The sequence below is a fragment of the Ensifer sp. ENS08 genome (assembly GCF_014852195.1).
Classification (GTDB): domain Bacteria; phylum Pseudomonadota; class Alphaproteobacteria; order Rhizobiales; family Rhizobiaceae; genus Ensifer; species Ensifer adhaerens.
Genome location: NZ_JACVBF010000011.1, coordinates 1 through 56,366 on the forward strand (window position 1 = coordinate 1; position 56,366 = coordinate 56,366).

The 56,366-nt window shown below is 63.9% G+C and carries 52 protein-coding genes and 2 riboswitches (1 of these 54 running past the window's edge); of the genes, 26 read left to right on the forward strand and 26 right to left on the reverse strand.

All coding sequences use genetic code 11. The annotated features are described in order from the left end of the window. Positions 1-394 precede the first annotated feature (394 nt). The 10 genes from IB272_RS21655 (at position 395) to IB272_RS21700 (ending at position 12,553) form a co-directional block, all read left to right on the forward strand. Positions 395-919: a sigma-70 family RNA polymerase sigma factor gene (locus IB272_RS21655; protein WP_034805426.1), complete on the forward strand. Its 525-nt coding sequence runs from the start codon at positions 395-397 to the stop codon at positions 917-919. Further along, a complete protein-coding gene (locus IB272_RS21660) occupies positions 916-1,857 on the forward strand; it encodes a FecR family protein (RefSeq protein ID WP_127889785.1) in 942 nt (313 codons plus the stop codon). Before IB272_RS21655 ends, IB272_RS21660 begins: the two co-directional genes overlap by 4 nt. Before the next feature lie 93 nt (positions 1,858-1,950). Next, complete coding sequence (locus IB272_RS21665; RefSeq protein WP_181432588.1) at positions 1,951-4,443, forward strand: TonB-dependent receptor; 2,493 nt, start codon at positions 1,951-1,953, stop codon at positions 4,441-4,443. A gap of 304 nt (positions 4,444-4,747) precedes the next feature. After that, positions 4,748-5,884 carry a transporter substrate-binding protein gene (locus tag IB272_RS21670; protein ID WP_192445030.1) on the forward strand — a complete coding sequence of 379 codons (1,137 nt, stop codon included), beginning with the start codon at positions 4,748-4,750 and terminating at the stop codon, positions 5,882-5,884. Then, positions 5,881-6,462 (forward strand): ANTAR domain-containing protein, encoded by a 582-nt coding sequence (locus tag IB272_RS21675; RefSeq protein ID WP_060521917.1) that lies wholly within the window; start codon positions 5,881-5,883, stop codon positions 6,460-6,462. Before IB272_RS21670 ends, IB272_RS21675 begins: the two co-directional genes overlap by 4 nt. Then, positions 6,462-7,310, forward strand: coding sequence for an ABC transporter permease (locus IB272_RS21680; RefSeq protein WP_060530383.1), 849 nt, complete (start codon positions 6,462-6,464; stop codon positions 7,308-7,310). The genes IB272_RS21675 and IB272_RS21680 overlap by 1 nt, the downstream gene beginning before the upstream one ends. Position 7,311: 1 nt before the next feature. Continuing rightward, the gene (locus IB272_RS21685) at positions 7,312-8,232 is read left to right on the forward strand and encodes an ABC transporter permease (protein WP_110818825.1); all 921 of its coding nucleotides are present in this window, start codon (positions 7,312-7,314) and stop codon (positions 8,230-8,232) included. Positions 8,233-8,261: 29 nt separating this feature from the next. After that, positions 8,262-9,881: an ABC transporter substrate-binding protein gene (locus IB272_RS21690; protein ID WP_192445032.1), complete on the forward strand. Its 1,620-nt coding sequence runs from the start codon at positions 8,262-8,264 to the stop codon at positions 9,879-9,881. A 60-nt stretch (positions 9,882-9,941) separates the two neighbouring features. After that, positions 9,942-10,886, forward strand: coding sequence for an acetamidase/formamidase family protein (locus IB272_RS21695; RefSeq protein ID WP_034805446.1), 945 nt, complete (start codon positions 9,942-9,944; stop codon positions 10,884-10,886). Further along, the gene (locus IB272_RS21700) at positions 10,883-12,553 is read left to right on the forward strand and encodes an ABC transporter ATP-binding protein (protein ID WP_110818824.1); all 1,671 of its coding nucleotides are present in this window, start codon (positions 10,883-10,885) and stop codon (positions 12,551-12,553) included. The genes IB272_RS21695 and IB272_RS21700 overlap by 4 nt, the downstream gene beginning before the upstream one ends. Before the next feature lie 66 nt (positions 12,554-12,619). Here the strand turns inward: IB272_RS21700 and IB272_RS21705 are convergent, their stop codons facing one another. Together IB272_RS21705 and IB272_RS21710 are read right to left on the reverse strand one after the other, a co-directional pair. After that, positions 12,620-13,993 (reverse strand): ATP-binding protein, encoded by a 1,374-nt coding sequence (locus IB272_RS21705; protein ID WP_110818823.1) that lies wholly within the window; start codon positions 13,991-13,993, stop codon positions 12,620-12,622. Further along, entirely contained in the window at positions 13,993-14,655 is a 663-nt protein-coding gene (locus IB272_RS21710) for a response regulator transcription factor (protein ID WP_060581074.1), read from the reverse strand. The genes IB272_RS21705 and IB272_RS21710 overlap by 1 nt, the downstream gene beginning before the upstream one ends. A 115-nt stretch (positions 14,656-14,770) precedes the next feature. Between IB272_RS21710 and IB272_RS21715 the strand changes: the two genes are divergently transcribed. Beyond that, positions 14,771-15,529 carry a L,D-transpeptidase gene (locus IB272_RS21715; protein WP_192445034.1) on the forward strand — a complete coding sequence of 253 codons (759 nt, stop codon included), beginning with the start codon at positions 14,771-14,773 and terminating at the stop codon, positions 15,527-15,529. Positions 15,530-15,713: 184 nt separating this feature from the next. Further along, positions 15,714-16,430 carry a L,D-transpeptidase gene (locus tag IB272_RS21720; RefSeq protein ID WP_192445078.1) on the forward strand — a complete coding sequence of 239 codons (717 nt, stop codon included), beginning with the start codon at positions 15,714-15,716 and terminating at the stop codon, positions 16,428-16,430. Between the two features lie 48 nt (positions 16,431-16,478). Here the strand turns inward: IB272_RS21720 and IB272_RS21725 are convergent, their stop codons facing one another. The 4 genes from IB272_RS21725 to IB272_RS21740 form a co-directional block, all read right to left on the reverse strand. Then, entirely contained in the window at positions 16,479-17,318 is an 840-nt protein-coding gene (locus tag IB272_RS21725; RefSeq protein ID WP_082566580.1) for a L,D-transpeptidase, read from the reverse strand. Positions 17,319-17,401: 83 nt separating this feature from the next. Continuing rightward, the gene (locus IB272_RS21730) at positions 17,402-18,391 is read right to left on the reverse strand and encodes a murein L,D-transpeptidase family protein (protein WP_110818853.1); all 990 of its coding nucleotides are present in this window, start codon (positions 18,389-18,391) and stop codon (positions 17,402-17,404) included. Between the two features lie 333 nt (positions 18,392-18,724). Beyond that, positions 18,725-18,979 carry a hypothetical protein gene (locus IB272_RS21735; RefSeq protein WP_034805462.1) on the reverse strand — a complete coding sequence of 85 codons (255 nt, stop codon included), beginning with the start codon at positions 18,977-18,979 and terminating at the stop codon, positions 18,725-18,727. Positions 18,980-19,108: 129 nt separating this feature from the next. After that, positions 19,109-20,017: an SDR family oxidoreductase gene (locus IB272_RS21740; RefSeq protein WP_113553130.1), complete on the reverse strand. Its 909-nt coding sequence runs from the start codon at positions 20,015-20,017 to the stop codon at positions 19,109-19,111. Between the two features lie 89 nt (positions 20,018-20,106). Here IB272_RS21740 and IB272_RS21745 point away from each other — a divergent pair, with 89 nt between their 5' ends. Next, positions 20,107-20,679, forward strand: coding sequence for a TetR family transcriptional regulator (locus IB272_RS21745; protein ID WP_192445036.1), 573 nt, complete (start codon positions 20,107-20,109; stop codon positions 20,677-20,679). Between the two features lie 97 nt (positions 20,680-20,776). Then, on the forward strand, positions 20,777-21,826 hold the full coding sequence (locus tag IB272_RS21750) for a serine hydrolase (RefSeq protein ID WP_060644593.1): 1,050 nt from the start codon (positions 20,777-20,779) through the stop codon (positions 21,824-21,826). Here the strand turns inward: IB272_RS21750 and IB272_RS21755 are convergent. The 5 genes from IB272_RS21755 to IB272_RS21775 all read right to left on the reverse strand — a co-directional run bounded on the left by IB272_RS21755 (position 21,789) and on the right by IB272_RS21775 (position 26,302). Further along, entirely contained in the window at positions 21,789-22,670 is an 882-nt protein-coding gene (locus tag IB272_RS21755; RefSeq protein ID WP_348646802.1) for an arginase family protein, read from the reverse strand. The genes IB272_RS21750 and IB272_RS21755 overlap by 38 nt on opposite strands. Positions 22,671-23,018: 348 nt before the next feature. Continuing rightward, complete coding sequence (locus tag IB272_RS21760; RefSeq protein WP_060644600.1) at positions 23,019-24,035, reverse strand: zinc-binding alcohol dehydrogenase family protein; 1,017 nt, start codon at positions 24,033-24,035, stop codon at positions 23,019-23,021. A 41-nt stretch (positions 24,036-24,076) separates the two neighbouring features. After that, positions 24,077-25,177: an alkene reductase gene (locus IB272_RS21765; RefSeq protein WP_110818819.1), complete on the reverse strand. Its 1,101-nt coding sequence runs from the start codon at positions 25,175-25,177 to the stop codon at positions 24,077-24,079. A 59-nt stretch (positions 25,178-25,236) separates the two neighbouring features. Further along, positions 25,237-25,908 carry an SDR family oxidoreductase gene (locus IB272_RS21770; protein ID WP_192445040.1) on the reverse strand — a complete coding sequence of 224 codons (672 nt, stop codon included), beginning with the start codon at positions 25,906-25,908 and terminating at the stop codon, positions 25,237-25,239. Next, entirely contained in the window at positions 25,895-26,302 is a 408-nt protein-coding gene (locus tag IB272_RS21775) for a glyoxalase (RefSeq protein WP_112771376.1), read from the reverse strand. The genes IB272_RS21770 and IB272_RS21775 overlap by 14 nt, the downstream gene beginning before the upstream one ends. Positions 26,303-26,393: 91 nt before the next feature. Here IB272_RS21775 and IB272_RS21780 point away from each other — a divergent pair, with 91 nt between their 5' ends. The 5 genes from IB272_RS21780 to IB272_RS21800 all read left to right on the forward strand — a co-directional run bounded on the left by IB272_RS21780 (position 26,394) and on the right by IB272_RS21800 (position 32,910). Further along, on the forward strand, positions 26,394-27,311 hold the full coding sequence (locus tag IB272_RS21780; RefSeq protein ID WP_110818816.1) for a LysR family transcriptional regulator: 918 nt from the start codon (positions 26,394-26,396) through the stop codon (positions 27,309-27,311). Between the two features lie 213 nt (positions 27,312-27,524). Then, the gene (locus tag IB272_RS21785) at positions 27,525-28,031 is read left to right on the forward strand and encodes a sigma-70 family RNA polymerase sigma factor (RefSeq protein WP_060530397.1); all 507 of its coding nucleotides are present in this window, start codon (positions 27,525-27,527) and stop codon (positions 28,029-28,031) included. 97 nt (positions 28,032-28,128) lie between these two features. Continuing rightward, complete coding sequence (locus IB272_RS21790; protein ID WP_110818815.1) at positions 28,129-29,079, forward strand: FecR family protein; 951 nt, start codon at positions 28,129-28,131, stop codon at positions 29,077-29,079. Between the two features lie 337 nt (positions 29,080-29,416). Then, positions 29,417-31,648: a TonB-dependent siderophore receptor gene (locus tag IB272_RS21795; RefSeq protein ID WP_348646803.1), complete on the forward strand. Its 2,232-nt coding sequence runs from the start codon at positions 29,417-29,419 to the stop codon at positions 31,646-31,648. Continuing rightward, positions 31,648-32,910, forward strand: a complete 1,263-nt coding sequence (locus tag IB272_RS21800; RefSeq protein ID WP_060581062.1) for an MFS transporter — start codon at positions 31,648-31,650, stop codon at positions 32,908-32,910. The genes IB272_RS21795 and IB272_RS21800 overlap by 1 nt, the downstream gene beginning before the upstream one ends. 21 nt (positions 32,911-32,931) lie before the next feature. Here IB272_RS21800 and IB272_RS21805 read toward each other — a convergent pair whose 3' ends face one another. Continuing rightward, positions 32,932-33,903, reverse strand: a complete 972-nt coding sequence (locus tag IB272_RS21805) for a helix-turn-helix domain-containing protein (RefSeq protein WP_192445044.1) — start codon at positions 33,901-33,903, stop codon at positions 32,932-32,934. Between the two features lie 124 nt (positions 33,904-34,027). Between IB272_RS21805 and IB272_RS21810 the strand changes: the two genes are divergently transcribed. Then, positions 34,028-34,645, forward strand: a complete 618-nt coding sequence (locus IB272_RS21810) for an isochorismatase family protein (protein WP_060581082.1) — start codon at positions 34,028-34,030, stop codon at positions 34,643-34,645. 79 nt (positions 34,646-34,724) lie between these two features. Here IB272_RS21810 and IB272_RS21815 read toward each other — a convergent pair whose 3' ends face one another. From IB272_RS21815 to IB272_RS21840, 6 genes are all read right to left on the reverse strand, one after another. Further along, positions 34,725-35,741, reverse strand: a complete 1,017-nt coding sequence (locus IB272_RS21815) for a LacI family DNA-binding transcriptional regulator (RefSeq protein WP_034805926.1) — start codon at positions 35,739-35,741, stop codon at positions 34,725-34,727. A gap of 121 nt (positions 35,742-35,862) precedes the next feature. Continuing rightward, positions 35,863-37,143, reverse strand: a complete 1,281-nt coding sequence (locus tag IB272_RS21820; RefSeq protein WP_110818812.1) for a D-tagatose-bisphosphate aldolase, class II, non-catalytic subunit — start codon at positions 37,141-37,143, stop codon at positions 35,863-35,865. Positions 37,144-37,148: 5 nt separating this feature from the next. Then, complete coding sequence (locus tag IB272_RS21825) at positions 37,149-38,090, reverse strand: sugar kinase (protein WP_060601765.1); 942 nt, start codon at positions 38,088-38,090, stop codon at positions 37,149-37,151. Between the two features lie 22 nt (positions 38,091-38,112). Next, complete coding sequence (locus tag IB272_RS21830; protein ID WP_060601762.1) at positions 38,113-39,075, reverse strand: ABC transporter permease; 963 nt, start codon at positions 39,073-39,075, stop codon at positions 38,113-38,115. Then, positions 39,072-40,583 carry a sugar ABC transporter ATP-binding protein gene (locus IB272_RS21835; protein WP_060601759.1) on the reverse strand — a complete coding sequence of 504 codons (1,512 nt, stop codon included), beginning with the start codon at positions 40,581-40,583 and terminating at the stop codon, positions 39,072-39,074. Before IB272_RS21835 ends, IB272_RS21830 begins: the two co-directional genes overlap by 4 nt. Before the next feature lie 111 nt (positions 40,584-40,694). Further along, the gene (locus IB272_RS21840; protein ID WP_034805529.1) at positions 40,695-41,585 is read right to left on the reverse strand and encodes a substrate-binding domain-containing protein; all 891 of its coding nucleotides are present in this window, start codon (positions 41,583-41,585) and stop codon (positions 40,695-40,697) included. A gap of 259 nt (positions 41,586-41,844) precedes the next feature. Between IB272_RS21840 and IB272_RS21845 the strand changes: the two genes are divergently transcribed. Continuing rightward, positions 41,845-42,129: an acylphosphatase gene (locus IB272_RS21845; protein ID WP_060530400.1), complete on the forward strand. Its 285-nt coding sequence runs from the start codon at positions 41,845-41,847 to the stop codon at positions 42,127-42,129. Between the two features lie 30 nt (positions 42,130-42,159). Here the strand turns inward: IB272_RS21845 and IB272_RS21850 are convergent, their stop codons facing one another. Next, positions 42,160-42,813 (reverse strand): TetR/AcrR family transcriptional regulator, encoded by a 654-nt coding sequence (locus IB272_RS21850; RefSeq protein ID WP_246810401.1) that lies wholly within the window; start codon positions 42,811-42,813, stop codon positions 42,160-42,162. Positions 42,814-43,017: 204 nt separating this feature from the next. Here IB272_RS21850 and IB272_RS21855 point away from each other — a divergent pair, with 204 nt between their 5' ends. Further along, entirely contained in the window at positions 43,018-44,214 is a 1,197-nt protein-coding gene (locus IB272_RS21855) for a multidrug effflux MFS transporter (RefSeq protein ID WP_060521947.1), read from the forward strand. 79 nt (positions 44,215-44,293) lie between these two features. Here IB272_RS21855 and nrdF read toward each other — a convergent pair whose 3' ends face one another. The 7 genes from nrdF to IB272_RS21890 all read right to left on the reverse strand — a co-directional run bounded on the left by nrdF (position 44,294) and on the right by IB272_RS21890 (position 52,804). After that, on the reverse strand, positions 44,294-45,268 hold the full coding sequence (gene nrdF / locus IB272_RS21860; RefSeq protein ID WP_110818810.1) for a class 1b ribonucleoside-diphosphate reductase subunit beta: 975 nt from the start codon (positions 45,266-45,268) through the stop codon (positions 44,294-44,296). Positions 45,269-45,396: 128 nt separating this feature from the next. After that, positions 45,397-47,550 carry a class 1b ribonucleoside-diphosphate reductase subunit alpha gene (gene nrdE, locus IB272_RS21865; RefSeq protein ID WP_110818809.1) on the reverse strand — a complete coding sequence of 718 codons (2,154 nt, stop codon included), beginning with the start codon at positions 47,548-47,550 and terminating at the stop codon, positions 45,397-45,399. Beyond that, entirely contained in the window at positions 47,520-47,936 is a 417-nt protein-coding gene (gene nrdI, locus IB272_RS21870) for a class Ib ribonucleoside-diphosphate reductase assembly flavoprotein NrdI (RefSeq protein WP_110818808.1), read from the reverse strand. The genes nrdE and nrdI overlap by 31 nt, the downstream gene beginning before the upstream one ends. A gap of 12 nt (positions 47,937-47,948) precedes the next feature. After that, entirely contained in the window at positions 47,949-48,170 is a 222-nt protein-coding gene (nrdH, locus tag IB272_RS21875; RefSeq protein ID WP_034805557.1) for a glutaredoxin-like protein NrdH, read from the reverse strand. Between the two features lie 387 nt (positions 48,171-48,557). After that, positions 48,558-48,784, reverse strand: a riboswitch (cobalamin riboswitch). A 150-nt stretch (positions 48,785-48,934) separates the two neighbouring features. Next, entirely contained in the window at positions 48,935-49,735 is an 801-nt protein-coding gene (locus IB272_RS21880) for a hotdog domain-containing protein (protein ID WP_110818807.1), read from the reverse strand. Next, positions 49,732-52,086 carry a 5-methyltetrahydropteroyltriglutamate--homocysteine S-methyltransferase gene (metE, locus tag IB272_RS21885; protein WP_110818806.1) on the reverse strand — a complete coding sequence of 785 codons (2,355 nt, stop codon included), beginning with the start codon at positions 52,084-52,086 and terminating at the stop codon, positions 49,732-49,734. Before metE ends, IB272_RS21880 begins: the two co-directional genes overlap by 4 nt. Positions 52,087-52,185: 99 nt before the next feature. Then, positions 52,186-52,405, reverse strand: a riboswitch (cobalamin riboswitch). A gap of 18 nt (positions 52,406-52,423) precedes the next feature. Continuing rightward, complete coding sequence (locus IB272_RS21890) at positions 52,424-52,804, reverse strand: hypothetical protein (RefSeq protein ID WP_162731770.1); 381 nt, start codon at positions 52,802-52,804, stop codon at positions 52,424-52,426. A 63-nt stretch (positions 52,805-52,867) separates the two neighbouring features. Here IB272_RS21890 and IB272_RS21895 point away from each other — a divergent pair, with 63 nt between their 5' ends. The 4 genes from IB272_RS21895 to IB272_RS21910 all read left to right on the forward strand — a co-directional run. Beyond that, the gene (locus IB272_RS21895; RefSeq protein ID WP_060581053.1) at positions 52,868-53,794 is read left to right on the forward strand and encodes a LysR substrate-binding domain-containing protein; all 927 of its coding nucleotides are present in this window, start codon (positions 52,868-52,870) and stop codon (positions 53,792-53,794) included. Between the two features lie 192 nt (positions 53,795-53,986). Continuing rightward, positions 53,987-54,829 carry a metallophosphoesterase gene (locus IB272_RS21900; RefSeq protein WP_192445046.1) on the forward strand — a complete coding sequence of 281 codons (843 nt, stop codon included), beginning with the start codon at positions 53,987-53,989 and terminating at the stop codon, positions 54,827-54,829. After that, the gene (locus tag IB272_RS21905) at positions 54,826-55,992 is read left to right on the forward strand and encodes an ABC transporter ATP-binding protein (RefSeq protein ID WP_060581051.1); all 1,167 of its coding nucleotides are present in this window, start codon (positions 54,826-54,828) and stop codon (positions 55,990-55,992) included. The genes IB272_RS21900 and IB272_RS21905 overlap by 4 nt, the downstream gene beginning before the upstream one ends. Positions 55,993-56,098: 106 nt before the next feature. Beyond that, on the forward strand, positions 56,099-56,366 hold the start of the coding sequence (locus IB272_RS21910; protein ID WP_083523550.1) for a sugar ABC transporter permease. 695 nt of this gene lie beyond the right edge of the window; the window shows 268 of its 963 coding nt (coding positions 1-268); it begins with the start codon at positions 56,099-56,101; its stop codon lies beyond the right edge, outside the window.

A 56,366-nucleotide genomic window follows, 5' to 3' on the forward strand; every position in this document is an offset into this window, starting at 1 on the left:
GTTGAGATCTCCAAAACCCCAACAGGATAAGCCGAAAGGCCGGAAGCGTGGCTGTCCCTCAATCATCACCTGCATCTCAGTGATCCGTTCTCTCAGCGGACGCGGTCTCTTTCATGCCACCTCCTTTCGGTTCTTGTCGCCCGGAGATCTGGCTCTTGCTGATAACCGGCGTGAACCCTGCCTGAGGGTCTCACTCTGAGCCCTGAGGTCAACGCCTCCTTTCGAGCTAGTTGCACTGCTGACGGCCTCGGAAATTAAAGATGAGTACAATACTCATATTTGTTGTGCGCACCGCACGGGCGCGCTAATGAACGCCGGCGCTGCCTCGTCTGCACCGCGCCCTGTCTCTCATCTTCGCTCTGCCGACGGCTCCGGATCGGCCCTGAAACCTATCATGCCAGAGAAATCATCTTCGCATTTGATGCTCGACGACGCGATCGTCGCCTACTACGACGAGCTTTGCGCGATGACGCGGCGGCGTGGTCACCAGGCGGCAACCGCGAACGAGGTCGTTCACGAGCTTTATGTTCGGTTGGTCGATCGGCGCACGCCGCTTGAGGGCAAGTCGTCGCTCAGGGCGTTTCTGCGCCGCGCCTGTGCCAATCTCGGTATCGACCGGCTGCGGCGCGACCGCTTCGAGTTCAAGCTTTTCTCCGGTAGCGAAGAAGACGCTCTGGCTGTCGCCAGCGATATCACTGCGCCTGATGCCAACATCGATCTTCCCCGGCGGCTGGCGATCCTGAAGAGGGCGATCATGGACATGTCGCTGCAGCGGCGGCGCGTCTTTCTCGCAAGCCGCATCGGCAACCTCACCTCGGACGAAATCGCCATGCGCACAGGGATCAGTCGCAACATGGTCGACCGGCATCTGCGCAAGGCCTATCTGCATTGCCTCGACCGGTTGGAGGAGGTGTTGTGACGGCGCGCGACAGGAGGATGCGCGAGCAGGCGGTGGATTGGCTCGTCCGCCTGACGGGTGATCCCGACGATGAAGCGTTGCAGCTCGCCTTCGAACGCTGGCGCGCGGAGGATCCTGCCCATGCCGAGATTTTTGCGCGCGCTCAAAGGGCGATCGGTGACGCATCGCTCTTGATCCGGCGCGAACCGGAATTCGCCCAAAGGGCGGTGAAGCGGACAGGGACGCGGCGGAAAACCGCAACAGCGCTGGCGGCCATCGTCAGCGTCGGCGCCGGCATTTTTGTTGCGCTCGACGGCGCCCTGTGGATGCAGGCGGACGTCATCGCCGGCAAGGGTGAAAGGCCGATTCTTACCCTTGAGGATGGCTCGACACTGCAGCTCAACGCCCAGTCGGCCGTCGCCTATCAGTTCACTTCCGCCGAGCGGCGGATCGTGCTGCTGCGTGGCGAGGCCTTCGTCCAGGTCGCGGCCGACAGCCAACGGCCCTTTGTCGTTAAGGCCGGAGGCGGCACGACGACGGCACTCGGGACGGCATTCGACGTCAACCTCACCGACGACGGCACCAGCGTCACCGTTCTCGAACACGCCGTATCGGTCGCGACGGACGCGGCAATGCCGCCGCGCCGCGTCGCGGTCAACGAGCAGGTCAGCTACGACCATGACGGCCGGCTCGGCGATGTCACGCCGGTCGATCCATTCGTGGCAGCAGCATGGCGGCAGGGGCGCCTGGTTTTCGAGGAACGCACGATCGCGTCCGTCGTCGAGGAAATCGGGCGCTACGTTCCCGGCAAGATCCTGATCGCCGATGCCGGCGTCGGCGCCAGGCGGGTGTCCGGCAGCTTCGATCTCTCCGATCCCGTCGGCGCATTGCAAGGTCTTGCCGAAGCCTTCGACGTCAAGGTCACCCGGATCGGACGCTACGTCACGATCCTGCGCTAAAAAAATCGAGGACGAGGTGTCCCTGAACCGGCACCTCGTTCGTCCAGAAACCAGACCCCGGCCGTTTCGGCCATCTCTCTGTCTGGAACCATCATGTCATATTCGAATACGACCGGCCGCCGCCGCCAATCCGGAATTCTCAACCTGCTGATGGCAGGCACCGTGTTTGCCCTCACCACCACCATCGCTCTTGCGCAAGATGCGGTGCGGCATCACGTCGACGTACCTGCGGGCAAGCTGACGACGGCCGTCAATCGCCTGGCCTCACAGCTCAAGCTGCAGGTGGTGTTCGACAGCTCGGTCGCCTCTGGCGTCACCACGCCAGGCCTTTCCGGCGAGATGACGGCCGAAGAGGCGCTGGCGCGGTTGCTGAGCGGAACGGGCGTCCGCTATCGTTTCGTCGGCAGCTCGACGGTGAAACTGATGGGTGCGGTGGAAGCCGCGACGCCGGCAGACGGCGAAGGCACGAAGCTCGCGCCCATTGTCGCCCGCGGCGACGCCAAGGACGGTGACCGCGCGCCGAACATCGCGGTCCTTGATGCTGAGGACATCGAAAAGGCCCAGGCATCGAGCCTTCCGGAATTGCTGCAGAAGACGCCCGGCGTGTCGATGGGCGGTGGCGTGCGCATCGAAGGACAAACGCTCGCCATCCGCGGCTTTGCCCGGCAGTCTGACGTGCGGATCATCCTCGACGGCGCGCCGAAGAATTTCGAGAAGTACGACCAGGGCACAGTCTTCATCGAGCCCGAACTGCTCAAGCGCGTCGAGATCGAAAAGGGCGCGACATCGGTGCGCTACGGCAATGGCGGCTTCGGCGGCACGGTGCTGATGGAGACCAAGGACGCGGCTGACATGCTCAGGCCCGGCGAAGAATGGGGCGTCTGGGCCAAGTCCGGTTTCCAGAGTGCCAACAAGCAGTTTCTCGAAACCGGCGCGCTCTACGGAAAGTCGGATTTCGGCGGCCCCATCACCTATGATGGCCTTCTGGCCGGCACATGGCGCAAAAGCGACGACATGCGCGTCGGCGGCGGCGAGGTCTACAACTATTCCAACTCGAAGCTGACCACCCTGCTTGCCAATGTCGGTGCCGCATATGACGGCCACGAGATCAGGGGGACGGTCGCCTACGGCCAAAACGACAATTGGGGACCCGTGGCCGCCATCCGCGGCCAGTCGGCGCCGTCGGACTACAACATCACCCGCTACGGCTACAAGGAAGCGATGCGCCGGCTTCTCACCTGGCGTGAAATCGAGGATTTCACCTCGACGCTTACCTATAGCTATACGGGCGACAGCGACCTGGTGAATTACCGCATGATGGGGAGCTTCTCGTCGACCGGCCAGCATGCGAAGCGGCCCGACATTCCGGGGCTCAACCCCAGCGCATCCGTCGGCGGCTACGAAAACGATGCCACCTACACCGATATCAAGTTCGAAGCGGAGAATACCTCCAACTTCACGCTCGGCGGACTGTCGCACAGCCTGAACTATGGCATTCAGTACCTGGATCATGACCGGGACATCTGGATGTATGACATCGCCAACCGCACCCAGGCGCAGTACAACTACGGCTCCTACGCCCCCTGGTTCATGCCCGAGGGCTCGCAGAAGACCTTTGCCGCTTTCGTTCGCGATCGGATCGAACTGACGGACACGTTTGCCGTGACGCCGGGCCTGCGCTACGACCATGTGCGCTCGAAGGGCGTGCCGAACGAGGCGCCGCGGTTCAACAATCCGCTGGCCGGGCACGACTATTCAGCCGTGTCGCACCAGGGTGTGACGCCGGCGATCAGCCTGTCATGGGAAGCCACGCCGTCGGTGCGGTTCTTTGCCGACTGGGCCTATGCGATGCGGGTGCCCAACATTGACGAAATCTATTCGACCCAGAGCGTGCTTACCAAGGCTTCCGGCACCAGCCGTGATCTGGAGGTCGAGCGTAACAGCACCTTCAACATTGGTGTCGACTTGAGCTTCAACGACGTGCTGACGACCGACGACATGCTGTCGACGCGTATTTCGGTCTACAACAACCACGTCTCCAATCCGGTAACGCGCCGGTTCGGCACGGCCAACCTCGCCGACGTTACCGGCAACGTGCCATTTTACTGGAACACGCCGTCCTACGATATCCGCGGCATCGAGTGGCAGGCGCACTACGAGACCGAGCGTATGTTCGCCGATCTCGGCGTGTCCTGGATGACCGGCGAGCGGACCGGCGCCGTCAACAACGTCTGGGGACCGGACACCTATATCAACGATCTGGCGCCCCTGACCGTGATCGCGACGGCCGGGATCAAGGTACCGGATCAGGACCTCGCCTTCGGCTGGACAGGCACCTTCGTCGACGACCAGAACCGCACGCCCTACAATCAGGGCGGACAGACCTACGCGCGCCCGCCGAGTGCCGGCTATGCGGTGCACGGCCTCTTCCTCGACTGGACGCCGACATCGGGCTTCATGGAGGGTGGCGAAGTGCATCTCGCGGTCGACAATATCTTCGACAAATACTACGAGCCCTATCTCAGCGACGGGATCTCGGCGATGCCCGGCCGCAACTTCAAGATCGCGATCAGCCGCAAGTTCTGACCGGACATGGACCCGGCCGGCCGGCATGCGGGCCGGCCGAATGTCCTCCTACGCGCCTCCGCGCAGCAGTGGCGCTTGATTGCGGTGCTCCACCCGCCTCTGTCTGTAAAGTTGCGTATAATAGGTTGCGAGCTTGCCAATCCTTGCTTGACAGCCGTCGATTGCCCGTATCTTAATCATGCTCTCAGATTGAGCATGATCAATCCATTCACATGACCTCGATGGTCGACGGGCAGTTTCGCCCCATGATGCCCCCATCTTCGATGGGCCCGGCGTCGTGGGGTTTTTGGTTTTTGGCGGGTACATGAGCGGCGCGGTAAAGATCGGCATCCTCTATTCGACGACCGGGCCCTACGGGACGATGGGCCGCGACTGTCGCGACGGCGCGGAATTGGCGATCGAGGAGATTGCGGCAAGCCATCCGGGCCGGATGGAGCCGGTTTTCATCGATCCGGAAGCCAATATCGACCGCTATCTCGAAGGCGCCAGATCGCTGCTGCGCGACCACGGATGCCGCCACATCATCGGCACCATCACCTCGCTCGCTCGCAAGGAGGTCATTCCGCTTGTCGAAAAGCACGACGGCCTGCTCTGGTACATGTGCCCCTATGAGGGCTTCGAGGCCAACGACAACGTGATCTATACGGGCGGCTGCCCGAACCAGCATTTGCTGCCCTTGCTCGACTATCTGCTGCCGCGTTTCGGCAACCGGCCCTATCTGATCGGCGCAAACTATGTCTGGGGCTGGGAAATGAACCGCCTGGCGCGTGAGCTGGTGGAGGAAGCCGGCGGCGCAATCCTCGGCGAGCGTTACCTGCCGCTGGAGGAAACCGCGGTCGAGCGGATCGTCGCCGAAATCGAGCAGCGCCGGCCGAGTTTCATCCTCAACAATCTCGTCGGTCCTTCCAGCTACGCCTTTCACGCGGCGATCCGGGCGCTCGCCGTGCGCGATCCGGGGTTCCGACCGGAAAACTGCCCCGTCGTCAGCTGCGACCTTCAGGAGTGCGAGCTGACGGATATCGGCCTCGGGGTCGCGACCGGCCAGCTCTGTGCCGCCTCCTATTTCGACACGGTGGTTTCGCCCGACAATGCGGCCTTCAAGCTGCGCGTTGCTAGTCGCTTCGGGCCCGGGCGGCGCATCTCCAGCCTGTTTGCCAGCGCCTATGCCTCCGTCAAGCTTTGCGCCGAGGCGATCATCGAGGCGGGCGTCGACGATCCCGCGACGATCACGCAGCTTGTTTCGGCAGCGGCGCATCAGAGTGTGCTCGGCCCGCTCAGGATCGATCCGCAGACCCACCATGCGGCGTTGCCGTTCCATCTCGGCCGCATCAGCGACGACGGAGGCTTCGACATCGTCACATCGCTGCCGTCAATTGCCGCCGACCCCTATCTGACCGGCCAGCGCAAGCGCAAGGCGCCCCAATTGCGGATCGTCTCATGAGGGAAACACCGAACTTCACCGGCTGGCGTGCGGCAATCCTGCACCGCGAAGACCAGACGACGGAGCGGCTGGTGCGACAGCTCACGCTGTTCGGCTTCGACGTCACCGTACAATGGCAGCCGCTCGATGCGCGCGACCTGCCCGATATCATCCTCGTCGACGCTGACCAGGGCTGGAGCGGGCTCTTGCCCTGGAAGGACGAACAGGCGCCACGGCCGCTGATCGCCTTGCTCGGCTCGGAAGCACCGGGCCGGGTCGCCTGGGCGATGGGGCAGGGGGTTGCGGCCATCATCGCCAAGCCGGTCGCGTCCTCGGCGGTCTACCCGGCCCTGGTGTTGGCGGTTGGGATCCACGAGGAGCGCCGCGCCGTCGCCGACAAGATCGCCCATCTCGAAGAACGGGTGCGCATGCGCCCGCTCGTTCATGCCGCCGTGCAGAAGATCGGTCAGGCCTGCCATGTCAACGAAGAACAAGCCTATGGAATCCTGCGCAATTGCGCGATGAAAAAGCGCCTGTCGATGGAGCAGATCGCCGGTTCCATCCTCGGCGGTGCCGAGCCCCTGCCGGAGGCCGGTTGATGCAGGTTTTGAAATCCATGTTCAGGCAGCCGGCGGCGCTGTTCGGTCTCGTCGTCGTGGCACTGGTCGTCATGCTCGCTGTGGCCGCTCCGCTGGTTGCCCCCTATAGCCCGGACGAACAGATGTTCGACGGGCTGACGCTCGAAGGCGCGCCGTTGCCGCCGAGTGCTCAGTTCCTGCTCGGTACCGATACGCTCGGCCGCGACCTCTTTTCGCGCCTGCTCTACGGCGCCCGAACTTCGCTCGTCATCGGCCTCGTCGCCAATGGCGTTGCCGTCTCGATCGGGCTCATGATCGGCATTCTCTCGGGCTACATGCGGGGCCTTATCGGCAGCGCACTGATGCGCTTCACCGACCTGATGATGGCCTTTCCGGCGCTGCTGCTGGCGATCGTGCTTGCCGCACTGCTGCGCCCAAGCCTCTGGATCGTCGCCATGGTGATCGCGCTCGTCAACTGGGTCCAGGTCGCCCGCATCGTCTATACCGAGACCCGTGGCTTGGTTGAACGCGACTTCATCCTCGCCGAGCGCTCGCTCGGTGCCGGCCACGGGCGCATCCTGTTTCACCACATCCTGCCGCATCTGGTGCCGACGGCGATCGTCTGGGGCACGCTCGGCATCGCAACCACGGTGCTGCTCGAAGCGACGCTCTCCTTCCTCGGCATCGGCGTCCAGCCGCCGACACCCTCCTGGGGGAACATCATCTTCGAGAGCCAGAGCTATTTCCAGGCCGCGCCCTGGCTGGTGTTCATCCCCGGCGCCGTCATCCTTTTGACCGCGCTCTCCTTCAATCTGGTCGGCGATGCGCTCCGCGATATCCTCGACCCGACGCAACGCGGGAGGGGCTGAGATGGCATTCCTTCTGCTGCGCCGTCTCGTGCAGACCGCGCTCATCATGCTCGGCGTTGCCGCCATCACCTTCCTGTTGCTCTATGCGCTTCCCGCCGACCCGGCGCGCATGATCGCCGGGCGCAGCGCAACGGCGCAGACGGTCGCCAACATTCGCCGGGAACTCGGGCTCGACCAGCCGCTGCTCGTTCAGTTCTGGAGCTATCTCCAGGGGCTGGTGCAGGGCGATCTCGGTCGCTCCTACGCGCAGAAGACCGATGTCGGCACATTGATCGCGGCGCGCCTACCGGCAACGCTGATCCTGATGGCGGCCGGCATTTTCGTCGAAGTCCTGCTCGGCGTGTTTCTCGGTGTCGTAGCGGCCATCCGGCGCGGCGGTTTCGTCGATCGGCTCGTGATGATGGCATCCTTCGTCGGCGTCTCGGCACCGCAATTCGTTGCGGCCCTTTTGCTGCTCTATGTCTTCGCGGTCACGCTCGCCTGGTTCCCGATGAGCGGCTTCGGCAGCTTCGCCCATGTGGTCCTGCCGGCGCTGACGCTCGGCATCCTCGGTGCCGGCTGGTATGCGCGCATGGTGCGCTCGGCGATGATCGACGTCTTGAACCAGGATTATGTGCGCACCGCACGTGCCAAGGGCCTGTCCTCGTTCCGCATCATCTTCCGCCACGCGCTGCCGAACGCGCTTCTACCCGTCATCGCCATGATCGGCATCGATATCGGCCAGTTCATGAGTGGGGTCGTTGTCGTCGAGGCCGTCTATGGCTGGCCAGGCATCGGCCAGCTCGCCTGGCAGGCGATCCAGCAGGTCGACATTCCGATCATCATGGGGGTGACGCTCGTCTCGGCGCTCGCGATCGTGCTTGGCAACCTCCTTGCCGACCTCGTCGCGCCGCTCATCGATCCGCGCATCCGCGCCCGCTAATCCGAAACCAACCAAAAAGGGGAACAACAATGTTCAAAAGCTGGCTTCGAACTTCAACCGTCGCTGCGGCACTGCTCGCAGCACCGCTCTCGGCCCTTGCACAGGATGCACTGAAACAGGGCGGAGATATCGTCATCACCTGCAAGGACGATATCGCCACGCTCGATCCCGCCATCGGCTACGACTGGGTCAACTGGTCGATGATCAAGAGCCTGTTCTCGCGCCTGATGGACTACAAGCCGGGTACCACCGAGCTGGTGCCGTCGCTCGCCGAAACCTTCGACGTCGCGCCGGATGGCCTGACCTATACGTTCAAGCTGCGCAAGGGCGTGAAATTCACCAACGGCCGCGAGATCGTCGCCTCGGACGTGAAGTATTCGATCGAACGGGCGGTCGACCCGAAGACGCAGGGGCCGGGCGCCGGTTTCTTCGGCGCGATCAAGGGCTTCGACGATCTCTCGGGCGGCAAGGCGGCGACGCTTGAAGGCATTGAGGCGCCGGATGATGCGACTGTCGTCTTCCACCTGTCGCGCCCGGACGCAACCTTCCTGCACGTGCTCGCCGTCAACTTCGCCTCGGTCGTGCCGAAGGAAGCGGTCGAGGCTGCCGCCGGCGACTTCGGCAAGAAGCCGGTCGGCTCCGGCACCTTCGTCCTCAAGGACTGGACCGTCGGTCAGAGCCTGACCTTCGAGCGCAACCCCGACTATTTCGTCAAGGACATGCCGCATATCGACAAGTTCACCGTCGAGGTCGGCCAGGAACCGCTGGTGGCGCTGCTGCGACTGCAGAAGGGGGAGGTCGATATTGCCGGGGACGGTATTCCGCCGGCAAAATTCCTCGAAATCAAGAATTCGCCTGAAGGCGCCGAGATTATCGTCGATGGACAGCAGCTCCATACCGGCTATGTCACGCTCAACACCAAGGTGAAGCCCTTCGACGACGTAAAGGTTCGTCAGGCCGTCAATATGGCGATCAACAAGGAGCGTATCACCCGCATCCTCAATGGTCGCGCGACGCCCGCCAACCAGCCGCTGCCGCCGCTGATGCCGGGTTACGACAAGGCGTTCACCGGTTATGACTATGACGTCGAGAAGGCGAAGGCCCTGCTCGCCGAGGCCGGACATGGCGATGGCTTCGAGACGGTGCTCTATTCGACCAACACCGACCCGCAGCCGCGCATCGCCCAGGCGATCCAGCAGGATCTGGCCGCCATCGGCATCAAGGCGGAGGTGCGGGCGCTGGCCCAGGCCAACGTCATTGCCGCCGGCGGCACCGAAGGCGAAGCGCCGATGATCTGGTCGGGTGGTATGGCCTGGATCGCCGACTTCCCGGACCCGTCGAACTTCTACGGCCCGATCCTCGGCTGCTCCGGTGCGGTCCAGGGCGGCTGGAACTGGTCGTGGTACTGCAACGAGGCACTCGACAAGCGCGCCGTTGCCGCCGATTCCATGTCCGATCCGGCAAAGGCGGCCGAGCGTCAGGCGGAATGGGGCAAGATCTTCACCGACATTATGGCCGATGCGCCGTGGGTGCCTGTCACCAACGAGCGCCGCGTCGTTGCCAAGTCGCCGCGCATGGGCGGCGAGGGCGAGATCTACGTCGATCCGACCCGGGTCATCAACTACGACGCGATCTTCGTGAAGCAATAAGCGTCAGGCTCTCCGGAGGTCGTCTTCGGGGAGCCTCTTCATGAGTTTGGGAGAGATTTCATGTGCGTTGCCTGCACACACACCATCCATCGCGCCAAGCATCATTTCGGCTGGAACCGCGACTTCGAGCCGACGCTGATCGCCAAGCCCGGTGAGACCATCCATTTCGAATGCCTGGATTCTTCCGGCGGGCAGCTCGGCGCTGGCTCGACGCTCGACACATTGGCCTCGCTCGACTTCGAGAAGATCAATCCGGTGACGGGGCCTGTTTATGTCGAAGGTGCTGCGCCCGGCGACGCGCTGAAGGTGACGATCCGCCGCTTCGTGCCCTCGGGCGTTGGCTGGACGGCCAACATTCCGGGCTTCGGCCTGCTCGCCGATCAGTTCACCGATCCGGCGCTGCACATGTGGTCCTATGATGCGAATACCATGGCGCCGGCGCTCTATGGACCGGGCGGCCGCGTGCCGTTGAAGCCCTTCGCCGGCACGATCGGCGTCGCGCCGGCCGAACCGGGCCTGCATTCGGTGGTGCCGCCGCGCCGGGTCGGCGGCAATCTCGACATTCGCGATCTCACATCGGGCGTCACCCTCTATCTGCCGGTCGAGGTGGAGGGCGCGCTGTTTTCCATCGGCGACACCCACGCAGCCCAGGGCGACGGCGAGGTCTGTGGCACCGCGATCGAGAGCCAGATGGAGGTCGAAGCCACGATCGAGCTCGTCAAGGATGCCCGTCTCGCCAGCCCGCGGTTCACTACGCCGGGTCCGGTGACCCGTCATCTGGATGCTGCCGGTTACGAGGTGACGACCGGCATCGGCCCGGATCTGATGACCGGCGCGCGCGAAAGCCTGATGCGCATGATCGACCTGCTTGGCGCCGAACACGGCTTGAGTCCGGTCGATGCCTATCTGCTCTGCTCGGTCTGCGGCGACCTCCGCATCAGCGAGATCGTCGACGCTCCGAACTGGGTCGTTTCCTTCTACTTCCCGAGGATCGTCTTTTCGTGACAACGGCAGCACCCGTGCTCGGCATCGATGGCCTCTGCGTCGATGCGCTGACGCCGCAAGGGCCGCGAAGGGTCCTTGATGCCGTCAGCTTCAACCTCATGAGCGGCGAAACGCTGTGCATTGCCGGCGAGAGCGGCTCGGGCAAATCCGTGACTTCGCTTGCTGTCATGGGGCTCCTGCCGAAAGCCTCGCTGCGGATCGCCTCCGGCGGCATCAAGCTCGAAGGGCGCGAACTCTCGAAGCTCTCCAACAGTGCGATGCGCAGCGTGCGCGGCGGCGATGTCGCGATGGTCTTTCAGGAGCCAATGACATCGCTCAATCCCGTGATGTCGATCGGCGAGCAACTGACCGAGGCCATTCGCGAACATCAGGGTTCCGAGGGGGGAACGGCGAGTGCCGTCGCCCTGCGCATGCTGGATGCGGTGCACATCACCGAGCCGGCGCGGCGCATGACGCAATATCCGCACGAGCTTTCCGGCGGCATGCGGCAGCGCGTGATGATCGCGATGGCACTATCGTGCCGACCCAAGGTGCTGATCGCCGACGAGCCGACGACGGCACTCGACGTTACCGTGCAGGCGCAGATCCTGACGCTGATGAAGGAACTGAAGCGGGAATTCGGCGCTTCGATCGTGCTGATCACCCATGACATGGGCGTGGTCGCGCAGATGGCGGACCGCGTGGTCATCATGCAGCAGGGCCGCATCGTCGAGCAGGGCGACGTATTGCCGATCTTCCGCTCGCCGCGCGAGCGCTACACGCAGGAGTTATTGGCGGCCGTACCGAGGCTGGGCGCGCATGCCGGAACCGACGGCCCGCCGCGCATCGCCGCAACGGCTGCGGCATCCGTCCCGCGGGCGGCGAGCCCGGTCCTGTCCGTGCGTGACCTCGCTGTCCACTACGGAAAAAAGCCCAGCGGACTGTTGGGTGAAAAGAAGCTGGCCGCCGCCGTCAGCGACGTTTCCTTCGACATCTTCCCCGGTGAGACGCTGGGGCTCGTCGGCGAAAGCGGATCGGGCAAGTCGACCACCGGCAAGGCGGTACTCGGCCTCATTCCATTCGATGGCGATGTGGCGATCGACGGCCAGCAGATCGGCGCGCTGTCGCAACGCCAGATGCGGCCCGTGCGCCGCTCCGCGCAGATGATCTTTCAGGATCCCTATGCCTCGCTCGACCCGCGCATGGCGGTCGGGGCGGCGATCGCCGAGCCGCTGCTCATCCATGGCATCGGCAATCGCAGCGAACGCACGGATCGCGTCGCCGATCTGTTGCGCCGTGTCGGGCTTGGGCCCGATGCCGCCAGCCGCTATCCGCACGAGTTCTCCGGGGGACAGCGGCAGCGCATCTGCATTGCCCGCGCGCTGGCGGTCAATCCGAAGCTGATTGTCGCGGATGAAAGCGTGGCCGCGCTCGACGTGTCAGTGCGGGCCCGCGTGCTTGATCTGATGCTCGAACTGCAGGAGACGATGGGTCTTGCCTATCTCTTCGTCTCGCACGACATGGCTGTGATCGAGCGGATGTCGCACCATGTCGCCGTCATGCGCGGCGGCCGCATCGTCGAGATGGGAACGCGCCGCGCCGTGTTCGAGGATCCGCAGGACGCCTACACCCGGGCGCTGATGGCCGCGGTGCCGCTGCCGGACCCGCCGATGCGGAAAAGCGCTTAGAGCGAGACGACAACACGGGTGCGGTCTCCGCCCGCATCCCCCTCTGTTTGAAACAATCCCGATCGCTCACGGCGCGAGGGCTTGCGACAATACGATGCGAGCCGAGAGGCCGCCGGTCGGTCGGTTGCGCAGTTCGAGTTCGGCGCCGGTTCGGTCAAGCGCACGCTCGACGATGCTGAGGCCGAGCCCGCTGCCGGCCGCCGCCTTGAACCGGCCGCGGAAGAAGCGCTCGGTCACGCGCGGCATTTCCTCCTCGGGGATGCCAGGCCCCTCGTCGTCGATCGCGATGACCAGATGCTGGCCTCGTATCTCGGCGTGGCAAGAGACCATTGCGCCCGGTGGCGAATGGTTGATGGCGTTTTCGAGCAGGTTGCGCGCCGCGAGCCGGAAGAGGTCCGGATCCATATTGATCCTGAGACCGGACATCGCCCCGTCGACGACAACATCGACGCGACGCGCCTGGCCGGCGAGTTCGGTGCGAAGACTTGTCAGCATCTCGCCGACATCAAAACCGGCCGCCGGCCTGCCGCTCTCGGTGGCTTCGACCGAGGCAATATCGAGCAGTTGCCGCACCAGCTTTCCGGTCCGGTCGACACCGGCGACGATCTGGCCGAGCGCCTTCTCGCGGATTTCGCCGTCGTTGCTGGCGAGCGCCACCTGCGCCTGCGTCTTGAGGCCCGCCAGCGGCGTACGCAGCTCGTGGGCGGCAAACGCGATGAAATTCTGCTCGCGCTCGCGGGCGCCGGCGACACGGGCAAAAAGGCCGTTCAGCGACTTCAAGACCGGGCTGATCTCGCGCGTCGTCCCGGTGTCCTCGATCGCGTGCAGGTCGGAGGCTTCACGCGCGGCAAGGTCGCCGGCAAGCTTGCGCAGCGGCGCGAGGCCCCGCCCGACGCAGAGCCAGATCAGCACGGCCAGAAGCGGAATGATCAGCAGCGCCGGCAGCAACAGCCCCTTGACCAGGTCGTTGACCAGCCGGTCGCGGATGCGCAGGTTGTCACCGACGAGAACGCGCACGCCGAGGCTCGCATTCTCCACCGCAAAGACACGCCAGGTCTCGCCGTTGATGACGGTTTCGGAAAAGCCCATGGCGTGGGGCGCAAGCGTTGTGTCGGGCGCGCTGTCCGACTTACCGATCAGAGTTCCGTCCAGCGACCAGATCTGGCAGGAGAGCTGCCGGTCGTAATGCGGGTGCTCCAGCAGCGGGATCCTGATTGCGCTCTGTGCCGGGCGGTTGGCATGGGTGTCGCCTTCTTCCTTCATCATGTCTGGGCTGACGATCAGCGAATTCACCATGCGCGCCGCCTCCATCAGCCGCGCGTCGAGCACGCGCTCGACTTCGGCGCGGGTGCTGAGGAAGATCCAGACGGTGGCCGATAGCCACAGGAGCCCCGTCGTGATCAGGAGGATGGCGAAAAGCCGGGCGCGCAGCGATTGCATCAGCCGGCTCCGCCCAGCCGGTAGCCGATGCCCCGGATGGTTTCGATCAGTCCCGGGCCGAGCTTGTTACGCAGATGGTGGATGTGCACCTCCACGGCATTGCTTTCGATTTCCTCCTGCCAGCCGTAGAGTTTGTCCTCCAGCTTGGTCTTGGAGAAGATCACCCCCGGGTGCGACATCAGCGTATGCAGGATGGAGTATTCGCGCCGCGAAAGTTGCACCGGTTTGCCCGCCTTTTCCACCGATTGCCTGGCCGGATCGAGCCTGAGCGTCGACCATTCCAGCGCGGCGCTCGCCCGGCCGCTGGAGCGTCGCGCCAGCGCCCGAAGCCTGGCGGCGACCTCGTCGAGGTCGAAGGGTTTGCCGAGATAGTCGTCGGCGCCAGTGTCGAGGCCGGCGACGCGATCGCGCACGGTGTCGCGTGCGGTCAACAGCAGCACCGGAATGTCGCTCTGCCTGGCGCGCAGGTCCCGCAGAATGTCGAGACCGGAGCCGTCGGGCAGCATCAGGTCGAGCACGACCGCGTCGAAGCCGTTGGCGGCAAGCGCCGTCGCGGCCGCATCGCAGGTGCCGACGGCATCGGTGGTGAAGCCCGCCAGCGCCAGGCCGACCTTCAGGCCGTCTCTAAGGATATCGTCGTCTTCGACGATCAGGACTCGCATCGCTACTCCTAACATTTCTGAGAGCGCGATCCTTTAATCGCTCCCTTAAGGCAGCCTTAAGGTAGGACTTCCCTCTGAGGCGGCATTGCAACAATCGAATCGTTGAATGCCCGATATGACCGAAGCACACGAGCCTTCTTCCTCCACGGCCGATCACAAGACCGGCATCACGCTGACCCGCCGCAGCCTTGTCGTCGGCGCGGCCTCGCTGTTCGTCACCGGCTGCGCGACCGCCCGCCCGACGCCGGCGGTGGTGCCGGCAGCCGTCACGCCCGTCCGCCCCTCAGCCGGCCGGACGGTGCCGCCGATATACTATGCGATGCCCGACGAGCAGTTTCCGATCCCCGAGGTGAAGATCGCCGAGGTCGATCCGAAGTTCTGGCGGCAGGAGGTGGATTATCCGACCAGTGAGGGGCCCGGCACGCTGATCGTCGATACGCCCGCGAAATACCTCTATCACGTGCTGCCGGGCGGGCGGGCGATGCGCTACGGCATCGGCGTCGGGCGCGAGGGCTTTGCCTGGTCGGGCCGGGCGATCGTCGCCTACAAGCGCAAATGGCCGCGCTGGACGCCGCCCGACGAGATGGTCGCGCGTCAGCCGAAACTCCAGCCCTACAGCATCGCCAATGGCGGCATGCCCCCGGGCATCAAGAACCCGCTCGGCGCCCACGCGCTCTATATCCATAAGGACGGCAAGGATACGCTCTACCGCATCCATGGCAGTCCCGAGGCATTTTCGATCGGCAAGGCGGTCTCTTCCGGCTGCATTCGCCTGCTCAATCAGGATGTCGTCTACCTCCATGATCAGGTCCGCGACGGCAGCACCATCGTCGTCATTCCGGATCCGACCAAGGGCGACATGGCGATCGGTTAGGTGAGGGCAGGCAGCGAGCGCGGGAATTCTGCAACACTTCGAAAACGAGTACCGCCTCGCGCAAGCGATCCACGCCAAAGAAAGATTTTCACCACATTTCGGTCACGGTTCGGCCCAACAGCCTTCGGCCTCCCCTCGGACCTCCCAACCGAAATCTCCAACTCTGGAATTGAATACAGTGTCGATGAATTTGTACCGCCGGTCGCTGCTCGCGGTGATCGCCAGCTCTGTTTTGAGCGCCTGCACGCAGATCCCGAAACCCGAACCGAAACCGAAGCTGATCGAGCCGATCGGCGGTGATGGCGGCTCGCCGGAAAAGGCGGCGGATGCGGCGGGCGTGCCGACGAAGACCTTCGACTATGCCAGAATCTACGCGCCGGTGAAGGACGAAGGCTACGACGTCCCGGGCATCCAGCACACCGAGATCAAGCCGCAGTTCCTGCGCCAGGAAGTGGCCTATGCCACCAACGAGCCGCCCCATTCGATCGTCGTCGATACCCAGACGATGTTCCTCTACTACGTCCTGCCCGGCGGCCGCGCCATCCGTTACGGCGTCGGTCTCGGTGCAGCCGGCCGCGCCTGGAAGGGGCGTGCCGTCGTGCAGTGGAAGCGCAAGTGGCCGCGCTGGACGGTGCCCGACGACATGGTCGCACGCCAGCCGCACCTCAAGAAATACGGCATCGATGCCGGCGGCATGGATCCGGGCCTCGACAATCCGCTCGGCGCCCGCGCCATGTATATCTTCCAGGACGGCCAGGATACGCTTTACCGCATCCACGGCTCGCCGCAGTGGCGCTCGATCGGCAAGAACGCGTCGGCGGGCTGCGTGCGGATGCTGCAGCAGGACGCGATCGATCTCTATGATCGCGTCAGAGGCAAGACGCCGCTGCTCGTCCTGTGATGGGCGACAATCTGGCGTAATTTCTGCGCCCTTGCCGGACGGATTGCCTCAAAGTGGCTGCGGAAGCGGCAGCCCGTCCGGCCCCATCAGCATATAGTCGGGCGACCGCTGCACCGGCTGGGAGTCCGGCAATGGTTGCCCATCCGGCAGGGGCTGCGCGTCCTGCATCGGCTGCGATTGCACCATGCCGCCGCCCGAGAGATCGGTGACGACGATCGGCGTGCCGTTCGGCACGCGGTTGTAGAGATCGACGACGTCCTGGTTGATCATGCGCACGCAGCCCGACGACACCGACTTGCCGATCGTCCACCATTCCGGCGAGCCGTGAATGCGGTAGAGCGTGTCTTCGCCGTTCTGGAAGATGTACATGGCGCGGGCGCCGAGCGGGTTCTTGAGGCCGGGATCCATGCCGCCCGCCTCGATGCTGAATTGCTGCAGCTCGGGCTGGCGCGCCACCATCTCGTTCGGCGGCTTCCAGCGGGGCCATTCGCGCTTGTACTGGATGACGCCGCGCCCGGCCCAGGCGAAACCGGCACGCCCGAGGCCGACGCCGTAGCGCATCGCCTGGCCGCCTTCATAGACCCTATAGAGAAAGTGGCTGCCGACGTCGACGACCAGCGTTCCCGGCTTTTCGCCGGTCGGATCGGCGACCATCTGGCGGTAGAAGCGCGGATCGATCTTCTCGTAGGGAATGGCCGGCAGCGGGTAGGGCTCGTTCGGCTTCTCGCCGTACATGTCGGCCAGGAACGTGTTGGTCTCGGGAACCGGTTCCGGCGCATAGGAGCGCGTCACAGTAGGCCGCGGCGAGGCGCAGCCGGCGAGACCAACGGCCGCCAACCCGGCGGAAAGCTGCAGGAAGGCGCGGCGGCGGAACTCTCTTTCGGGCATGTAATCCTCGATCGTCCTCTATTCGCTACCGGCGATGCAACCGACCTTTTAAGTCAATTGTGCGTCGCCAGCCGACGGAACGATCACAGGCCGGCGTAGGGGTCCGCCAGCGCCGCTTCGGGTCGGCTGATAGGATACTTAGTTCCCGAGATCTTCGCGGCCAGCTTTTCAGCACCGTTTTTCTCAAGAAGCGCCCGGAAGCTCGGATGCATGCCGCCATCGACATAGGCGTTCAGCGGCGCCGACGTCTGGTTGGTCATCATGCCGGCGAGCTTCGCGTCCTCCGATTGCAGTCGTGCCACCAGTCCGGCATCGGGCGTGGAGATCGCCGCCGGGCAGGCGGCAAGCGGGTCGGACGGTTCGCCATCGGCGAAATCGGTGTTGAAGACGTAGCGGCGGCCGCAGGCCGAAACCTTCGGCTGGCGCTTCGTCGCCTCGAAGATGTCGTAACCCTGCTTGATGTTCTTCCAGAAGTCGAAATTCGGGTCGCCGCGGTGCTTGGCCATGTTCTCCGCCGTCATGCGGAAGGGATAGGCCTGAACCTGGAATGTGCCCTGGCCGCCGGCGAGCGCGCGTTGCACCACGGAATAGATTTCGCCGACACCCTGGTCGGTCATGGCGTAGCAGCCGGACGACGAGCAGGCGCCGTGCACCATCAGCGCTTCACCGGTGTAGCCGAGCGCCGATTCCAGCCGGTTCGGGTATCCGAGGTTAAACGACAGGAAATATTGCGATTTCGGGTTCAGCATGCCGGCGGAGACGTGGTAGAAACCTTCCGGCGCCTGGCGATCGCCGGCCTTCGTCTTCGGGCCGAGCTTTCCGGACCAGCGGCACATGGGATAGCTCTTCAACAGGGCGTACTGGCCCTGTTTGTTTTGCTTCCAGACCTCGAGTTCGCTTTCCTGCTTGAAGATGCGGATCAACACCGGGCTTTCCGGCTTGCTGCCGTTCTTGGCCATGGCGGCGATCAGCTTGGCCGGGATCGGCGGTGGCTCGCGCACGTCGTCGGCGTCGAGCGCCATGCAGCCGGACAGCGCCAGGGCCATCGCGCCGATCGCCAAGGCATGCCGCATCCGTCGCACCTGCGCGAATATCCTGCCGGCCTGAGGTGTCTCGGAAGAAGGGCTCTTGATCGTCTCGCGCCGCATGCGGGCTCCTGGAAATGCTTCCGCCACCAAGCGTCCTTCGTGTGGCGTGTGTGCCGGCCGGTTGCGTTCGACGCAGTTCGGTTCAGCCTCAAGTTCAGCGATTAAGCGGTGACAGCCCTGGCTGCAAGCCTTTGTCCCTGGCGCTCGCGATCAAAAGTTCTTGAACGCGCGCTGCCATAGCTGACCGCCGATTGGGTCGATGTTGAGACAAGATGGTGAATTTTTTCTCAACGCGGGCGCCGGAAAAGTCCCGATGCGTCAGTCCCGCGGCTCACTGCCGGGCGCATAGACGGTCTTCTGCTTGAAGGCAAAGACGTTGCCGCAGCGGCAGCGCACCATGTGCTTGGCGGGGTCGGGAGAGGTGCGTTCAGTCGAGAAGCCCTTGGGCATCACGTCGATGGTAAAGCCGCGATTGCTGCCCTTGCCTTTGTCGTTTTCCGACGCTTCGGCGAAGCCGGCGGCTCCGCATTTGGCGCATTCCAGCTTTCTCGAATACCGATCCCGCGATGCCATGTTCAATCACACTCGATAGCGCTGCCACATCCGGATGGCGGGCGGCGGCGCTTGGTTGCCCGAAACACCGAACTATAGGAGGCCGCCCGTCGTTTCAAGTTTGCCGGTGACGGGTTTTGGCGGCAACGCCTAACGATAGCCGGTTGCGTCGGCCGGCTTGTTCGCCTCCATCACCTCGCGCATGTAGCGCCAGCAATCGGGCCGCGAGCCGTCGAGATCGGAAAACCCGTAGACCTGCGCCAGCCCGCCGCTCGACAGCGACTGGCCGTTCCAGCGGGCCTTGTCCGGATCGGCCGCGAGCGCCGCGATGGCGCGGCCGACGAAACGTGGCGTTTCCGAAATGACGAAGTGCGGTTGGTTCTTTGTGGCGTCCTGCCAGTTGTCTTCACCGACCTCGAAATGTTCGAGCATCATCTCCGACCGCATCCAGCCGGGCGTGATCGAAACCGCGGTTGCGCCGTGCGGCGAAAGGTCCTTGGCGTGGGCCCAGGCCATACGGTTCGCTGAAACCTTGGCAAGGTCGTAGAACGGCGACAGCCGGTAGTTCTCGGCATTGTACTCGGCGGTGCCGTCGGTCACCTCGACCAAGAGGCCGCCGGGCTTCTCGATCATCAGCGGCAGGGCATAGTGGGCGGTGATCAGGTGCGTATCGACGCCGAGATGCAGGAGCTTCAACCCGTTTTCGAGATTGTGCTCCCAGACCGGCTTGTTCCACTCGAACAGCAACTCGCCGCCCCAGACGTCATTGACGAGGATGTCGAGCCGTCCCTGTTCGCTGCGGATGCGCTCGACAAGCGCCTGTACCTGCGCCGGCTGCAGATGGTCGACCTGGGCGGGAATGCCCTTGCCGCCGAGGCTGGTGACGATCTCGGCGGTTTCCTCGATCGTTTCGGGACGCCCGTAATCGGATTGCTGTTGCCGCGTGGTGCGGCCGGTTACGTAAACGGTAGCGCCGGCGGCGCCAAGTTCGGTCGCGATGCCGCGCCCGCCGCCGCGCGTCGCGCCAGCAACGAGGGCGACTTGTCCTTCGAGTGTCATGATTCTTCTCCTTCGCGGCCGCTTGCCGACTGGCGTTTTCCTGCTCGGGTGATATATAAATGATTGTTCGGTTATAAATGAGAGTCAAGATGCCTCGCCCAAAAACCATGCCTGACGAAGAGCTGCTGGCCGCCGCCTTCGCATTGATGCGGGCCGATGGTCCAGATCGCCTGACCTTCGCGGCGCTGGCTGCACGTACGGGCCTTTCCGGCGCCACGCTGGTGCAGCGCTTCGAGAACAAGGCGAAGCTGATCCAGCGGGCGCTCAGCCAGGCCTGGGACGGGCTGGACGGGCAGACGGCGGAGCTGATGGCGAGCGTACCGCGGACGCCGGAGGGCGCCATCGCGCTGCTCGTCGGCCTCTCGGGCGATTATGGCGGTATCGACAGCTATGCCGACGACCTCAGGATTCTGCGGGAAGACCTGCGCAATCCGTTGCTCCGTGCCCGCGGCGCAAAGTGGCGCGACGTGCTCGCAGGCGTGCTCGACGAATGCCTCGCCGGCCTTCCCGCTGCGAGCCCGGGGCTCGGTCTGCTGATGGCGTCGCAATGGCAGGGATCCTTGCTCTGGTGGAGCTTCGACCCGCAGGTGCCGGTCACGGCCTTTGTCGAGCAGAGCCTGACGCGCTTCGTCGAAGCTTTTGCGAGACGGCCGGCAGGCTGACAACTGTGGCAGTGGCGTGCTCACCGGTCTGTCAAATCGCCGTGAGATGGCCGTGCGGTGGATGACGGCGGCGCAAGCTGGTCTTAGATGCTGATCCATGATCAGATTTGTCGCAGTCCTCGTTGCCCGCATCGCCACTTTGGCACTCGTCGTCTCGACGCTTGTCGCCTTGCCGGTCGCGGCTCAGACGCCATCGCCGATTTCGGCCTTGCTGGACGAACTGGCCTCACGGTCAGAGCTTGATCCCCTGAAGACCGTGATCGTCGCCCGCGACGGCAAGATCGTCGCTGAGCGTGGTTACGGCCGCAACCGCGTGACGGACTCGACCAACATCAAGTCGGCGTCGAAATCGATCATCTCGGCGCTGGTCGGCATCGCCATCGACAAGCGGCTGCTCGAAGGTCCGGAGCAGAAGATCGCGCCGATCCTGAAGGCGGACCTGCCGGCCTCGCCTGATCCGCGCATCAACGACATCACCATAGGTCATTTGCTTTCGATGCAGGCCGGGCTCGGCCGTCTCTCGGGGCCGAACTATGGGCGATGGGTCGCCAGCCGGAACTGGGTGCGCACGGCGCTTGCCCAGCCCTTCGACGACGATCCGGGTGGTGAGATGCTCTATTCCACCGCCTCGACCCATCTGCTTTCGGCGATCCTGACGAAGGTCAGCGGCAAGTCGACCCTGGCGCTCGCGCGCGCGTGGCTGGGGCCGCTCGAGGGCTTCCGCATCGGGGCCTGGGATCGCGATCCGCAAGGCATCTACCTTGGCGGCAACCAGATGGCGATGAGCCCGCGCTCCCTGCTTGCCTTCGGCGAACTCTATCGCAATGGCGGCCGCACGGCGTCAGGCCAGCAACTGGTGTCGGAAGGGTGGGTCGCGGCCTCCTGGCAGCATCGAACCAATTCGCGCTTCTCCGGCGACGAGTACGGTTATGGCTGGTTCGAGCGCCAGATCGCCGGTGAAGAAGTGCATTTCGCCTGGGGTTATGGCGGCCAGATGCTCTACATCGTGCCGAACCTGGATCTGACGGTGGTGATGACATCGGCCGAAAGTGGGCCGTCGGCCCGCAACGGCTACCGCGACGCGCTGCATCTGGTGCTCGGCGAGATCATCACGAACGTAAAGGCCGATCCGGAAACGGACGGGTGACGCGGCTTCGGCGGCGCTGGCTCGACGCCGCTCCGCGCCAAGCCAGCAACGGCTCCACGACGCCGAGCAGGCATTCGATCGCAGCTTCATTCTTCAGCGCCGCCTCAGACGCTTCGAATTCCGCGAGTTCGATGCCGGCGATCTGCTCTTTCGGGATCGCCGCGAAGATGGCGCGCAAGGTCTGCGGATAGAGGCCATCGCCGATCGCATAGGCGGCCGGCACATGCTTCGGCTCGAGCACGTCCCAATCGACATGGATCCAGACCGGCGCATCGCCGATCAACGAAAGGATGACCTCCGGCGTCGCTTCTGTCGGCGAAAGGATGCACACGCCTGCCTGCCGCAGCAAATCCATCTCCGCGGGGTCGATGTCGCGCGCGCCGACGATGACGACCTTTGCCGGGTTCAGCCCGCTGCCGTGGCCGCTCTCCCAGAGCCCGCAGGCGGCAGCCAGCACCATGCCGCCGAGATAGCCGCTTTCGGTGGTCTGCGGCGTGTTGAAATCGCCATGGGCATCGATCCAGAGCAAGACCGCGTCGGCGCGTTCCCGCGCGACGACCGGCAGTGTCGCAAGGCTGGCGGAGCAGGTATTGGCGATGAAAAGTGGTTTGTTGCCACGCGCAAGTGTTGCGGCAATCGCCGCCTGCAAAGCGGCCAGGGTCTCCCCGGCCTCAGGCAGGCTTGCCGACCAGTCGTCTTCCTTTGCCGGTGACGGGCTGCCGATAACGGTCGGCTGCAGCCCGGTGCGCTTGCTCAGCGCTTCGGCCGTCAGGGCCGCCCCGGGGATAGCGCCGGACGTTCTGTCGGCGATGCGTCCCTGGGAGACGACGAGTTCATAAGGCACGGGCATTCTCCTTGCATTTTCGGTGGGCGTTAACGCCGGTATTGGGCGCACCTGCAAAGCCCGCCTGTTTCAGCGTTTTCGAGGGGATCTGTGGGATTGGTTTGAAAGGGAAGCCTCGAAGATTCGATATATCTACGTGGATATATCGATATCGCGCCGCGATCGCAATTTCATCGGGGCGAGCGTTGATGCGATTGCCGTGCACAGGGCGACGCGGGTCGCCGCGATCGCCAATGTCGCTCGGCCGTTTGGCGCGGCGCGGGTGCCGCGGAAATTTCAGAGGTGACAGGTGCTTGCCGCAATCTATGTCGCGGCAAGCGATTTCGTTTAAATCGGCAGCTGGTGCACTTAGCCGGCAAAGCCTTCAATGACGATCTTGCCCTTGGCAGCGCCGGTTTCGATGCGGCGATGCGCTTCGCGCAGGTTCGCCGCGTTGATCGGCGACAGCACCTCGGCAAGCGTCGTCTTCAGCCGTCCGGCATCGATCTCGTCGGCGACGAAGCTCAGCAGACGATGCTGTTCGATCATGTCGGGCGTCTGGTGCATCGGGCGGGCGAACATGAACTCCCAATGCAGGCTCGCCGCCTTGGTCTTCATGCCGGCCATCGGCATCGGCACGTCGGTGTTGTCGATCGAAACGATGCCGCCTTGCGGCCGGATCAGCTCGACAGCGTCGTCCCAGTGGCGCATGTCGTTGAAGATGGCGATGTGGTCGACATGGGGAAAGCCGAGCGCGCGGACCTGCGCGACCAGCGGTTCACGGTGGCTGACCACGTGGTCGGCGCCAAGTTCCTTGACCCAGGCGATGGTTTCCGGCCGCGAGGCGGTGGCGATGACGGTGAGGCCGGCGCGCTTTGCCAGCTGGATACCGATCGAGCCGACGCCGCCGGCGCCACCGACGATGAGGATCGACTGGCCGTGGTCGGCGCCGTCCCGGTCGATGCCGAGCCGGTCGAAGAAGGCCTCATAGGCGGTGATCGTCGTCAGCGGCAGGGCGGCCGCTTCCGCAAAGGACAGGCTCTTCGGCTTGCGCCCGACGATGCGCTCATCGACCAGTTGATACTGCTGGTTGGATCCCGATCGAGTCAGGTCGCCGGCGTAGTAGACGGCGTCGCCCGGCTGGAACAGCGTCACATCAGCACCGACGGCCTCGACCACGCCGCTTGCGTCCCAGCCGAGCACGCGCGGCGTTTCCTCGACCTTGTCCTTCGGCGCGCGCATTTTCACGTCGACGGGATTGACCGCGACGGCGCGGACCGCGACCAGGATATCATGCCCTTTGGGCTCCGGCTTCGGGAGCTCGACATCGAGGAAACTCTCCGGGTCGGAAACCGGGAGATAGCGGGTGAGGGCGACAGCTTTCATGAGTTGCTCCTTTGTGGGGTGAAGAGGTGTGATTGCCGCGGTCATGCCACGCGCTCGAGTGCCGGATAGCTAGAGTAGCCTTCGGCGCTGCCGCCGAAAAGCGTGGCCCCGTCGAAGCTTGCGAGCGGCAGCCCGTCTTTCAGTCGGCGCGGCAGGTCCGGATTGGCGATGAACGGGCGGCCGAAGGCGACGATGTCGGCAAGACCGGCGGCAAGGATCGCCTCGGCCTTCTCACGATCATAGCGGCCGGCGACGATGATGCGGCCGGAATAGGTGGCGCGTAGCTCGCGGCGGAAGTCGTCGGGGATGACGGGCGCATCGTCCCAGTCGGCTTCCACCAGATGGATATAGGCAAGACCGATGCGGTCGATTTCGTCCGCGGCCTTCAGGATCGTTGGGATGATCTCGTCGTCCTTCATATTGCGCTGGGTGATATAGGGCGACAGCCGGATGCCGACCCGGGAGGCGCCGATCTCGCCGGCGACCGCCTCGGCGACCTCAACCAGGAAGCGGATGCGGTTTTCGGCCGGGCCGCCATAGCGGTCGTCGCGCCGGTTGGACGAGCGGCGCAGGAACTGGTCGATCAGGTAGCCGTTGGCGCCATGGATCTCGACGCCGTCAAAACCGGCTTCGATGGCGTTGGCCGCCGCCTGGCGGAAATCTTCGACGATGCCGGCGATCTCGCTCAGCTCCAAGGCGCGCGGCAAGGGGCTGTCGACCATCGCGCCGATGCCGGTTTCTGGATCGGCCACCCAGACCTTTGCGTCCGGCGAAATCGCAGACGGTGCGACCGGGCGTCCGCCGTCGTGGAAACTCTCATGGCTCATGCGGCCGACATGCCAGAGTTGCAGCATGATGCGGCCTCCGGCCCGGTGTACGGCGTCGGTGACGAGCCGCCAGCCGGCGATCTGCGCGGGAGAGTGGATGCCGGGTGTAAACGAGTAGCCCTGGCCCTGCGCCGAGATCTGGGTGGCCTCGGTGACGATGAGGCCGGCCGAGGCGCGCTGGGCATAGTACTCGGCCATCAGGGCGTTGGGCACATTGCCCGGCTGGCTGCTTCGCGCCCGCGTCATCGGCGCAAGCGCGATGCGGTTGGGTAGGGTCAAGGACCCGAGCGGGATCGGAGAAAAGAGCGATGGCATGGTGAGATCCTTTGGGAGGGGCAGTCGCATAGCGGCAGGGCCAAGCGCGGGGAAGCACGTCAGTTGATCAGTGCGCCGCCTTCGATGTCGATGACCGAGCCGGTGACGAAGGGATTGTCGATGGCGAAGAGATAGCCGTTGGCGATATCTTCCGGTTGCCCGGCGCGGCCGGCAGGCAGTGTTGCAGCGGCGCGATCGAACATCGCGTCGCGCGCCTCGCCGGCCATGCCGGCATAGGCTTCCGTTCGCGTCAGGCCGGGGCTGACGACATTCACCCGCAGCGGTGCCAATTCCTTGGCCAGCACCTTGGCGGTTGCTTCGAGTGCCGCGTTCATCGCCGTCTTGACGAAGGTGCCCGGTACCGATCGGCGGGCGAGAAAGCCCGAGGTGAAGGTGATCGTACCGCCGGGCCGAATGCTCTTGCCCGCCTCGCGGGCAAGCAGGATCGAGCCCCAGTACTTGACGTCGAAGGCGGCCTTGGCTGCTTCGAGGTCGATATCGACGACGGTGCCGCCCGGCGCCGAGGAGCCAGCCGTGACGATCAGGTGATCGAACGGACCGAGTTGTTGGAAATAGGCGGCCACTGCCCCAGCATCGGCAAGATCGAGACCGGTGGCGCGGCTGGCGATCTCTACCCGGCCCGGGCGCTCGGCAAGCGCCTTGGCGACGGCGGCGCCGATACCGCTGGTGCCGCCGATGACGACGGAGACGGTGGTGTCATTGAAAGTCATGGTCATTCTCCGGAGGAAGGGTGCGGACGGGTTCACAAAAGACGGCTTCGAGCAGCGGTCCGCCGGGCGCGCGCAGGAACAGCCGCCGCTCGCCGATGTCGGCAAGGTCCATGGTCGAATAGGGAATGGCGAGCCGGTCGAGCTTGGCGCGGAAGGCGGCGTAGCCTTCGAACCGGAAGCCGACATGATCGATCGCTTCGGCCGCACGCTCGAAGCCCACGCCACGGCTGCCGATGAGGTGGACGATCGGCTTGCCTCCGGCATAGAGCCAGCAGCCGGGGATTCGGCGGATAGCTGCCGGACGCTCGCCGACGGTCAGGTCGAAGACCGTCTCGAAGAACGCGCGTGTGGCGTCGATATCGGTGGTGCGGATGGTGACGTGGTCGATGTGCATGGCGCGTCTCCTTTCGCCAGCAAATTTAGCGCTTGCGGCGCATCCGGATAATTGGCTTATTTCCAAAATTATATTTCGGAGAAAGCGAAAGATGCTGCTGGACAATCTGGCTCTGTTCCTTCTGATCGTCGAAAAGGGCGGGCTTTCCGCCGCCGGCCGCGAGAAGGGGTTGTCGCCAGCCTCCGTCTCCGAGCGGCTGGCAGCACTCGAGGCCCACTATGGCGCCGCACTTCTGAAACGCACGACGCGGGCGATCAGCCTGACGGAGGAGGGCCGCCTGCTGGTGGACGGCGCCCGCCGGCTGCTGGCGGAGGCCGACGAACTGGAGAGCGGCATCCGGTCGGGCACGCGCACGATCTCGGGGCCGATCCGGCTGAGCGCGCCTGAGGATATGGGGCGGCGCTACATCGTACCGATCCTCGATCGCTTTCTCGCGGAGCACCCCGATGTGACGGTGGATCTCAATCTCACCGACGGTTACCTCGACCTGGTCGGCCAGGGCATGGATTTCGCGATCCGGCACGGCGTGCTGGCCGACAGCACGCTGAGGTCTCGGTCGCTCGGGGAGAACCGGCGCGTCGTCTGTGCGGCGCCGTCCTATCTCGAAGCTATGGGTCGGCCGGAGCATCCCGACGATCTCTCCCGCCACGACTGCATCGTCATGCGCTTCGGCGCCAATCTCGACCGCGAATGGGCCTTTCAGGTGGATGGCAAGCCGCACAAGGTCATGGTGCGCGGGCGTCGCGTCGCCAATGACGGCGGACTGGTGGGGGCGTGGTGCAGGGCGGGGCGCGGCATCGCCCTGAAGTCGGTGTGGGACATCGCCGAGGACCTGGCCTCCGGCGCGCTGGTCGAGCTTCTCAAGGATTTTGCGGTCGGCGAAACCGGGTTGCAGATCGTCTATCCGCCGGCGAACGTCCAGCCACGCCGGGTGCGGCTGTTGATCGAGCGGATCGCTTCGGAACTCGGTTCGATCGAGACTGTCCTAACGCGCATTGGAGACGCATAGGGCCGGCGACACGTCCGCCCGTGGCCGCTGCCGACGTGGCCGTCGTGCAACAGTACCGCCCCCCGTTTTCCAATGCGGCATGCCAGCGCATTGCGGTCGCGCGCGGCTTCACTTATAAAACATGAGTAACACATTCAACATAAGCGGTGGCGCACGGCGCCACCGCTGGTTCCGGCGGCGGCCGCGCGGCTCCCGCGATGGAGAGGCAGATTGATGACCGATGCGATGGTGCAGGGGCTCCACGAACGGGAAGAGGGCAGGATACGCCGTTTCTTCAGCCGCCGCCTCAGAAGTCGCGAGGATGCCGTCGACGCCACGCAGGAAACGTTCATGCGCATGCTGGAGGCATCGCGCTCGACGCTGATCGAGAACCCGCAAGCCTATCTGTTCCAGGTCGCGCGCTCCGTCGCGCGGGTCGCTGCCGAGCGCACCGCGCGCGAGCAGGCGCTGTTCGTTGCCGACGAGGACGGCATGGAGCATGCCGAAGACAGGCCGATCCAGGATCGCATCGTCAACGCCCGCCAGTGCCTTTTGATCATGGCGCGCACCATCGAGGGGCTTCCGAACCGTTGCCAGCAGGTCTTCATCCTCAGCCGCCTGCACGGCCTCAGCAACGGCGCGATTGCCGATCAGCTCGGCATATCGAGAAACATGGTCGAAAAGCACATCATCCGGGCGCTGCTCGAATGCCGGAAAATGCGCGCCGAGATTATTTTCTGAGCCGACATCAGGCAAAACCATCCATTCAACTCTAAGATGATGGGAGCGATTCTTTGGGGCCGCCCGAAGGCATTTTCAGTTCGACCGGAAGACAGGAATGAGTGGCGATCGCCAGACAATCGATGACAGCGTTCTGCAAGCGGCTGCCGGCTGGGTTGCGCGAATGCAGTCCGAGGATGCGACCATTATCGACCGCCAGGCATTCGAGCGCTGGCTCGACGAGCATCCGGATCATCGGGCGGCCTACGAAGAACTGCGGGCATTGTGGAGCGATCTCGGCGAGGTACCGATCCCCGAAGGGCGGCTCGGGCAGTTGCGCGCACAGCGCCGCCGCCGCGTCGGTGGCTTTGTCGGGCTCTGTCTTGCCGCAGGCGTCGCGATCCTGTCGCTGGCGACGCCCTATGGCGACCGTTGGCGCGCCGACTACTACACCGGTGTCGGCGAGGTCAGGCGCATCGCGCTGGAGGACGGGACGCAGGTGGACCTCAACACCGACACGGCGCTCGTCGTCCGATATGATCAGGGGCAAAGAAAGGTGCGGCTGCTGCGCGGCGAGGCGTTCTTTGCCGTCGCAAAAAATCCGCAGAGGCCCTTCGTGGTCGAAGACGGCTCGATCAGCGCGACGGCGCTCGGAACCCGCTACTCGGTTGGCGCGACGGGGGCGGACCGAGCGGCCGACGTTAAAGTGGAGGAGGGCCGTGTCGAAGTCGAGGCGGCCGGGCAGAAAGCCATCCTCGGCGCCGGCGAAGCGGCAACGATCGACCGGCAGGGTCGCCTGTCCTTGACGAAGACGGATGTTGCCGCCGGGACGGCCTGGCGCGACGGAAAGCTTGTCTTCTCCCGTCGGCCGCTCCGTGAGGTCCTTTCGACGCTCGAGCGCTACCGCCGCGGCCGGATCCTGCTCATCGACGAGAAGGCCGGCGCGCTCGAAGTGTCGGGCATCTTCGATCTGCACGATACCGACGACGCACTGAGCGTTCTCGAAGCCAGTCTGCCGCTCCGTGTCTTGCGGCTCTCGGGCCTCATGGTCCTCGTCCAGTCGCGTTAGGTTGACGCCGGCGGCAAGGCGGTTTCGCGCCTTACAAGAATCTTTTCTGACAAAAATCGTCCGGTGACGTCAGGAGAACGCGCTCCCCACACTCTTAGTCAGCAGTGGCGGCGCTGCACCTGGTTCGAGGTGGCCCGCCCGGAGTTGGAGTAGGGGATCTCGGATGAGAATTTTGCAGGGTCGTGGATCGCGACGCCGGTCTTTTGCATGCTTGGCGCTCGCCAGTGTTTCTTTCATCGCCTGCGCGAGCGCAGTGCAGGCGCAGGCGACGGCGGCACCGTCCGCGATCACGGCGTCCAAAGCGATCTCCGTTCCCGCGGGCTCCCTTGAAACGGGCATTCTCAAGCTCGGCCGGCAGGCCGACCTGCGCCTGCTCTATCCGAGCGCGCTCACCAGCGGCAAGGTGACCAAGGGCGTTGAAGGCAGGCTCGCGACCGAGGCGGCGGTTGCGCAACTGCTCGACGGGACCGGGCTTCGCTTCCGCATCGTCAGCGCAACGACCGTGCAGATCTTCGATCCGGCGGACGCGACGATCACCACCGGCGCCGTCGTCAGGGATGGCGCAACGCAACTGGAAAAGATCACCGCGACCGGTGAGCGGACCGGCGCCGAAGGCATCGTCGAGACCGACGGCTACGTGGCGAAATCCGCTAGGATCGCCACCAAGACCGATACGCCGGTCATGCAGACGCCGCAGTCGATGTCGGTGATCAGCCAGAAACAGTTGCAGGACCTGAAGCCCCAGAACCTGATGGAGGCGCTGAATTATACGCCCGGCGCCCGCGTCGGCCAGTACGGCGCCGAGCCGCGCTTCGACGCCTTCAAGGTACGCGGCATCGACCTGACGCTGACCGGCATCTTCCGCGACGGCATGCGCCAGATCGCAAGCCCCAACGGCCTGTTCCGGCTGGAGCCCTATGGCGTCGAGGCAATCGCCACGTTGCGCGGCCCGGCCGCCTCCATCTACGGCGCCAGCTCGTCTGGCGGTATCGTCGATATCGCCTCGAAACGCCCGACCAGCGACCCGCTGCGCGAGGTCGAGGTGCAATACGGTTCCTTCGGTCGCGTGCAGGGCGCCTTTGACGTTTCCGGACCGCTCGACGACGAAGGCACCATGCTCTACCGCATGACCGGTCTTGCGCGCGACGGCCGCACCGAGATCGAGGCGGTGAAGGACGACCGCCTGTTCATCGCGCCCGCTTTCACCTGGCAGCCGGACGAGGGCACCAAGTTCACGCTGCTTGGCGAGTACATGGATTCGACCACCGGCGGCACCTGGGGCTACCTCAACCGCTACGGGCCGGACGGCAAGTCGATCGGCGCGATCCCGACCTATGGCGGCGACGCCCGCTTCAACGATTTCACCCAGAAGCAGGCGCGCATCGGCTACGAGCTGGAGCATGAGCTCACAGACAGCGTCACGCTCTTCCACAAGCTGCGCTACTCCGACATTTCGACGCGGCAGGAATGGGTGTTCGCCAAGTATCCGGGCCTGACCGTCGAGGACAACAGCGGCCTTGCCAGCGACACCTATCTGAAGTTCGACTTCGACACGGGTGCCGCCGCGCACCAGCTGATCGCCGGCATCGACTACAGCTACATGAAGTATACATCGCAGCAGGGCAGCGGGCCGGATCTCTTCACCGACGACTTCACCTATGTGCCGAAGCTGACTTCGACCCAGAAGCAGTCGCAAAGCGGCATCGGCATCTACATCCAGGACCAGATCGAGTATGAGGCCTGGCGCCTGACGGCGGGCCTGCGCCACGACTGGGTGGACAACAAATATTCCGTCGACGGAAGGCGCTTCAACCGCGACGACAGCGAGACGACCGCGCGCGCTGCCCTTGGCTACGTGCTGCCGAACGGCATGATGCCCTATGTCAGCTACGGCACGGCCTTCGTTTCCAACCCGGGCGTGATCCTCAATCTCGGCGGCACCGATACGCCGGCGATGCCGACGCTCGGCAAGCAATGGGAGGCCGGCGTCAAGTACGAGATCCCCGGCCAGAACGCGACGATTACGGCCGCGGTCTTCAACATCGACCAGGAAAACGCCACCGTCTACGAGACGTCATCGGGTCTCAACCTCCTGCGCCAGCTCGATCTGAAGTCACGCGGATTCGAGCTCGAGGGCACGGCCTCGCTCGACAACGGCTGGAACTTCATCGCGTCCTACTCCTACAACGACGTCGAAATCACCAAGCTGACGTCGGAAACGCTCGGCAACCAGCTGAACTCCTCGCCCTACCACATGTTCTCGCTGTGGGCGGACTACGAGGTGCAGTCCGGACCGCTCGAAGGGCTCGGGGTCGGCGCTGGCGTGCGCTATGTCGGCTCGAGCTTCGGCGACAACGTCCACACGCCGGTTCTCAACAACCCGGCGCGCACCTTTGTCGATGCTTCGGTGCGCTACGATCTTGGCGCTGCCAATCCGAACTTCGAGGGCGTGCGGCTTCAGCTCAATGCGACCAACCTCTTCAACGAAGTCGAGCAGCTTTGCACAACGGGCTTCTGCTACTTCGACGAAGGCCGCAAGGTGGTCGCCAGCCTGCGTTACCGCTTCTGATGGCGTCGGAAAAGGCAGTCCAGCCAAGGCCGTCGCCCGCCGCGATCTTCTTCGCGGTCGGTGGGCTCTATGTCGCGCAGAGCGTGATCGGCGGGCTGACGATGCTCGGCCTGCCGGCGGTCTTGCGGACGCAGGGCCTCCCGCTCGACCAGATCGGCCTCGTCTATCTGACGGTGCTGCCCTGGGCGCTGAAGTTCCTCTGGTCGCCGCAGGTGGAGCGTTTCCGCCTGCCGGTGGTCGGTCGCAACCGCTCGGCGGTCATCATTGTCGTCGGCGGCACGCTGTCGGCGCTGATGCTTACGGTTCTCGGGTTCATCGGCCCGGAGCGGCTCTTCCCCGTTCTCGCCTGCCTCGTGTTCATCGCGCTCTTCACCTCGACCGTCGACATCGCCTGCGACGGTTTTGCGGTCGAGACGCTCGCCGAAGAGCATCACGGTTGGGGCAATGCCGCCCAGGTCGGCGGCTCCTATGTCGGCTCGGCGATCGGTGCCGGCCTGTTCCTCGTGCTCGTCGATCGGCTCGGCTGGGCCCCGGCGGTGTGGATCATGGCCGCCGTCGTGCTGGGGCTCGGTCTGCCTTTCCTGCTCGGGCCCGGTTCGCGCCCGACGAACGAGGCGCGCAGCCACACTCCGTCGCTCAAGGCTGCGCTCGCCCGGCCGGAGGTGCGCAAAGGCCTTCTGCTCGCAGCGATCTATGTGTCCGCGCAGAAATGGGGCCTTGCCATGCTCGGCCCTTTCCTGATCGACTACGGGTTCGACCTCGCCTCTGTCGGTATGCTCAATGGTGTCGGCAGCATGCTCGTCGGCTTCGGTGGGGCCTTGTTCGGCGGTCTGCTCGTGCGCCTGTGCGGTGCCGGTGCCGTGCTGATCGGCGCGCTGCTCCTGCAGGTGACGATGCTGGTCGCGTTCGCCTATGTCGGCGCCTCCGGCGATGTCTCGCGACCGCTGGTGATGACGCTTGCGGTCGCCAGTTCCTCCGGCGTCATGGCGATCGGCTTCGTCGCGCTCTATGCACAGTTCATGGGCTGGGCCGATCCGCGCCAGGCGGGCGTCGATTTCACTCTGTTCCAATGCATGGACAGCCTTGTCAGCATGGCCGGGGGCTTGGGCGCCGGCTGGATCGCCGAACGGTTCGGCTATTCCGCCTTCTTTATTTGCGCGGCAGGGGTTTCAACGGTTGCGGTGCCGTTGCTGGCGTTCCTCGTGCGGCCGCCGATGCGGCCGACGCGCAGCGCGCCTTGCCCTGACGCCGGCGCTCCCTGATGTACACGGGCAAGGGACCGGTCAGGGCGCGGATGCACGTGCTGGCCGGTTGCGGAACTGTCGGCGATAGCTGGCTGGCGAGAGGGAGAGGGCGCGGGTGAAATGCTGGCGGAAGGAGACGGTGGAGCCAAAACCCGCCATCTGCGCTACGTGATCGACCGAACAGGAGCCGGTCTCCAGCAGGCGCTGCGCCACCGCCAACCGCTGCGCCAGAACCCATTGCGTGAACGTCGTTCCCGTCTTCTTGCGGAAATGTCGGGTGAAGCTGCGGAGACTCATGCCGGCGTGATCGGCCAGCCGTTCGAGCGACAGTGGCTCGTCGAGATGTTCGATCGCCCAGGTAATCGTCGCTGAGAGCGGGTCGCCGCTGCCGGGGGCAGGGAGCGGCGCTTCGATATATTGCGCCTGGTCGCCGTGACGATGAGGTGCGACGACCAGCCGGCGGGCGATGCGGTTGGCGATCTCGGCGCCGTGGTCGCTGCGCACGATGTGCAGGCAGCAGTCGATCGCCGCGGCCGTTCCGGCGGACGTCAGGATATCGCCCTCGTCGAGATAGAGCGCGTTCCGGTTCAGCGCGACCTGCGGGTAGGCGCGCTCGAATTCGTCCGCCCAGGCCCAGTGCGTCGAGGCCGCCCGGCCGTCGAGCAGCCCGGCTTCGGCGAGCACGAAGGTGCCGAGGCAGAGGCCGACGAGCCGGGCGCCACGCGCGTGGGCGTCGCGCAAGGCCCCAAGCAGGCTTTCCGACGGACGGCTGCCCGCATCGTTCCAGGCCGGCACGATGATCGTGTCCGCTTCCGTCAGGCTCGCGAGATCGTGCTCCACCTCGATGCTGAAACCGGACATGGTGCGAACGGTACCCGTCTTTTCTCCGGCAACCACAAGCCGGTAACGTGGCGCGCCGAGCTTCAACAGGTCGTCGCCGAAGACGATGCAGGGCACCGAGAGGTGAAAGGGGCTGATGCCCTCGAAGGCGACGATGGCGACGGTGTGCATGTGCTGGCCGATACTCAAGCAATGAAGTTGGCCGGAACCTATCACATATTGTCATTCAGGCCACTTTCGTGATGAGGCCGCTTTGACGATCTTCGCGGGCGTCGAAACGCGAAAGGAACCTCCGATGACACAACACCCGACCATCCGTACGATTGCCGGTGCCGCTGCCCCCGCCAGCCTCGATCCCAGGAAGACGGCGCTGCTGGCGATCGACTTCCAGAACGAATATTTTGGCGGCCGCATGCCGATCCCCGATGGCGAAAAGGCGCTCGCCAATGCCAAGCGGTTGATACAGCGCGCCGATTCCGATGGGATGAAGGTCTATCACGTCAAGCATGTCACGCCGGCTGGCAGCCCGGTGTTTGCCGAGGACAGCGAGACTTCGGCGTTTCACCGGGACATTCAGCCCGCCGCCAACCATTCGGTGGTGCGCAAATCCTCCGTCAGCGTCTTTGCCAGCACGGATCTCGGCACCCAGTTGAGGCAGGCTGGCGTCGATACGCTCGTCATGTCAGGGCTGATGACCCATGCCTGCGTTGCCGGTGCAGCGCGCGATGCCGTGCCGCTCGGCTTCAACGTCATCGTCGCTTCGGATGCCTGCGCCACACGCGATCTCGATACGGGGGAAGGTGACGTCGTTCCGCATGCGCTGCTGCATCGCGCATCGTTGGCGACGATCGATGACACCTTCGGCGATATCCTGACGACCGATCAGGTGCTGGCGCTGGCGCGCCGGTCCTGATTGAGCAGCGCAACCGGGCCTGTCTGGAGCGCGCTCTTCTGAGACGTCGCATTCGGACAGAACGGGTCGCCCGACCTTGCTAGGCGGAACCGCGCAGCATGATCTCGGCGCTCAAGAGAATGCGCTCGTCCTCGGGGAAGGCGCCGCCGTCGTCGGTGGTTTCCCCGAGCTTGAACAAAAGCAGTTCGATCGCCAGACGACCGATCTCGTTGTAGTTCTGCGCCACCGTCGTCAGCGGCGGGCAGGTGTAGCGCGACAGCGGATGGTCGTCGTGGCCGGCGACGCGCAGATCCGCATCGGCATCGCGTCCGACCTTGAGACCCGACTGGAAGGCGGCGGCAATGACGCCGAAGGCGACGCGGTCGTTGGCGCAAAGCACCGTCCTGGTTGGAAAGCCGCCGGAGCCGAGGATGCGCAGCGTCTCGTCGAAGCCGAATTTTTCGAAATCCCAGGCGGCATTCGGCGTGGTTTCGACCAGTGCCGGCTCCATCTTCAGCTGCTGCATCGCTTCCAGATAGGCGTCGCGCCGGGCCATCGCGTTGTTGTTGACCGGCGGCATGCCGAAGTAGCAGGGCGGGCTGCCGGAGCGGCAAAGATAGTCGACCATCAGACGGAAGCTCTGGCGGTTGTCGGTGCCGACGAAGGACGAGCTGTCGTCGAGTGGCGAGTCCACATAGATCAGCGGAATGCTGGCGCCGAGCGCCGTCAGCGTCCGGTGATGCGACTGCACGCCGAGCGGCGCGATGATGGCGCCGGCGACGTTCATCGACTTGAAGGTCTCGATCGCCCGCTCTTCCATTTCCGGCCGCCCGTCGGAGGAGAGCACGAAGGCAAGGAACCCTGCCTGGTTGGCGATGTGTTCGATCCGGCGCGTCAGCGCCATGTAAAAGGGATCGGTCGAGTTCGGGACGATGACGCCGAGGATATTGGTGCGGCGGCGGTTCAGGTTGACGGCGAAGATGTTCGGGCGAAAACCCGACTGCTTGATCGCAGCCTCGATGGCATCGCGGGTCTTCTTGCGGACCGAGCCTGGATCATTGAAGTATTTCGAGACCGTCGGGCGCGACAAGCCGACGAACTCCGAAAAATCCTCCATGGTCTTGATCTGTCTGTCCACGGTCGCTGTGCCCCATATTGTTTTGATTTCGTTTATAGGTTCATTTCGAGGGGATAGGCAGTACCGGCTCGCAAATATTCACCGAACAGAGGGCCGGGCGCTAAGCGCGGCAGGCCCTGAAGTAATCCTCGAGAACCCGATCGACGGCAGCAAGTGCCAGCGGTTTTGCTTGAGCCGCGACTTCACCGTCGCGCACGCGCTCGTAATTGCCGGGGAGATACTGGCTGATCAGCGTTTCCGCGATGACGACGCCGTCAAGCAGTGCCAGAAGTTCTTCGACGGCTGCCGCGACCTTCGGATGCGGCCAGTAATAGCGGATGCGGTCGCTATAGGAGAAGTGCCGCTGCAGCCGCTGGGCCTCCGCCGAGCCGTGGTAATACTTGCCCCAGTTGGCCGGCTCCTCGCGCATCACTTCCTCGGTGACGGCCGCCAGCGTCTGCTTGCGCGCCTCGGGGAAAAGGAAGGCGGCGATCTGGTCGAGGCCGTAGAGTGCCTCGCGCAAAGCGAAGGTCAGGCCCGGGCCGACCTTGAGAATGGCAAAGCCGTCGGAAACGAGATCGCGCAGCGCCTCTGGTGTCTGGTAGTCGGTCGAATGCGCTTCGAAGACGACGCCGTCGAGCTGTTTCAGGGTGGCGCTAAGCTTCGCCGCTTTCGCCCGGTCATAGGCGATCACGTTCTCGTTGCCGAACTCGACGCCCGGCTGGACCACCGCGCCCACGACACGTCCGAAGGCGTCGGCAGCGCCGGCCTTTTCAAACGCCTGGCGATGAATGGAGACAGTCTCGACCGCCGCCTCGGGTGCGGTGACTTCCAGCGTGTCGAGCTCTTCCAGTGCGCCGCCCGGAACCGGCACTTCGGTGCCGATGATGTAGACGGGAGCGGCGTGGTTTTCGCCGCGAATAGCGGCTTCGGCGGCAGCCGCCAGCCGCGCGGCGCGCTCCGCCGTCACCGCATCGGGCAGAGCCACCGGCTCGCCGGCGCAGCCCATGCTGGTATCGAGATGCAGCTTGGTGAAGCCGGCCTTGGCATAGGCTTCGATCATCGTCTCGGCCTTGGCCATGGCCTCTTCGGCCGCAAGGTGTTTCCACGGGTTGGGGCCGAGATGGTCGCCGCCAAGAATGATCTTGTCCTTCGGGAAGGCGACACGATCGGCGATCCCGGCGACGAAGCGGGTGAAATCGGCGGGCGTCATGCCGGTATAGCCGCCGTCCTGGTTGACCTGGTTGCAGGTCGCCTCGATCAAAAGCGCGGCATCTTCCTTCAGCGCCCGAAGCATGGCGGCTTCGATCACCAGCGGGTGGGCCGAGCAGACGGAGGGTATGCCGCGGGGGCCGGGGCGTTCGGACCAGCGGGCGATGTCGATCAGAAGGTTCTGTTGCATGGCGGTCAGCCCTTTTTCGCGGTGATGAAGGTTTCGAGATCGGCGCGCGTCGATGCGCCTTCCATCGGGCCGGAAATCATGACGGCGCGCGCGCCCGAGGCATTGGCGAATTCCAGTGCTTCAGCGGGCTTGGCTCCGTTCAGCCAGAAGGTGACGAAGGTCGCGCCGAAGCAGTCGCCGGCGCCGGTCGGGTCGATTTCCTCGACCGCAAAACCCGGATGCGAGAGCGTCGTTTCACGATCGAAATAGCTGGCGCCTTCGGCGCCGCGCTTGACGACGACCACCTTGATGCCGGTGGCGAGCAGCTCGGCAATGGCTTCCGCTTCGGTCTTTGCCTGCGTGAACAGGAAGAGTTCCTGTCCGCTCGGCAGGAAGACGTCGGTCTTGGCGAGCACCGCCTGCAGCGCCTCGCGCATGCCGGGACTGTCGAGGATTTCCGGCCGCAGGTTCGGGTCGAAGGAGACGGTGCCGCCGGCTGATTTGATGATCTCGATCGCGGCGATGATGCTCTCGACCACGCTTGGAGCGTAGAGCGACGAGCCCATCACGTGCAGGTGGCTGCAAGTTCCGACCAGCGCCCGGGTCGCCTCGTCGAGCCGGATCGTGCCGCAGGCACTGTGGCGGATGTTGAAGACGAAGGCGCGGCTGCCGTCGGCGCGGTAGCGCACGAAGGCGCTGCCGGTGGTGCCGAGCGGATCGACCGCGATACCCGAGATGTCGACGCCATCGGCCTTGAGCCGATCAAGGTTGACGTGGCCGAAATCGTCGTTGCCGACGCGCGAGATCATTGCCGCTGCCTGGCCGAGCTTGCCGACCTGGTCAATGAAGATCGCCGGCGCACCCGAGGGGTAGGGGCCGATCAAAGGGGTCGCCTGGCGAAAGCCGTCGCCCTTTTCCGTGGCGATGATCTCCACGAGAATTTCGCCGATCGTCAGTATCTTGTGCATGGGTATGTTCTCTTCGGAAAGATCAGCGCTTTGCCTGCTTGGCGCGTACGTCGAGCCAGACGGCGATCAGGATCACCAGGCCCTTGACGATGAGCTGGTAGAAGTAGGGGACCGACAGCATGTTCATGCCGTTGTTCATGACGCCGATGATGAGCGCGCCGATCAGCGTGCCGACCATGGTGCCGACGCCGCCGGCGAGCGAGGTGCCGCCGAGGACTGCCGCCGCGATCGCGTCGAGCTCGTAGCTCATGCCGGCATTGGTCTGGGCGGAGAACAGGCGGGAGGAGAGAAGCACGCCGCTGATCGCCGCCATCACGCCCGAGATCATGAAGATGGTGATCTTCAGCCGGTCGACCTTGATGCCGGAATAGACCGCTGCCTCGCGATTGCCGCCCGTCAGATAGGCGCGGCGGCCGAAGCTCGTCTTGCTCAAAAGGATGTGGTTGACGAGGAAGAGCACGGCGACGACCCAGATGATGATCGGCAGGCCGAGGAAGCTTTCGGTACCGATGGCGGTCCAGGTCGAGTTCTCGATCATCGCCGGCGCGCCGTTGGTCGGCAGGCTGACCATGCCGCGGTAGATGCCCATGGTCGCGACGGTGACGATGAAGGAGGGAAGCAGCAGTTTTGCCGTCAGCACGCCGTTCAGCATGCCCATCAGGGCGCCGGCAAGAAGCGTGACGACGAGCGCCGGCGCGAAGCCGAGACCGAAGGCGAAACATTGCGCCCCGACCATGCCCGCAACCGCGATGATCGAGCCGACCGAAAGGTCGATCTCGCCGAGCAGGATCACCCAGGTCATGCCGAAGGCGGCGATCGCCACCACGGCCACCTGCTGCAGGATGTTCATGAAGTTGACGACCGACATGAAGCGCGGGTTGAGGAAGGAGAAGATGACGCAGAGCATCACCAACGACAAAAGGATGCCGCCATACTGTTTCAGGGCGCGCAGGAAGGCGGCCTGGAGTTCGGATTGCTGCGTCATGATTTAAATCCCGTTGCGTGCGCCATGATCGTTTCCGGGTTGAGTTCGGCGCCGGAAAGCGTTGCGCCGATGACGCCCTCGTGCATGACGACGACGCGGTCGCTCATTCCCAGCACTTCCGGCAGCTCGGAGGAGATCAGCAGGATCGCCGTTCCCTCGGCCGCCAGCTGGCGGATGATCTTGTAGATTTCGAACTTGGCGCCGACATCGACGCCGCGAGTGGGCTCGTCGAGGATCAGCACCTTGGGCCGGGTCAGCAGCCACTTGGCGAGCACGATCTTCTGCTGGTTGCCGCCGCTGAGCGAACCCGAGGGCGTGTCGAGCGAATGGGTCTTGATCGCCAGCCGGCCGACTTCCTGGGCTGCCGCCGTGCGTTCGGCGCGGCTGCGGGTGAAGCCGAGCGGGCCGGTGAAATCGGAGAGCGCCGCCATCGAGATGTTCCAGCCGACGCTGTGGCTGAGGACCAGGCCCTCTTCCTTGCGGTTTTCGGTGACGAAGCCGATGCCGCGGGCGATTGCCTCTGCCGGCGAGCGGAAGCGGACCGGTTTCCCCTCGAAGTGCACAGTTCCGGTCGCAGCCTTCATGCCAAAGAGCGCGTTCATCACCTCGGAGCGGCCGGAGCCGACGAGGCCGAAGAAGCCGAGGATTTCACCGGGCCGGATGTCAAAGGAGATGTTCTCGAACTCGCCGTCGCGGGTGAGGTCGTCGACGGAGAGAACCGGCGTGGCATCCGGCTTCTGCTCGTGTGCCGCTGGCGGATAAATTTCGTCCATGCGGCGGCCGACCATCAGCGCGATCAGCGTCTCGATGGTGACGTCGTCGCGATCATGGGTGGAGACATATTCACCGTCGCGGATGACCGTGATGTCGTCGCTGAGCCGCATGATCTCTTCCATGCGGTGCGAGATGTAGATGACCGCGACGCCACGGCTCTTCAGCCGCGCGATGATGTCGAAGAGGATCTCGGCTTCGCTGTCGCTGAGCGACGACGTCGGCTCGTCGAGAATGACGACTTTGGCCTCGTGGCTTAAGCCCTTGGCGATCTCGACCAGCTGGCGCTGGGCAATCGAGAGATTGCCGACCTTCTCGCTGACGTCGATCGGCAGGCCGAGATCGGCGACGATCGCGCGGGCCCTGGCGACCAGTTCCTTGTCGTTGATGAAGCCGAAGCGGCGTGGCTCGCGGGTGGCGAGAATGTTTTCGGCCACCGTCAGATTGCTGCAGAGGCTGAGTTCCTGGAAGACGATGGCAAGACCGAGTGCGGCGGCATCCTGCGGATTGCGCGGCTGGTAGGGGCGCCCATCGAGGGCGATTTCCCCCGAGGTCGCCTCGTGAACCCCTGCGAGGATCTTCATCAGCGTCGATTTGCCGGCGCCGTTTTCGCCGAGCAGCGTGTGCACCCGGCCGCGGCGAACCTTGAGGCGCATGCCCTTCAGCGCCGCGACCTGGCCGAAGGATTTGGTGACGTTGTCGATTTCGAGAATGGTATCGCTGGTCGAACCAAACATGGCGGCCTCCTTCAGGTCAGCCGAGAGCAGCGCCTCCGGCCAGAGGACGGAAACGGACCCTGATGGGTTGCCGCCGCCCCTGAGGTGAGGCGGCGGCTGTCCTGGGAGGACTTACTTCGCGGTGTAGACGCCGGGGACGATCGGCTGTTCGGCCGGCACGGTCTCGCCGGCGGCAACCTTGACGGCGGTGTCGACCGCCTGCTTGCCCATCTGGTCCGGGAACTGTTGGATGACGCCGACCATGACAGGGTTCGTGTCGACGGCGTCGCGCGCTTCCTTCATGCCGTCGAAGCCGATGACCTTGACCTGGGATTCGAGACCCGCAGCCTTGACCGCAACGGCAGCGGCAAGGGCGGCATCGTCGCCGAAGCCGAAGATGCCGGTGATATCAGGATTGGCCTGCAGCATGTTCTGGGCGGCGGCCAATGCTTCGGCGCGGGTGATGCCGGTCTGGATCGCGACGATTTCCATGTCCGGATGCTTGGCGATCGCTTCCTTGAAGCCGTTGACACGGTTTACCACCGACTGGACCGTCGGATAGTCGATGACGGCGACCTTGCCCTTGTTGTCGAGAACCTTGGCCATCAGCTCGCCGGCCTTGACGCCGCCGGTGAAGTTGTCGGTGCCGATATGCGAGGTGACGGTCGCGCCATTTGCCGGAACGTCGACGGTGATCACCTTGATGCCGGCCTTCTCGGCTTTTTCGATCGCAGCGCGCACGCCCTGGCTGTCGACCGGCGAGATGACGATGACGTCGACGCCCTTGACGATGAAGTCTTCGACATCGGCGAGCTGCTTGTTCAGATCCTGGTTGGCGATCGAGACCTCGAGCTTGACGTTCTTGGCTTCAGCCTCGGCTTTCATCGCGTCGGCGAGCTCGATGTAGAACGGGTGCTGCTGGGTCAGAAGCGACGCGCCGATGCCGTCGGCAAAAGCCGAGGAGGCAAGGAGCGACAGCGCCGTGCCGGCGACGAGAGATTTCAGAATGCGGGACATGTTCATGGTTTCCTCCCTGGAAACGGCGCGGGCCTTCTTGTGTCTCAGCCAAGCTGGCGAGGCCCTCCCGCCGCCGTCTTGGTGAGGCCGTAAAAATCATAAAAGTTTTCGCGCGTCAACTTTTAAAAATACACGAACAAAATATTTGGAGCGCAGTGTGGAAATTTCTACGTTGCAGCGGTCGTCCTTTCAGTCCTTTTGCGGGTGGCTTGTCTTTCCGGAGCCTTGCGCCAGATTTCATGACAAACGGCAAAGGAGACGAGCCATGGCTGAGACCGGCAAGACGGCGTTGGTCCGCATTCTTGGGCGGGTGCAAGGCGTCAGCTTCAGGGTCTGGACGCGTGACGAGGCGCGCAAGCTCGGTCTGGTGGGATGGGTTCGAAACGAGGCGGACGGGTCGGTGGCCGCCTTGATCAGCGGCCCGGAGGACGCGGTCACCCTCATGCTCGAGCGCCTGCATGACGGGCCGCCGGCGGCATGGGTTTCGAAGGTCGTTGCCGAATTTGTCGAGCCGCCCGGGCACATCGGTGACTTTCGCATCACCAAATAGGCCGGGATTGGTTTTTAGCGCCGGTTGGCGTTAGGCTTCCGAAACCGTTGACGGCCGGCCATAGGCGCGCAGGAACGTCTTCACCGCCCTGCGGGCGCTGATCTCCAGCTCTGCTTCGCTCGGCGTTTCACCGAAGAGCCCACCCATCTGCAGGTCGGCCTTGATCAGTGCGATGAACTGGCGCGCCGCGAGGTCGAAATCGTCGATGTCGAGCGGTGCGATGTGGGCAAGGCGCGCAAACAGCGCCGCCAGCGCCCGATCGGTCTTGCCCGGTCCCTGCTCCCGCCAGAACTGGAAGAGATGCGGATAGCGGTTGCCCTCGGTCGAGATCAGCTTCTGGATGAACTTGGCGTCCTGGTTGCAATTGCAGTTCTTGTTGAGGCGCACGGCAAATTCGGCCAGGTCTTCCTCGAGGTTATCGCCGTTTTCAGGAAAGGTCGCGAGGATGGAGAAAAGCACGCCGTTCACGCGATCCATGATGTCCTGGATCACCGCCATGAACAGCGTCTCTTTCTCGCGGTAGTGATTGTAGATGGTCTGACGCGAGACACCGGCCTCAATGGCGATTTCGTCGATGCTGGCGCCGGAAAAGCCTTCCCGACAGAAAACATCGGCCGCGGCCTCCAGGATCGAGAGGCGTTTCGCGAATTGCCCTTTCTGGGGGCGAGCGTCAGACGAGGCCAAATCAAATTTCTTCATGGACCGAAGATAGGCGCCATTGACGATTTAGACAATGCTGTCTAATTTGACACGTATGTCCAAATTAATGGACGGAATAGTCAGCGCAGGATGCGTATCCCCAACGTTCGATCCTGGCACGACGATGTCTTTGAGTTTCAATCCGGGCGGCAGCGATTTCGGCGCCGCGATTTCTGAAAGTTCATTGCCATGACAACGTCCTTCCTCCGCACGGCGATCGTGCTCGGCCTGATCTCGGCGATCGGCCCCTTTGCAATCGACATGTATCTGCCGGCCTTGCCGTCGATCGGCAAGGACCTGACGGCCGAAAACGGCGTGGTGCAGTTCAGCCTGCTGGCGTTCTTCATCTCCTTTGCCATCTCGCAGCTTGTCTATGGCCCCCTCTCCGATATTTGGGGCCGCAAGGCTCCGCTCTATCTCGGCATCGGCCTCTTCACCGTCGCCAGCATCGGCTGCGCGCTTTCGACCGACATCGAAACCCTGATCGCCTTCCGCTTCCTGCAAGGGATCGGCGGTGCCGCCGGCATGGTCATTCCGCGCGCCGTGGTGCGCGACATGCACACGGGCGTCCAGGCTGCGCGGCTGATGTCGATGCTGATGCTGGTCTTCAGCATTTCGCCGATCCTGGCGCCGCTTGCCGGCAGCGCCGTCATCGGCTTCTACGGTTGGCGCGGCGTGTTCTATGCGGTGACCATCGCCGCCTTCATCGGCCTGATCCTGCTGTCGACGCAATTGCAGGAAACCCGGCCGAAGAAGGATCGCGCCGACAGCAGTATCGCAAGTGCGCTTGCCGCCTATCGCCTGCTTCTCTCCGACCGCAATTTCCTGACGCTCACCTTCATCGGCGGCCTCGGCATTTCCGGGTTCCTGGTCTATCTCGCCAATTCGCCCTTCGTGCTGATCGACCATTATGGGCTGACGCCGACTGAGTACAGCATCGCCTTTTCGATCAATGCCGTGTCGTTCTTCGCTGTGTCGCAGGCGACCGGCTGGCTCGGCGAGCGCTTCGGTCTGGTGCGGGTCATGCATCTTGCCGTCGGCGCGTTCGCGCTGACCATGGTCACGATGTTTATCGTCATGAGCCTCGGCTTCAACCAGTTGCCTGTCATGGCCGCGTTCCTCTTCGTCGGCTATGGCGTGCTCGGCCTGGTTATCCCGACCTCGGCGGTGCTGGCGCTTGAAGACCACGGCGAGATCGCCGGCACGGCCTCGGCACTGATGGGTACGCTGCACTTCGTCACCGCCGCCGTCGCCATGGTGGTTGCGACTATCTTCTTCGACGGAACGGCCCTGCCGATGGCCGGCGCGATCGCCGCTTGCGCCCTTGCCGCCTTCCTGCTGACGCAAGCAACGATCGGCCGCAGCCGGGTGGTCGCGGCAGAGTAGGCGCTGCTATTGCTGAACAAAGGCCGGCGAGGGCGTCCTCGCCGGCCTTTGTTGTCAGGTATGACCGAATGGACCGTCCTTAAAAATTCCAGTCCTCGTCCTCGGTCGCCACAGCCTTGCCGATAACGTAGGACGAACCGGAACCGGAGAAGAAGTCGTGGTTCTCGTCGGCATTCGGCGAAAGCGCCGAGAGAATGGCCGGGTTGACCTTGCAGGCTTCCGCCGGAAACAGCGCCTCGTAGCCGAGGTTCATCAGTGCCTTGTTGGCGTTGTAGTGCAGGAACTTCTTCACGTCTTCGGTCAGGCCGACGCCGTCATAGAGCGCCTCGGTGTATTTCGCTTCGTTGTCGTAGAGGTCGAGCAGCAAGTCGAAGGCGAAATCCTTGATCTCCTGGCGGCGTTCCTCGCTCAAGCGCTCCAGCGCGCGCTGGAACTTGTAGCCGATGTAATAGCCGTGCACCGCCTCGTCGCGAATGATCAGCCGGATCATGTCGGCGGTGTTGGTGAGCTTGGCGCGGCTCGACCAGTACATCGGCAGATAGAAGCCGGAATAGAACAGGAAGCTTTCGAGAAAGACGCTCGCGACCTTCTTCTTCAGGGGATCGCCGGAGGCATACTCCGCCATGATCAGCGCTGACTTCTTCTGCAGGAACTCGTTCTCTTCCGACCAGCGATAGGCGTCATCGACATCGGGTGTCAGGCAGAGCGTCGAGAAGATCGAGGAATAGGAGCGGGCATGCACCGCCTCCATGAAGGAGATGTTGGAAAGCACCGCCTCCTCATGTGGGGTGGCCGCATCTTCCATCAGTCGGACGGCGCCGACGCCGTTCTGGATCGTGTCGAGCAAGGTGAGGCCGGTGAAGACGCGGATGGTGAGTGTCTGCTCCTCCGGCTTCAGCGTTGCCCAGGAGGGAATGTCGTTGGAAAGCGGCACCTTCTCCGGCAGCCAGAAATTGCCGGTCAGACGGTTCCAGACCTCCAGGTCCTTGTCGTCTTCGATGCGGTTCCAGTTGATGGCGCGGATGCGGCTTGCGGGTTTGGTGTGCATGTTCATGTCGTTGAACCTTTGTGATCGTGTATGCCTCATCGCGCGGTGAGGGGGTGCCCCTCATCCGCCTGCCGGGACCTCTCCCCGCTTGCGGGGAGAGGGCTAGGGTGAGGGGCCGTTACTGGAATGCGAGGTTACAGCGCGCAGGAAACGCAGCCCTGGACCTGCGTACCCTCGAGCGCCATCTGCCGAAGGCGGATGTAGTAGATGGTCTTGATGCCCCTCTTCCAGGCATGGATCTGAGCACGGTTGATGTCGCGGGTCGTTGCCGTGTCGCGAAAGAACAGGGTCAGCGACAGGCCCTGGTCGACGTGCTGGGTGGCGGCCGCATAGGTGTCGATGATCTTCTCCGGCCCGATCTCGTAGGCGTCCTGGTAATATTCGAGATTGTCGTTGGTCATGAAGGCGGCCGGATAGTAGACGCGGCCGATCTTGCCTTCCTTGCGGATCTCGATCTTCGAGACGATCGGGTGGATCGAGGAAGTGGAGTGGTTGATGTAGGAGATCGAACCGGTCGGCGGCACGGCCTGGAGGTTCTGGTTGTAAAGGCCGCCTTCCATCACTGCCCGTTTCAGCTCCAGCCAGTCCTCCTGAGTCGGGATCGAGATGCCGGCTTCCTCGAACAGGCCCTTCACCTTTTCGGTCGCCGGCAGCCATTCGGCTTCGGTGTATTTGTCGAAATAGTCACCCGACGCGTATTTCGAGTTTTCGAAGCCGGCGAAGTTCTTGCCCTTTTCGACCGCCAGCCGGTTCGACGCGCGGATGGCGTGATAGGTCACCGTGTAGAAATAGATGTTGGTGAAATCGATGCCTTCCTCGGAGCCATAATAAATGCGCTCGCGGGCGAGATAGCCGTGCAGGTTCATCTGCCCGAGGCCGATCGCGTGGCTGTCGTCGTTGCCCTTTTCGATCGAGGGCACGGACGAGATGTGGCTCATTTCGGAGACGGCGGTGAGGGCGCGGATCGAGGTCTCGATCGTCTGGCCGAAATCCGGGCTGTCCATCGCAGCCGCAATGTTCAGCGAACCGAGATTGCAGGAGATGTCCTTGCCCATGTGCTTGTAGGAGAGGTCGTCGTTGAACGCGCTCGCTTCGCTCACCTGCAGGATTTCCGAGCAGAGATTGCTCATGGTGATGCGCCCGGCGATCGGGTTTGCCCGGTTCACCGTGTCCTCGAACATGATGTAGGGATAACCGCTCTCGAACTGGATCTCGGCGATGATCTGGAAGAAGTCGCGCGCCTTGATCTTGCGCTTGCGGATGCGGGCATCCTCGACCATCTCGCGGTACTTCTCGGTCACCGAAATCTCGGTGAGGGGCACGCCATAGACCTGCTCCACGTCATAGGGTGAGAACAGATACATGTCCTCGTTGTTGCGGGCGAGCTCGAAGGTGATGTCGGGGATGACGACGCCGAGCGACAGCGTCTTGATGCGGATCTTCTCGTCGGCGTTTTCGCGCTTGGTATCGAGGAAGCGCATGATGTCGGGGTGGTGGGCGTGCAGGTAGACAGCACCGGCTCCCTGGCGCGCGCCGAGTTGGTTGGCGTAAGAGAAACTGTCTTCGAGCAGCTTCATGACCGGGATGACGCCGGATGACTGGTTCTCGATCTGCTTGATCGGCGCGCCCATCTCGCGGATGTTGGTGAGCGACAGCGCCACGCCGCCACCGCGCTTGGAAAGCTGCAGCGCCGAATTGATGGCGCGGCCGATACTCTCCATGTTGTCCTCGATCCGGAGCAGAAAGCAGGAGACGAGCTCGCCGCGGCTCTTCTTGCCGGCGTTGAGGAAAGTCGGCGTTGCCGGCTGGAAGCGGCCGGAGATGATCTCGTCGACGAGATCGCGGGCAAGCCCCTCGTTGCCGCGCGCCAAGGCCATCGCCACCATGCAGACACGGTCTTCGTAGCGTTCCAGGTAGCGCTTTCCGTCGAAGGTCTTCAGCGTATAGGACGTGTAGTATTTGAACGCCCCGAGGAAGGTCGGAAAGCGGAACTTCTTTGAATAGGCATGATCGTAGAGATCGCGCACGAAGTTGAAGGAATACTGGTCCAGCACTTCCTGCTCGTAATAGCCCTCGGTCACCAGATAATCGAGTTTTTCCCGGAGGTTATGGAAGAACACCGTGTTCTGGTTGACGTGCTGGAGGAAGTACTGTTTCGCCGCCTGCCGGTCCTTGTCGAGCTGGATCCGTCCCTCTTCGTCATAGAGGTTCAGCATTGCGTTCAGCGCATGATAGTCGAGCGCTGCTTCCGTCGCCTTCAAGGGGCGTTCGAGTGTCGTGACGTCCAAAATCGTTCCATCCCGTTTTTGACATTGGCGACGTCCTCGTCGGTCCCGAGCAGCTCGAACCGGTAGAGATAGGGTACCCGGCACTTGGCCGAAATCACGTCGCCGGCGATCCCGTAGGTCGCGCCGAAATTGCTGTTGCCCGCTGCGATCACGCCGCGGATGTGAGAGCGGTTGCCCGCGTCGTTCAAGAAGCGGATGACCTGCTTCGGCACCGCCCCGCGGCCATCGTCGCCGCAATAGGTCGGCACGATCAGCACGTAGGGCTCTGCGACCGTAAGTGCGTCCTTACCTTCCCTGAGCGGTATGCGGGCGGCGCGAAGGCCGAGCTTTTCGACGAAGCGATGGGTGTTTTCCGAGCGACTGGAAAAATAGACGATCAGGCCCATCGCCCGCGTCCTTCAGGAAAGCGCGCTGATCATGTCCGGGCGGAAACCCGCCCAATGCCGCTCGCCGGCGACGACGACCGGGACCTGCCGATAGCCAAGACCCTGCACCAGCGCGAATGCATCGGAATCCTCGGAGATATCGACGATGCGATAATCGATGCCTTGGCGGTCGAGCGCACGGGTTGTGGCGGTGCATTGGACGCAGGCTGGTTTGCTGTAGACGGTGATCGACATGGGTTCCTCGTGAGGGTCTGGCAAATGGGCGCAAAAAATCGTCGGATCGCGCGAACGCGAACCGTGGTGTTGGCGATTGGACACGAAACATCGCTCCCCGGTCGACTCGACCGGAGTTGACGTCGTCAAGCTGGCCCAAGGTCGGTTACGCAACCGGGCCGGCTCGTTTTGGTCGGGCGCTCAGGAATTCCGCGGATGCGGGTTTTCAAGGCGCGGCCTTTCGATCAGGCGCGCAACAACGCGCACCCGTCCGCAGAAGGTGGATCTGAACTGGAAGAAACTGGCATGACTTCACCCCGAAGCTTTCGACGGGCTGCCGGGGAGACGTCGAGACGATCGGGCAGGCTCATCCTGCCACGCACTCAACCCCTCCGGACACCCCGCCCGTGGACGTTTGGTGATCGAGGCAGGTCTCCTGGCTTACGGGTCAAAGCTTCCATCCCGACCTTCCCGAGGCCTCATGCCTCAGTGGTCCAAATCCGGACAGTCGCTCGCCGTCTACAGTTGCGGGGGCAGCTACGGCATAGCCTCAGCGGAAACCCGCCGGCGCACCGTATTCCCGTCTTAGCTCCCAATCCTTGCGAATCGGAAGAACCTCGAACACTAGATATAGTAGTTCATCGCAAATCTGCGTCAATAGGTTCCGTATGTGGAAGGCGGGGGTAGGAGGGTGGTTTCTTTTGCAGTGTGGATAACGGGGAGTAAACAGCCGGTTGGCACCAAGGTTGTGGATAGGGCGCCCCTGGTGCGGACGCCCCATTCCATCAAGCAGCGAAAGCGGCCACGGGCCGGTTGTCATCGTCGACGGCGACCATAGCGAACGTTCCGGTAACAGTCCGCTGTCGCAGACCGGTGAGGAGCTCTTCCGACCAGAGTTCGACCTCGACGGTGGCTGAACTGCGACCCGTCCGCACAATGCGGGCGATGGGTTCGATGATCGAACCGATCATGATCCGGTGCTTGAAGTCCATACCGGTGCAGGAGGCAAGGACGGTCGCCCGGCGGCTCCGGCGCGTCGCGACGACGAATGCGGCCTTCGTCATATGCGCGAGGGCGTTGCCACCGCATATGGCGCCGAAGCTGTTGGCCTGGCCGGGAAAGACGATGTCGACCATGCGTAGGGTGCCCGCCTCTTCGGGCGTGTCCGTTGCCACATCGAGCGGCGGCAGCATCCAATCCGTTTCATCGGCACAGGGCATCGCGACCATGGTGAAGGTGCCCCTGCTGCAAAGGGCGCGGCTGCCGGTGGCGATATCTTCCGCGATCATCTCGACCTCGACCACCACCGAGCGGCGCCCGACACGAACCGGACGGCCGCTGAAGCAGACGATCTGACCGATGCGCGCAGGCGCACGAAAATCGATGCGGTCGCAGGATGCGGTGACGAAGGGAACGCGCCCGTGACGGGTGGCGACGATGAAAGCGATCCGGTCCATCGACGCGAGGGCGGCGCCACCAAAGAGCGTGCCATGGTGATTGGTATCGCCTGGAAAAACGATGTCGATCAGGGTTTGTGGCGCCGGGGTTTCCCCCGGCGCCGTCGTGACTTCGTGCTGCCCCGTCATGCTTTGACGGCTTCGCGCGTATCGGCGGCAAAAGCCGCTCGAAGCGAGCGGGCGGCGGCGACCATGTTGACGAGCGCCGGCCGCGTCTCTTCCCAGCGCCTGGTCTTCAGTCCGCAATCGGGATTGACCCAGATCTGGTCCGGCGTGAGGCCCTCGGTCGCTTTTTCGATGAGATGCACCATTTCCTCGACGCTGGGCACGCGTGGCGAATGGATGTCGTAGACGCCCGGGCCGATCTCGTTCGGATAGGCCTTGTCGGCGAAGGCGCCGAGCAGTTCCATTTTCGATCGCGACGTCTCGATCGACATGACGTCGGCGTCCATCGCCGCGATTGCGGCCATGATGTCGTTGAACTCGGAGTAGCACATATGGGTGTGGATCTGGGTCGCATCGCCCACCCCGGCTGCACTGAGACGGAAGCACTCCACCGCCCAGTCGAGATAGGTCTTGCGATCGGCATTTCGCAGCGGCAGGCCTTCGCGCAGTGCCGGTTCGTCGATCTGGATGATGGCGATGCCGGCCGCCTCGAGATCCGACACTTCATCGCGCAGTGCTAGCGCGATCTGCCGGCACACCACGGAACGTGGCAGGTCGTCACGAACGAAGGACCATAGCAGCATGGTGACCGGACCCGTCAGCATGCCCTTGACCGGGCGATCGGTCAGCGACTGCGCGAAGGTCGCCCACTCGACCGTCATCGGGTTTGGTCGCGAAACGTCGCCGAAGATAACAGGCGGACGCACGCAGCGCGATCCGTAGCTCTGCACCCAGCCGCTCTGGGTGAAGGCGTAGCCCGAGAGCTGCTCGCCAAAATACTGCACCATGTCGTTGCGCTCGAACTCGCCGTGAACGACTACGTCGATGCCGACCTCTTCCTGCCAGCGCACCGCCACTTCGGTCTCTCGGCGAAGATAGGCGGTGTAGTCGACATAGCTGAGTTCGCCCTTCGCATGCAGTGAACGGGCCTGCCGAACCTCCGATGTCTGCGGGAAGGATCCGATCGTCGTTGTCGGGAAGAGCGGCAATGACAGCTTCTTCGCCTGCAGTGCCCGGCGGCCCGCGAACGGGGATTGCCGCTTGCTGTCCGCATCCGTCAGCGCTTTCAAGCGCCCGGCGACCAGAGGATCATGGATCCTGAGTGAGGTGAGCCTCGCCTGGGCGGACGCGATCGAGGCGGCGAAAACGTGCTCGGAAATGGCAAGCCCCGGCTCGAAGGCGCTGGCAAGCAGGCTGAGTTCGTCGAGTTTCTGCGTACCGAAGGCGAGCCAGGAGGAAAGTTCCGGATCAAGCGCACGCTCCAGCTCGAGATCGATAGGCACGTGCAGGAGTGAGCATGAAGGTGCGAGTTCGATGCGGTCGCGGCCGTGGGCCGAAGTCAGAGGCTGCAGCCGGCGGAACAGGCCGGCCAGATCGGTCCGCCAGATGTTGCGGCCGTCGATGACCCCGAGCGATAGGACCCGGTCCGCCGGAGCCGATTGGATGAGCGTGTCGATCTGCTGCGGCGCGCGCACGAGATCGACATGCAGTCCATCGACCGGCAGCGCCAACGCCGTTGCCGTGTTGTCGCCGATCGAGCCGAAATAGGTCGCCAGCATGATCTTGAGTCCGGGCACGTCGGTGTCGAACGTGCGATAGGCGAGGTCGAGAGCGCGACGATCCTTGTCCGCGAGATCGAGCGCCAGGCAAGGCTCGTCGATCTGGACCCAATCGGCGCCGGCGTCAGCAAGCTCCGCCAGGACCCTCACGTAAACGGGCAGGAGCCGTTCGATCAGATCGACCGGATCGAAGTCGCCGCCCTTCGATTTGCCGAGCTTCAGCAGTGTCACCGGGCCGATGAGCACCGGGCGTGTGCGATAGCCGAGGGCCTGAGCTTCCTGGAAGGCTTCCAGCGGCCGATTGTGGGTGAGCTCGAAGCGCTGATCCCTGTCGAACTCGGGCACCATGTAGTGATAGTTGGTGTCGAACCACTTTGTCATTTCGAGCGCGGGAGTGCCGCTGCTGCTTCCCGAATGGGTGCAGCCGGCGGCGCAGGGCGTTCCGGCCGAGCCGCGCGCCATGGCAAAATAGGTGTCGAGATCGACCGGGCCGCCCGTCCAGCCATAGGCCGGCGGGATTGCGCCGACAAGCACGGCGGTATCGAGCACGTGGTCGTAGAAGGAGAAGTCGTTGGAGGGGATGATGTCGATGCCGCGCGTTTTCTGCGCGGCCCAGTTTTCAGCGCGGAGCTTGGCTCCGGTATCGAGAAGTTCGCCGCGGCTGGCCTTTCCGGCCCAATAGCGTTCGAGCGCGAATTTCAATTCGCGACGGCGGCCGATGCGCGGGAAACCGAGATTGGCAGTCTTGATGGTCATTTCCTTACCCCGAAGGTTATGGGCAAGGCTTGAATGCGACGCAGCCGCGGCGCGAGAGCGATCCCGCGTCCTCAACGCGCCTCATCGGACACCCCGCCCGTGGACGTTGTTCATCGCGGCAGGTCTCCTGGCTTGCGGGTCGTCACGGACCGTTCCGTCTTCCCGAGGCGTCTCCCTCAGTGACATCTTCGAACGGCCGCTCTCCGCTTACAGTTGCGGGGGCAGCTCCGGCATGGGCGCTTGTCTGGCGCCGCACCGAATTCCCTCTTAGCTCCGTCCCTCCAAAGGCGGGCGAAGAACCACGATGGGGCGACAATGCCCTGTCCCGAGCTCTTCGTCAATCGCATAAAGAAATGCTTATGTCTTTATTCTCTCCCGCCGCCGCCCGCGGCGAGACAATGGCAGGACGAGGTCTTTCCATTGCTTTCCGCTCACGGGACGGTTGCGGTTTGGTCGAAGCGTCCTCCTCCGGCCACTGCCACGGATCCGCCGCGTCGCCAACGCGCGCGCGGATATGCTCTTGATCTCGCGTCAGGCCGATATCCCGGAGTTGGAACTCGTTGAACGTGTCGATGGCAACCGGAGGGTTGAGGGTCTTATCGGCCCAGTTCAGGACATGGTAAATCGTTGATCGCACTGCGCTAAGCATTGCTATCCTCACTTCTTTCAAGGGCGTGTGTTCGCGAAAAAAAGTGAGGGTTTTTGCCGTTTCGCGCAAAGCGATTTCTCGCATGCTGGCATAAAGAATGCTTATCTCAGTTCCATGAGCAAGATTCCTCCCATGAGTGCGGTGCGCGCCTTTGAGGCCGCCGCCAGGCACCTGAGTTTCACCCGCGCCGCCGAAGAGCTCGGCATGACGCAGGCGGCCGTCAGCTATCAGATCCGGCTGTTGGAAGATCGCATCGGCGCGCCGCTGTTCGTTCGGCTTCCGCGCGAGGTGCGATTGACCGGCGCCGGGCGGCAGCTAGCGCCGAAGGTGACCGAAGCGATCGATCTCTTAGGGGCGGCTTTCTCGGAGATCGCCGACAAGACCGAACATCACCTGCACATCTCGGTGCTGCCAACCGTCGTGTCGAGCTGGCTCGGTCAGCGCCTCGCGTCGTTTCAGACCGCGCATCCCAACATCAGCATCAGGGTGCACATGTCGACCGAGTTGGTCGATTTCAAACGTGACGCCATCGATCTCGCGGTGCGCAGCGGCGCCGGCGACTGGCCGGGCAACGATGTCTTTCCCTTGTTTCCGCTCGATTACGTGCCTGTCTGCACGCCATCCTTCCTGGAAAAGTACCAGCTCAAGGAGCCCGCGGACGTTCTGAGAGTCCGGCGTTTCGGCAACGCCAGCTGGTGGCGGCGGTGGATGATCGAAACCGGCGTCGAGCCGCCGGCAAGCAATGGCACCGAATTGATCTTCGACGTGCAGGCGATGGATGTCGCCACAATCCTTGCGGATCACGGCATTGCGATTGCCGTCTCGACCTTCCTGATGGATGAACTGAAGAGCGGCAGGCTCATCCGGCCGTTCGAGCATGTGGTGCGCGACGGCCGCGCCTATTGGCTCGTCTATCCGCAAAGCACCAGGCGGCAGAAGAAGATCCAGGCCTTTCGCGACTGGGTCGTCGCCGAGGCCGATGCGTCGAACGCCATGCTTTCGACCGTGATGGAGCAATCCTGTCCGGCGTCGCGTCGGACCGACCGCGGCGCAATGTAGAGACACAACGGGGCCTACTCGGCCCGTCGGTCTTCTGAAGATGACGCTTTCATGGAGAAACTGAAAATCAGCTGAGAACGGCTGTTACCAAACTGACATGGCGGCTCCCTAAAGACTGCGGCCAACCGCAGAGAAGGAAAGTATCAGCCCTCCGACGCGGATACCGCAAGCCATCGTCGGAGGCCCGTTTCCATGAAAATCGTCCAGATCAGCGACACCCATCTCAGCCCCGCCAAAAGCCACTTCAATGGCAATTGGGAACCGGTTCGCGCCTGGATCGAGGCGGTAAAACCCGATCTCGTCATCCACACCGGCGACGTCACCATCGATGGTGCCGACCACGAGGACGACATCACCTTCTCGCTCGATCTGATCGGCCAGCTCTCGATGCCGGTGCTGATCGTTCCCGGCAATCACGATGTCGGCCATCTGCCGGGTTCGCACCAGCCGGTGGATCCGGTTCGGCTTGCCCGCTGGCGCCGGCTCGCCGGTCCGGACTACTGGGGCCGCGACCATGGCGACTGGCGGCTGCTCGGCCTCAACAGCCTGCTGATCGGCTTCGAGGACGAAGAAGAAGACAGGCAGTTTAATTGGCTGGAGGAACAGTTGCTCAGCCGCGACGGCCGCCGGGTGGCCGTCTTTGCCCACAAGCCGCTTTTCGTTGACGATCCGCAGGAGGGCGACACCGGCTACTGGGGCATCCGTCCGCGCCAGCGCCAACGCCTGTTTGATCTTTTCGCCGAAGCCGAGGTGGCGCTGCATGCAAGCGGCCACCTGCACTGGGCCTGGACGGGCAAGCACGCCGGGACGTCGCTCGTCTGGGCGCCGCCGACCTCCTTCATCATTGATACGCTGGAACGGCCGATGCCGGGCGAGCGGCTGGTCGGCGCCGTCGTACACGAGTTTAGCGACGTCAACGTCAAAAGCGAGATCATCGCGGTGCCGGGACTGACCAGCCACCTGCTCGATCCGATCGTCGAAGAGGTCTACCCGCTGGCGGCCAAGAAGACGGTCCGTGTGGAGGCCGCGCAATGAGCGTGCTTTCGCTAGAGGGTATCACCAAGTCCTATGGCGGCAACGCGATCCTGAAGGGGGTTAGCCTGCAGGCGGAGGCGGGTGAGTTCATCGCGCTCGTTGGTCCTTCCGGCTGCGGCAAGAGCACGCTGTTGCGCATCGTCGCCGGTCTCGATCATGGCGACGGCGGCGAGATCGTCATCGGCGGCCGCAGTGTCGCGCGCATGGCCGCGGCCGATCGCAATGTCGCGATGGTCTTCCAGTCCTATGCCCTCTATCCGCACCTGACGGCGGGCGAGAACATCGCCGTGCCGCTTGCGATGCGGCGGCTGACAGCGGCGCAGCGCCTGCCTGTGATCGGCAATCTGATGCCGGGGCAGAAGCAGATCCGCAGCGATATCCAGCGCCAGGTCAAGGAAATGGCGCTGGCGCTGAAGATCGATCACCTGCTCGACCGCAAGCCCGGCCAGATGTCCGGCGGCCAGCGCCAGCGCGTGGCGCTCGCCCGCGCCATGGTGCGCCGCCCGGCCGTCTTCCTGATGGACGAGCCGCTCTCCAATCTTGATGCCAACCTGCGCGTCCACGCCCGCGGCGAGATCGTCGATCTCCACCGCCGCGCCGGCGTGCCGACGCTCTATGTCACCCACGACCAGTCGGAAGCGCTGTCGATGGCGGATCGAGTGGCAGTGATGATCGGCGGCAATCTCTTGCAACTGGCGACCCCGAAGGAGATCTACGACAACCCCTCCCATATCGAGGTCGCACGCTTCCTCGGCCAGCCGAAGATCAACGTGCTGGAGACCCGCACGGATACGGCGAGCATCGTGCGCTTCGGCGATCTGGTGCTTCTGGCAAGCCGCGGACAGGCGCCGGATGCTTCAGTGAAGCTCGCAATCCGCCCGGAATTCGTGCGCTTCCATGCGGCAAGCGCCGGCCGATTGAGCGCGCGGGTCGAGCGTATGGAGTTCCTCGGCTCTGAGGTGATCGTCCATGCCCGCCTCGATGCGATCGGCGAGGTGGTCACTGCCAAGTCAGCACCTGCCGAGGCCGCGGCGCTCGCGATCGGTCAGCCCGTTGACGTCGAGTTCATGCCGGAACGGGCGATGCTGTTCGACGGCGAGGGCACCCGGCTGCCGGCCGAGCGGGTCGCTATCGCCGCGACGCTGGAGAAGATCCATGGCTAAGGCGGGTTCCAATCGGGATACGGCGGCAGGGGCGGCGGATTGCGTGGATACCGCCCTCTGCCCTGCCGGGCATCTCCCCCACAAGGGGGGAGATCGGCTGGAGGCAATGCCTCAGCATTCATCTCTGCGAGACGGTGCCCAGCCGGCGCAGCGGCTGCGGACCCAGACGGCGATCGGTGCCGCGGCCACCGATCCCGATCGCCGCGAGGCCCGCATTGCCTGGCTGTTAGCGCTGCCGGCCATCACGCTGCTCGTCCTCTTCATCCTTTTACCGACCGCGGCGGTGATCGTTCTCGGTTTCACCGATTTCGAGCTCGGCTACGGCAGCTTCCGCTTTGTCGGCTTCGAGAACTATGCCGAACTCTTCAGCGACC

What these genes read in the sequence shown, in the direction of transcription:
- IB272_RS21690 (WP_192445032.1), top strand. Translation starts at nt 8,262, where the DNA reads ATGTTCAAAAGCTGGCTTCGAACTTCAACCGTCGCTGCGGCACTGCTC.
- IB272_RS21905 (WP_060581051.1), top strand. Translation starts at nt 54,826, where the DNA reads ATGAGCGTGCTTTCGCTAGAGGGTATCACCAAGTCCTATGGCGGCAAC.
- IB272_RS21730 (WP_110818853.1), bottom strand. Translation starts at nt 18,391, where the DNA reads ATGCGGCATGCCTTGGCGATCGGCGCGATGGCCCTGGCGCTGTCCGGC.
- IB272_RS21745 (WP_192445036.1), top strand. Translation starts at nt 20,107, where the DNA reads ATGCCTCGCCCAAAAACCATGCCTGACGAAGAGCTGCTGGCCGCCGCC.
- IB272_RS21830 (WP_060601762.1), bottom strand. Translation starts at nt 39,075, where the DNA reads ATGACGCAGCAATCCGAACTCCAGGCCGCCTTCCTGCGCGCCCTGAAA.
- IB272_RS21680 (WP_060530383.1), top strand. Translation starts at nt 6,462, where the DNA reads ATGCAGGTTTTGAAATCCATGTTCAGGCAGCCGGCGGCGCTGTTCGGT.
- IB272_RS21725 (WP_082566580.1), bottom strand. Translation starts at nt 17,318, where the DNA reads ATGCCCGAAAGAGAGTTCCGCCGCCGCGCCTTCCTGCAGCTTTCCGCC.
- IB272_RS21810 (WP_060581082.1), top strand. Translation starts at nt 34,028, where the DNA reads ATGACACAACACCCGACCATCCGTACGATTGCCGGTGCCGCTGCCCCC.
- IB272_RS21840 (WP_034805529.1), bottom strand. Translation starts at nt 41,585, where the DNA reads ATGAACATGTCCCGCATTCTGAAATCTCTCGTCGCCGGCACGGCGCTG.
- nrdI (WP_110818808.1), bottom strand. Translation starts at nt 47,936, where the DNA reads ATGGGCCTGATCGTCTATTTTTCCAGTCGCTCGGAAAACACCCATCGC.
- IB272_RS21880 (WP_110818807.1), bottom strand. Translation starts at nt 49,735, where the DNA reads ATGACGGGGCAGCACGAAGTCACGACGGCGCCGGGGGAAACCCCGGCG.
- IB272_RS21705 (WP_110818823.1), bottom strand. Translation starts at nt 13,993, where the DNA reads ATGCAATCGCTGCGCGCCCGGCTTTTCGCCATCCTCCTGATCACGACG.
- IB272_RS21715 (WP_192445034.1), top strand. Translation starts at nt 14,771, where the DNA reads ATGACCGAAGCACACGAGCCTTCTTCCTCCACGGCCGATCACAAGACC.
- IB272_RS21710 (WP_060581074.1), bottom strand. Translation starts at nt 14,655, where the DNA reads ATGCGAGTCCTGATCGTCGAAGACGACGATATCCTTAGAGACGGCCTG.
- nrdH (WP_034805557.1), bottom strand. Translation starts at nt 48,170, where the DNA reads ATGTCGATCACCGTCTACAGCAAACCAGCCTGCGTCCAATGCACCGCC.
- IB272_RS21695 (WP_034805446.1), top strand. Translation starts at nt 9,942, where the DNA reads ATGTGCGTTGCCTGCACACACACCATCCATCGCGCCAAGCATCATTTC.
- IB272_RS21805 (WP_192445044.1), bottom strand. Translation starts at nt 33,903, where the DNA reads ATGCACACCGTCGCCATCGTCGCCTTCGAGGGCATCAGCCCCTTTCAC.
- IB272_RS21740 (WP_113553130.1), bottom strand. Translation starts at nt 20,017, where the DNA reads ATGACACTCGAAGGACAAGTCGCCCTCGTTGCTGGCGCGACGCGCGGC.
- IB272_RS21790 (WP_110818815.1), top strand. Translation starts at nt 28,129, where the DNA reads ATGAGTGGCGATCGCCAGACAATCGATGACAGCGTTCTGCAAGCGGCT.
- IB272_RS21770 (WP_192445040.1), bottom strand. Translation starts at nt 25,908, where the DNA reads ATGACTTTCAATGACACCACCGTCTCCGTCGTCATCGGCGGCACCAGC.
- IB272_RS21675 (WP_060521917.1), top strand. Translation starts at nt 5,881, where the DNA reads ATGAGGGAAACACCGAACTTCACCGGCTGGCGTGCGGCAATCCTGCAC.
- IB272_RS21835 (WP_060601759.1), bottom strand. Translation starts at nt 40,583, where the DNA reads ATGTTTGGTTCGACCAGCGATACCATTCTCGAAATCGACAACGTCACC.
- IB272_RS21845 (WP_060530400.1), top strand. Translation starts at nt 41,845, where the DNA reads ATGGCTGAGACCGGCAAGACGGCGTTGGTCCGCATTCTTGGGCGGGTG.
- IB272_RS21855 (WP_060521947.1), top strand. Translation starts at nt 43,018, where the DNA reads ATGACAACGTCCTTCCTCCGCACGGCGATCGTGCTCGGCCTGATCTCG.
- IB272_RS21760 (WP_060644600.1), bottom strand. Translation starts at nt 24,035, where the DNA reads ATGAAAGCTGTCGCCCTCACCCGCTATCTCCCGGTTTCCGACCCGGAG.
- IB272_RS21780 (WP_110818816.1), top strand. Translation starts at nt 26,394, where the DNA reads ATGCTGCTGGACAATCTGGCTCTGTTCCTTCTGATCGTCGAAAAGGGC.
- IB272_RS21765 (WP_110818819.1), bottom strand. Translation starts at nt 25,177, where the DNA reads ATGCCATCGCTCTTTTCTCCGATCCCGCTCGGGTCCTTGACCCTACCC.
- nrdF (WP_110818810.1), bottom strand. Translation starts at nt 45,268, where the DNA reads ATGAACATGCACACCAAACCCGCAAGCCGCATCCGCGCCATCAACTGG.
- IB272_RS21655 (WP_034805426.1), top strand. Translation starts at nt 395, where the DNA reads ATGCCAGAGAAATCATCTTCGCATTTGATGCTCGACGACGCGATCGTC.
- IB272_RS21800 (WP_060581062.1), top strand. Translation starts at nt 31,648, where the DNA reads ATGGCGTCGGAAAAGGCAGTCCAGCCAAGGCCGTCGCCCGCCGCGATC.
- metE (WP_110818806.1), bottom strand. Translation starts at nt 52,086, where the DNA reads ATGACCATCAAGACTGCCAATCTCGGTTTCCCGCGCATCGGCCGCCGT.
- IB272_RS21895 (WP_060581053.1), top strand. Translation starts at nt 52,868, where the DNA reads ATGAGTGCGGTGCGCGCCTTTGAGGCCGCCGCCAGGCACCTGAGTTTC.
- IB272_RS21900 (WP_192445046.1), top strand. Translation starts at nt 53,987, where the DNA reads ATGAAAATCGTCCAGATCAGCGACACCCATCTCAGCCCCGCCAAAAGC.
- IB272_RS21820 (WP_110818812.1), bottom strand. Translation starts at nt 37,143, where the DNA reads ATGCAACAGAACCTTCTGATCGACATCGCCCGCTGGTCCGAACGCCCC.
- IB272_RS21750 (WP_060644593.1), top strand. Translation starts at nt 20,777, where the DNA reads ATGATCAGATTTGTCGCAGTCCTCGTTGCCCGCATCGCCACTTTGGCA.
- IB272_RS21735 (WP_034805462.1), bottom strand. Translation starts at nt 18,979, where the DNA reads ATGGCATCGCGGGATCGGTATTCGAGAAAGCTGGAATGCGCCAAATGC.
- IB272_RS21825 (WP_060601765.1), bottom strand. Translation starts at nt 38,090, where the DNA reads ATGCACAAGATACTGACGATCGGCGAAATTCTCGTGGAGATCATCGCC.
- IB272_RS21785 (WP_060530397.1), top strand. Translation starts at nt 27,525, where the DNA reads ATGACCGATGCGATGGTGCAGGGGCTCCACGAACGGGAAGAGGGCAGG.
- IB272_RS21775 (WP_112771376.1), bottom strand. Translation starts at nt 26,302, where the DNA reads ATGCACATCGACCACGTCACCATCCGCACCACCGATATCGACGCCACA.
- IB272_RS21720 (WP_192445078.1), top strand. Translation starts at nt 15,714, where the DNA reads ATGAATTTGTACCGCCGGTCGCTGCTCGCGGTGATCGCCAGCTCTGTT.
- IB272_RS21815 (WP_034805926.1), bottom strand. Translation starts at nt 35,741, where the DNA reads ATGGAGGATTTTTCGGAGTTCGTCGGCTTGTCGCGCCCGACGGTCTCG.
- IB272_RS21685 (WP_110818825.1), top strand. Translation starts at nt 7,312, where the DNA reads ATGGCATTCCTTCTGCTGCGCCGTCTCGTGCAGACCGCGCTCATCATG.
- IB272_RS21670 (WP_192445030.1), top strand. Translation starts at nt 4,748, where the DNA reads ATGAGCGGCGCGGTAAAGATCGGCATCCTCTATTCGACGACCGGGCCC.
- IB272_RS21665 (WP_181432588.1), top strand. Translation starts at nt 1,951, where the DNA reads ATGTCATATTCGAATACGACCGGCCGCCGCCGCCAATCCGGAATTCTC.